General features: G+C 33.6%; 56 protein-coding genes (1 of these 56 only partly in view). 19 read left to right on the forward strand and 37 right to left on the reverse strand.

Annotated elements, in window-relative coordinates; translation table 11 throughout:
* The 7 genes from QLS31_RS07450 to QLS31_RS07480 form a co-directional block, all read right to left on the reverse strand.
* On the reverse strand, nucleotides 1-23 hold the start of the coding sequence (locus QLS31_RS07450) for a hypothetical protein (RefSeq protein ID WP_282712667.1). 1,798 nt of this gene lie to the left of the window's left edge; 23 of the gene's 1,821 nt are visible here — the first part of the coding sequence; its start codon is at nucleotides 21-23; its stop codon lies off the left edge, out of view.
* 112 nt (nucleotides 24-135) lie between these two features.
* Nucleotides 136-1,335, reverse strand: coding sequence for an AI-2E family transporter (locus tag QLS31_RS07455; protein WP_282743329.1), 1,200 nt, complete (start codon nucleotides 1,333-1,335; stop codon nucleotides 136-138).
* 190 nt (nucleotides 1,336-1,525) lie between these two features.
* Nucleotides 1,526-2,056 carry a mechanosensitive ion channel domain-containing protein gene (locus tag QLS31_RS07460; protein ID WP_099716316.1) on the reverse strand — a complete coding sequence of 177 codons (531 nt, stop codon included), beginning with the start codon at nucleotides 2,054-2,056 and terminating at the stop codon, nucleotides 1,526-1,528.
* A gap of 13 nt (nucleotides 2,057-2,069) precedes the next feature.
* A complete protein-coding gene (locus QLS31_RS07465) occupies nucleotides 2,070-2,654 on the reverse strand; it encodes a Maf-like protein (protein WP_282716455.1) in 585 nt (194 codons plus the stop codon).
* Nucleotides 2,647-3,567, reverse strand: a complete 921-nt coding sequence (locus tag QLS31_RS07470; protein ID WP_282716457.1) for a geranylgeranylglycerol-phosphate geranylgeranyltransferase — start codon at nucleotides 3,565-3,567, stop codon at nucleotides 2,647-2,649. The genes QLS31_RS07465 and QLS31_RS07470 overlap by 8 nt, the downstream gene beginning before the upstream one ends.
* A 167-nt stretch (nucleotides 3,568-3,734) precedes the next feature.
* Complete coding sequence (locus tag QLS31_RS07475; protein WP_282712671.1) at nucleotides 3,735-4,262, reverse strand: HAD-IIIA family hydrolase; 528 nt, start codon at nucleotides 4,260-4,262, stop codon at nucleotides 3,735-3,737.
* Complete coding sequence (locus QLS31_RS07480; RefSeq protein ID WP_282743330.1) at nucleotides 4,246-5,019, reverse strand: Rossmann-like and DUF2520 domain-containing protein; 774 nt, start codon at nucleotides 5,017-5,019, stop codon at nucleotides 4,246-4,248. Before QLS31_RS07480 ends, QLS31_RS07475 begins: the two co-directional genes overlap by 17 nt.
* 200 nt (nucleotides 5,020-5,219) lie before the next feature.
* On the opposite strand from QLS31_RS07480, the gene ccsA reads away from it, so the two are divergent.
* Nucleotides 5,220-8,426 carry a cytochrome c biogenesis protein CcsA gene (gene ccsA, locus QLS31_RS07485; RefSeq protein ID WP_282743331.1) on the forward strand — a complete coding sequence of 1,069 codons (3,207 nt, stop codon included), beginning with the start codon at nucleotides 5,220-5,222 and terminating at the stop codon, nucleotides 8,424-8,426.
* Nucleotides 8,427-8,479: 53 nt separating this feature from the next.
* On the opposite strand, the gene QLS31_RS07490 is transcribed toward ccsA, so the two are convergent.
* Nucleotides 8,480-9,556: an AraC family transcriptional regulator gene (locus QLS31_RS07490; RefSeq protein WP_282743332.1), complete on the reverse strand. Its 1,077-nt coding sequence runs from the start codon at nucleotides 9,554-9,556 to the stop codon at nucleotides 8,480-8,482.
* Nucleotides 9,557-9,990: 434 nt separating this feature from the next.
* On the opposite strand from QLS31_RS07490, the gene QLS31_RS07495 reads away from it, so the two are divergent.
* The 3 genes from QLS31_RS07495 to QLS31_RS07505 are packed head-to-tail and all read left to right on the forward strand — an operon-like array spanning nucleotide 9,991 to nucleotide 17,620.
* A complete protein-coding gene (locus QLS31_RS07495; protein ID WP_282712675.1) occupies nucleotides 9,991-10,461 on the forward strand; it encodes a T9SS type A sorting domain-containing protein in 471 nt (156 codons plus the stop codon).
* Nucleotides 10,458-11,081, forward strand: a complete 624-nt coding sequence (locus QLS31_RS07500) for a hypothetical protein (protein ID WP_282712676.1) — start codon at nucleotides 10,458-10,460, stop codon at nucleotides 11,079-11,081. Before QLS31_RS07495 ends, QLS31_RS07500 begins: the two co-directional genes overlap by 4 nt.
* A 2-nt stretch (nucleotides 11,082-11,083) precedes the next feature.
* On the forward strand, nucleotides 11,084-17,620 hold the full coding sequence (locus QLS31_RS07505; protein ID WP_282743333.1) for a hypothetical protein: 6,537 nt from the start codon (nucleotides 11,084-11,086) through the stop codon (nucleotides 17,618-17,620).
* Between the two features lie 144 nt (nucleotides 17,621-17,764).
* On the opposite strand, the gene QLS31_RS07510 is transcribed toward QLS31_RS07505, so the two are convergent.
* A complete protein-coding gene (locus QLS31_RS07510) occupies nucleotides 17,765-18,550 on the reverse strand; it encodes an anti-sigma factor (RefSeq protein WP_282743334.1) in 786 nt (261 codons plus the stop codon).
* A complete protein-coding gene (locus QLS31_RS07515; protein WP_099715280.1) occupies nucleotides 18,550-19,080 on the reverse strand; it encodes an RNA polymerase sigma factor in 531 nt (176 codons plus the stop codon). Before QLS31_RS07515 ends, QLS31_RS07510 begins: the two co-directional genes overlap by 1 nt.
* A 230-nt stretch (nucleotides 19,081-19,310) precedes the next feature.
* On the opposite strand from QLS31_RS07515, the gene QLS31_RS07520 reads away from it, so the two are divergent.
* The 5 genes from QLS31_RS07520 to QLS31_RS07540 all read left to right on the forward strand — a co-directional run bounded on the left by QLS31_RS07520 (nucleotide 19,311) and on the right by QLS31_RS07540 (nucleotide 24,932).
* The gene (locus QLS31_RS07520) at nucleotides 19,311-19,964 is read left to right on the forward strand and encodes a DUF4331 family protein (RefSeq protein WP_282713456.1); all 654 of its coding nucleotides are present in this window, start codon (nucleotides 19,311-19,313) and stop codon (nucleotides 19,962-19,964) included.
* A gap of 73 nt (nucleotides 19,965-20,037) precedes the next feature.
* Nucleotides 20,038-20,592 carry a DUF4331 family protein gene (locus QLS31_RS07525; RefSeq protein WP_282713455.1) on the forward strand — a complete coding sequence of 185 codons (555 nt, stop codon included), beginning with the start codon at nucleotides 20,038-20,040 and terminating at the stop codon, nucleotides 20,590-20,592.
* 96 nt (nucleotides 20,593-20,688) lie between these two features.
* A complete protein-coding gene (locus QLS31_RS07530; protein WP_282713453.1) occupies nucleotides 20,689-21,984 on the forward strand; it encodes a tetratricopeptide repeat protein in 1,296 nt (431 codons plus the stop codon).
* A 3-nt stretch (nucleotides 21,985-21,987) separates the two neighbouring features.
* Nucleotides 21,988-24,201, forward strand: a complete 2,214-nt coding sequence (locus QLS31_RS07535; protein WP_282743335.1) for a TonB-dependent receptor — start codon at nucleotides 21,988-21,990, stop codon at nucleotides 24,199-24,201.
* A gap of 143 nt (nucleotides 24,202-24,344) precedes the next feature.
* On the forward strand, nucleotides 24,345-24,932 hold the full coding sequence (locus QLS31_RS07540) for a glutathione peroxidase (RefSeq protein ID WP_099715285.1): 588 nt from the start codon (nucleotides 24,345-24,347) through the stop codon (nucleotides 24,930-24,932).
* Between the two features lie 175 nt (nucleotides 24,933-25,107).
* Here QLS31_RS07540 and QLS31_RS07545 read toward each other — a convergent pair whose 3' ends face one another.
* Nucleotides 25,108-26,058 (reverse strand): tRNA-dihydrouridine synthase family protein, encoded by a 951-nt coding sequence (locus tag QLS31_RS07545; protein WP_282743336.1) that lies wholly within the window; start codon nucleotides 26,056-26,058, stop codon nucleotides 25,108-25,110.
* Nucleotides 26,059-26,166: 108 nt separating this feature from the next.
* Entirely contained in the window at nucleotides 26,167-26,664 is a 498-nt protein-coding gene (locus tag QLS31_RS07550; RefSeq protein WP_282743337.1) for a GNAT family N-acetyltransferase, read from the reverse strand.
* 94 nt (nucleotides 26,665-26,758) lie between these two features.
* Here QLS31_RS07550 and menD point away from each other — a divergent pair, with 94 nt between their 5' ends.
* The gene (gene menD, locus QLS31_RS07555; RefSeq protein ID WP_282743338.1) at nucleotides 26,759-28,432 is read left to right on the forward strand and encodes a 2-succinyl-5-enolpyruvyl-6-hydroxy-3-cyclohexene-1-carboxylic-acid synthase; all 1,674 of its coding nucleotides are present in this window, start codon (nucleotides 26,759-26,761) and stop codon (nucleotides 28,430-28,432) included.
* A gap of 88 nt (nucleotides 28,433-28,520) precedes the next feature.
* Nucleotides 28,521-28,862, forward strand: coding sequence for a DUF2853 family protein (locus QLS31_RS07560; protein ID WP_282743339.1), 342 nt, complete (start codon nucleotides 28,521-28,523; stop codon nucleotides 28,860-28,862).
* Nucleotides 28,863-29,011: 149 nt separating this feature from the next.
* On the opposite strand, the gene QLS31_RS07565 is transcribed toward QLS31_RS07560, so the two are convergent.
* Entirely contained in the window at nucleotides 29,012-30,364 is a 1,353-nt protein-coding gene (locus QLS31_RS07565; RefSeq protein ID WP_282743340.1) for a M28 family metallopeptidase, read from the reverse strand.
* 341 nt (nucleotides 30,365-30,705) lie between these two features.
* On the opposite strand from QLS31_RS07565, the gene QLS31_RS07570 reads away from it, so the two are divergent.
* The 8 genes from QLS31_RS07570 to QLS31_RS07605 all read left to right on the forward strand — a co-directional run bounded on the left by QLS31_RS07570 (nucleotide 30,706) and on the right by QLS31_RS07605 (nucleotide 39,686).
* Complete coding sequence (locus QLS31_RS07570; RefSeq protein WP_282743341.1) at nucleotides 30,706-31,560, forward strand: S1-like domain-containing RNA-binding protein; 855 nt, start codon at nucleotides 30,706-30,708, stop codon at nucleotides 31,558-31,560.
* Nucleotides 31,561-32,440: 880 nt separating this feature from the next.
* Nucleotides 32,441-33,271, forward strand: coding sequence for a 1,4-dihydroxy-2-naphthoyl-CoA synthase (locus tag QLS31_RS07575; RefSeq protein ID WP_282743342.1), 831 nt, complete (start codon nucleotides 32,441-32,443; stop codon nucleotides 33,269-33,271).
* A gap of 72 nt (nucleotides 33,272-33,343) precedes the next feature.
* Nucleotides 33,344-33,865 carry a PH domain-containing protein gene (locus QLS31_RS07580; protein ID WP_282743343.1) on the forward strand — a complete coding sequence of 174 codons (522 nt, stop codon included), beginning with the start codon at nucleotides 33,344-33,346 and terminating at the stop codon, nucleotides 33,863-33,865.
* A complete protein-coding gene (locus QLS31_RS07585) occupies nucleotides 33,865-35,379 on the forward strand; it encodes a PH domain-containing protein (protein WP_282743344.1) in 1,515 nt (504 codons plus the stop codon). The genes QLS31_RS07580 and QLS31_RS07585 overlap by 1 nt, the downstream gene beginning before the upstream one ends.
* Nucleotides 35,380-35,463: 84 nt before the next feature.
* Nucleotides 35,464-36,426 carry a 1,4-dihydroxy-2-naphthoate octaprenyltransferase gene (menA, locus tag QLS31_RS07590; protein ID WP_282743345.1) on the forward strand — a complete coding sequence of 321 codons (963 nt, stop codon included), beginning with the start codon at nucleotides 35,464-35,466 and terminating at the stop codon, nucleotides 36,424-36,426.
* A 53-nt stretch (nucleotides 36,427-36,479) separates the two neighbouring features.
* The gene (locus QLS31_RS07595; RefSeq protein ID WP_282743346.1) at nucleotides 36,480-37,157 is read left to right on the forward strand and encodes a metal-dependent hydrolase; all 678 of its coding nucleotides are present in this window, start codon (nucleotides 36,480-36,482) and stop codon (nucleotides 37,155-37,157) included.
* A gap of 213 nt (nucleotides 37,158-37,370) precedes the next feature.
* Nucleotides 37,371-38,576, forward strand: a complete 1,206-nt coding sequence (locus QLS31_RS07600) for a hypothetical protein (RefSeq protein WP_282743347.1) — start codon at nucleotides 37,371-37,373, stop codon at nucleotides 38,574-38,576.
* Between the two features lie 63 nt (nucleotides 38,577-38,639).
* Nucleotides 38,640-39,686, forward strand: coding sequence for an o-succinylbenzoate synthase (locus QLS31_RS07605; protein WP_282743348.1), 1,047 nt, complete (start codon nucleotides 38,640-38,642; stop codon nucleotides 39,684-39,686).
* A gap of 1 nt (nucleotide 39,687) precedes the next feature.
* Here the strand turns inward: QLS31_RS07605 and QLS31_RS07610 are convergent, their stop codons facing one another.
* The 24 genes from QLS31_RS07610 to QLS31_RS07725 form a co-directional block, all read right to left on the reverse strand.
* Nucleotides 39,688-40,776, reverse strand: a complete 1,089-nt coding sequence (locus tag QLS31_RS07610) for an AI-2E family transporter (RefSeq protein WP_282743349.1) — start codon at nucleotides 40,774-40,776, stop codon at nucleotides 39,688-39,690.
* 112 nt (nucleotides 40,777-40,888) lie between these two features.
* Nucleotides 40,889-41,335: a DUF1572 family protein gene (locus QLS31_RS07615; RefSeq protein WP_282743350.1), complete on the reverse strand. Its 447-nt coding sequence runs from the start codon at nucleotides 41,333-41,335 to the stop codon at nucleotides 40,889-40,891.
* Nucleotides 41,325-41,804 carry a nuclear transport factor 2 family protein gene (locus QLS31_RS07620; RefSeq protein ID WP_282743351.1) on the reverse strand — a complete coding sequence of 160 codons (480 nt, stop codon included), beginning with the start codon at nucleotides 41,802-41,804 and terminating at the stop codon, nucleotides 41,325-41,327. The genes QLS31_RS07615 and QLS31_RS07620 overlap by 11 nt, the downstream gene beginning before the upstream one ends.
* 242 nt (nucleotides 41,805-42,046) lie before the next feature.
* On the reverse strand, nucleotides 42,047-44,080 hold the full coding sequence (locus QLS31_RS07625; protein WP_282743352.1) for an OmpA family protein: 2,034 nt from the start codon (nucleotides 44,078-44,080) through the stop codon (nucleotides 42,047-42,049).
* Between the two features lie 83 nt (nucleotides 44,081-44,163).
* The gene (locus QLS31_RS07630; protein ID WP_282718589.1) at nucleotides 44,164-45,624 is read right to left on the reverse strand and encodes an ice-binding family protein; all 1,461 of its coding nucleotides are present in this window, start codon (nucleotides 45,622-45,624) and stop codon (nucleotides 44,164-44,166) included.
* A gap of 370 nt (nucleotides 45,625-45,994) precedes the next feature.
* Nucleotides 45,995-46,699 (reverse strand): diguanylate cyclase, encoded by a 705-nt coding sequence (locus QLS31_RS07635; RefSeq protein WP_282713429.1) that lies wholly within the window; start codon nucleotides 46,697-46,699, stop codon nucleotides 45,995-45,997.
* Between the two features lie 174 nt (nucleotides 46,700-46,873).
* Nucleotides 46,874-47,212, reverse strand: a complete 339-nt coding sequence (locus tag QLS31_RS07640) for a hypothetical protein (protein ID WP_282718591.1) — start codon at nucleotides 47,210-47,212, stop codon at nucleotides 46,874-46,876.
* A gap of 1 nt (nucleotide 47,213) precedes the next feature.
* The gene (locus QLS31_RS07645; protein ID WP_282713427.1) at nucleotides 47,214-47,561 is read right to left on the reverse strand and encodes a hypothetical protein; all 348 of its coding nucleotides are present in this window, start codon (nucleotides 47,559-47,561) and stop codon (nucleotides 47,214-47,216) included.
* 53 nt (nucleotides 47,562-47,614) lie between these two features.
* Nucleotides 47,615-47,947, reverse strand: a complete 333-nt coding sequence (locus QLS31_RS07650; protein ID WP_282713426.1) for a YtxH domain-containing protein — start codon at nucleotides 47,945-47,947, stop codon at nucleotides 47,615-47,617.
* A gap of 31 nt (nucleotides 47,948-47,978) precedes the next feature.
* On the reverse strand, nucleotides 47,979-48,131 hold the full coding sequence (locus tag QLS31_RS07655) for a lmo0937 family membrane protein (protein ID WP_121342223.1): 153 nt from the start codon (nucleotides 48,129-48,131) through the stop codon (nucleotides 47,979-47,981).
* A 70-nt stretch (nucleotides 48,132-48,201) separates the two neighbouring features.
* Nucleotides 48,202-48,354 carry a lmo0937 family membrane protein gene (locus QLS31_RS07660; RefSeq protein ID WP_121342222.1) on the reverse strand — a complete coding sequence of 51 codons (153 nt, stop codon included), beginning with the start codon at nucleotides 48,352-48,354 and terminating at the stop codon, nucleotides 48,202-48,204.
* 122 nt (nucleotides 48,355-48,476) lie between these two features.
* Nucleotides 48,477-49,112: a porin family protein gene (locus tag QLS31_RS07665; RefSeq protein ID WP_282743353.1), complete on the reverse strand. Its 636-nt coding sequence runs from the start codon at nucleotides 49,110-49,112 to the stop codon at nucleotides 48,477-48,479.
* Nucleotides 49,113-49,309: 197 nt separating this feature from the next.
* Nucleotides 49,310-49,771, reverse strand: coding sequence for a hypothetical protein (locus QLS31_RS07670; protein WP_282743354.1), 462 nt, complete (start codon nucleotides 49,769-49,771; stop codon nucleotides 49,310-49,312).
* A 169-nt stretch (nucleotides 49,772-49,940) separates the two neighbouring features.
* Nucleotides 49,941-50,126 (reverse strand): CsbD family protein, encoded by a 186-nt coding sequence (locus QLS31_RS07675; RefSeq protein ID WP_099715308.1) that lies wholly within the window; start codon nucleotides 50,124-50,126, stop codon nucleotides 49,941-49,943.
* Nucleotides 50,127-50,318: 192 nt separating this feature from the next.
* Complete coding sequence (locus QLS31_RS07680) at nucleotides 50,319-50,537, reverse strand: hypothetical protein (protein ID WP_282743356.1); 219 nt, start codon at nucleotides 50,535-50,537, stop codon at nucleotides 50,319-50,321.
* Between the two features lie 169 nt (nucleotides 50,538-50,706).
* The gene (locus QLS31_RS07685) at nucleotides 50,707-51,471 is read right to left on the reverse strand and encodes a DUF4382 domain-containing protein (protein ID WP_282743357.1); all 765 of its coding nucleotides are present in this window, start codon (nucleotides 51,469-51,471) and stop codon (nucleotides 50,707-50,709) included.
* A 185-nt stretch (nucleotides 51,472-51,656) separates the two neighbouring features.
* The gene (locus tag QLS31_RS07690; protein ID WP_121342218.1) at nucleotides 51,657-52,541 is read right to left on the reverse strand and encodes an MlaD family protein; all 885 of its coding nucleotides are present in this window, start codon (nucleotides 52,539-52,541) and stop codon (nucleotides 51,657-51,659) included.
* Nucleotides 52,542-52,559: 18 nt separating this feature from the next.
* Complete coding sequence (locus QLS31_RS07695; RefSeq protein ID WP_282743358.1) at nucleotides 52,560-53,336, reverse strand: ATP-binding cassette domain-containing protein; 777 nt, start codon at nucleotides 53,334-53,336, stop codon at nucleotides 52,560-52,562.
* Between the two features lies 1 nt (nucleotide 53,337).
* Nucleotides 53,338-54,096 carry an ABC transporter permease gene (locus QLS31_RS07700; protein ID WP_282743363.1) on the reverse strand — a complete coding sequence of 253 codons (759 nt, stop codon included), beginning with the start codon at nucleotides 54,094-54,096 and terminating at the stop codon, nucleotides 53,338-53,340.
* A 101-nt stretch (nucleotides 54,097-54,197) separates the two neighbouring features.
* Nucleotides 54,198-54,653, reverse strand: a complete 456-nt coding sequence (locus QLS31_RS07705) for a PA2169 family four-helix-bundle protein (protein WP_282718596.1) — start codon at nucleotides 54,651-54,653, stop codon at nucleotides 54,198-54,200.
* A 165-nt stretch (nucleotides 54,654-54,818) separates the two neighbouring features.
* Complete coding sequence (locus tag QLS31_RS07710; RefSeq protein WP_121342215.1) at nucleotides 54,819-55,040, reverse strand: hypothetical protein; 222 nt, start codon at nucleotides 55,038-55,040, stop codon at nucleotides 54,819-54,821.
* 44 nt (nucleotides 55,041-55,084) lie between these two features.
* The gene (locus QLS31_RS07715; protein WP_282743360.1) at nucleotides 55,085-55,468 is read right to left on the reverse strand and encodes a hypothetical protein; all 384 of its coding nucleotides are present in this window, start codon (nucleotides 55,466-55,468) and stop codon (nucleotides 55,085-55,087) included.
* A gap of 406 nt (nucleotides 55,469-55,874) precedes the next feature.
* The gene (locus QLS31_RS07720) at nucleotides 55,875-56,348 is read right to left on the reverse strand and encodes a DNA starvation/stationary phase protection protein (protein ID WP_282713412.1); all 474 of its coding nucleotides are present in this window, start codon (nucleotides 56,346-56,348) and stop codon (nucleotides 55,875-55,877) included.
* A 254-nt stretch (nucleotides 56,349-56,602) separates the two neighbouring features.
* Entirely contained in the window at nucleotides 56,603-57,664 is a 1,062-nt protein-coding gene (locus tag QLS31_RS07725) for a class I fructose-bisphosphate aldolase (RefSeq protein WP_282743361.1), read from the reverse strand.
* Nucleotides 57,665-57,671 lie beyond the last annotated feature (7 nt).

Consider the following 57,671-nt stretch of genomic DNA (forward strand, 5'->3'; position numbering starts at 1 on the left):
ACCAGTCTTTGTTTTTTAAACATGATAAAAAAATAATTTTAAACATTGTTAACGAAACAAAAGAAAAAATCTTTTAGTATGAGTTCGAATTAACAAAATTCAGAATTTGAATAGTCGAATATACTATTTTAGAAACTATTCATTGGTTTTATTCGCTTCTTTTTCGGTTGTTGTTTCAGTAAATACAGGAACTACAATATCGGTTTTGATGATAGTTTTCTTTGGTGTTGATTCAGAATCAAACAACGGTAATTTAATATTATGCCAGGTATACGTTTTTGGTAAATGATCTCCCATCAGGTATCCCCAAGGTTCTAAAAATTCAATTCTATCAAAAATTACTTTGAGTACTGCGAGAATAGGAAGCGCTAAAAACATACCGGAAACTCCCGCAATTGCGCCACCTATGATAATTCCAATAATCGATACAAACGCGTTTATTTCTACTTTGGAACTTACAATCAAAGGAACTAGAATATTATTATCAATTAACTGAACAATTATGGTAATCACGATTACACCAACAATTATAGATAAATCTGGAGAACCCGTAAGCGAAGCCACAATACTTAGCACTCCTGCAAAAAGTATTCCTATGTAAGGAATCAGATTTAAGATTCCGGTGATAATTCCCAGCAAAATAGCGTATTTCACACCTATAACCATAAATCCAAGCGTTGTCATTGTTGAGACTAAAATCATTTCAATAATTAAACCCACGATGTAACTGTTGATGGCCACTCTTATGTTTGTCAAGATATCTTTCAACTGTTCATGGTTTTCTTTTTTGAACAACTTGGATAAAAACAGTAAAAAATGAGTTCTGTATAAAAGAATTAAAAAAGTATAAATAGGTATCAATGTCAAATTCACCAAAGTATCCGTAAACGACATTAAAGTAGTACCAATCAGCTCTTTTCCTTTTTCCATGGAATCCTCAGTAGCGGTATCAATATATTGCTTCTGTTCCCAAGAACTTAAATGAAAATTGTCTCTGATAAATCCTTGAATATTTCGGAGATGAATGTTGATGTTTTTTTCAATTTTATCAAAATCAGCTGCAAAATCACTAATTTGAAATGATAGAAAAACAAAAAGTCCAATGAAAATCAACACAAATAATATTACTGCCAACATTACTGCCAAAACATGTGGAAAATAGAGTTTTGATTTAAAAAATTGAACGATAGGATACAATAAAATAGCAAATAAAAACGACATCATTATGGGAACCAAAATATCCTGACCGATATAGAATATAAAAATAAGCGCTATTAAACCCAATAAAACCAGGGTTAGTTTGGCATAAAACGGAAATTTTAAGATGTCATTCATATTTTCTTATTTTTTAAATAACGCATTTACCATTCAATTCTGAATCGTACTGTTTTTAATTGACAAATATGAAGAATTAAAGAAATTAAAGTATTATATATTTCTCATCAATAGTTGTAAAATTATCACTTTTAATCAATCGATTTGCAAAATAGAATGAATTGATAATTATATTTTTATAAAATGCTGACTAATCCATGAATTCTTTATCGTCAAAATGGTCTTTCAGTATCGAAATCCCTTTTTGCAAGAGCAGATTATTAGGGTAAATGATTTTTTCTCCATCGATAGTTTTTAAATACACATGAAAAGCTCCAATATCCTCAATCTCTGCTTCAATGGGGAAATCTTTATCATGGATTTTTATAACGTCACCAATTTTAAACGGAAAAGAAAAAAACAAAATAACACCAGATGTGATGTTACTCAAAATTGACCATTGGGCAAACATCGCAACACCCACAACAGTTGTGATAGATGAAAGTGCAATAAAAATATCTTTGGTCTGGACTCCCCAAATGATTATTAAGGCAATAACCACCAAAATATTGATGAATAAATGAATGTATTTAATCACTAAATTGGTTCTGTGTTCCAGCGTTTGATTCGATTTTGCATAGCTTCGAACCAATTTTGTAGAAAGAATACGGAATAATATCAGCAAAATTCCCAGAATTCCAGTTGCAATCAGTTCTCTTGTGTATTCTTGAAAAAAGGCCATATCCATAATTTAATTACGCTAATTTACTTAAATATTCATATACTTTATCCGTAGGCATTCCCATCACATTTGCATACGAACCTTCAATTTTTGAAACGCCAATAAAACCAATCCATTCTTGGATACCATAGGCTCCGGCTTTATCATACGGTTTGTAGTTTTCTAAATAATAACGAATCGATTCGTCGCTTAATTCATTGAAAGTGACTTTGGTAACTTCGTGCATTACATCCGCTTTTTCATTGGTTTTAAAACAAACAGAAGTGATTACTTCGTGCGTTGTATTTGACAATGATTTTAAGATTTCAAAAGCATCTTGTTCGTCTTTTGGTTTACCCAAAGCGGTATTGTTATGCCAAACGATGGTGTCGCTGGTTACCAGAATTTCATTCGGTTTTAACTCTCCTTCAAAAGCGCTTGCTTTCAGTACAGCTAAATAATTAGTGATTTCCTCTGCTTTCAATTCTGGAGGATAAATTTCCTCAATTTCTTTCAATCGAATTTCAAAATCCAAGTCTAAATCCTTGAAGAATTGCTGGCGTCTTGGTGAACCCGAAGCCAGAATTAAAGTGTATTTTTTTAATTTATTTTTAAGCATTGTATTTTATATTTAAACTTATAACAACAACAGACAGAATTCCAAATAACAGAATCCATTTTAACAGCAAACTCAGCGCATGAAACTCTTTTTTGGATTTTGCAGTCCAAATTTTCACGGTGAAATAAAACAATGGTCCCACGACAAAAAGCAATAAATATACAGTTGTAAATACTAACTCAAGTAGGTATTTATTGATGTAATACAACATGAAAAGAATAGGAATAAAGCTCAGTCCAAAAACTATTTTTGCAGTTCTGGATTTGCCTATTGCAATTGGTAATGTGTTCATTCCTTGGTTGTAATCACCATCAACATCTTCTAGATCTTTAACAATTTCTCTCATAAAATTAAGAAAGAAAGTGAATAGGGCGTAATCTAAAAGAATAGAAAAAACAACTCCCAATTGCTGTTGGTTTCCTTCATGAATCGTTGGAAATAAATCAAAAATCCCAATGATAATCACACTAAAAGAAAGCAACAATGCCACAATAACATTACCAATAATCATCATTTGTTTCAGACTTGTAGCATACAAATAAAGCGTCGCGGCAATTAGAATAAAAATAGACGCAAAGCCCGGTTTTACTATAACATTTGATAAATAAAAGCCAATAGCCACACCAGTAACAGTAAGACCAATGTATAGATTATAGGCATTGGTTTCAGAAATGGTTTTGCCTACAATTACATTGCTCGGTTTGTTTATAGTATCTGTGTTTTGATCAAAAATATTATTGATGACATATCCACCTGCAGCGATTAAAATGGTTGATAAAACCAATAATCCATATTGCCAATCAGCTAATGCCAAAGGAATATTCTGAAATTTAAAAAAAACATACCGGAAAATTAGCTGCATAAAAGCAAGCATCAGTAGGTTCTGGTATCGGATTAGTTTAAGGAACTTCATATTTAGTTTTCAGTGTTCAGTTTTTCAGTGTTCAGATTAGAGGATCTAGTATTCAGGGGTCATTTCTTATGGTTTATGTAAAATTCAGTGTTCATAAAAAAATAGAACTAAATTACTTTTTAATAATCATTGCAACTGATTACTAAAAACTGACGACTGATTACTAATTAATCGTGTTTCCCATCAAAATGAGCCATCCATTTCCCTTGCGCTTTCATCACTTGTTCGATAACATCACGAGCAGCTCCTTTTCCTCCGTTTTTGTGTGAAATATATCTGGAAATAGCTTTGATTTCAGGGCTTGCATCCTGAGGACAAGCGGGTAATCCTACTAATTTCATCACGTGATAATCAGGAATATCATCTCCCATGTACAAAACGTGTTCTGGATTGATATTGTAAACATCGGTATATTCATCAAATGTTTCTACTTTATTTGGTATACCTAAATGAATATCTGTAATTCCTAGATTACGTAATCTAACGCGCACACCTTCGTTGCTTCCTCCCGAAATAATACAAACATTATAACCGCTTTCTACGGCAGCTTTCATTGCATAACCATCACGAATATTCATGGTACGAAGAATTTCCCCTTCATTGGTTACAAAAACAGAACTGTCAGTAAGTACGCCGTCTACGTCAAATATAAACGTAGTAATATCATTCATTATTTCTTTATAACTTTTTGCCATTATGTTGTATAGATTGTGTTAGTGTTTTGTAAATTGCGAGGTGATTTTCTTTGGATAAAAAAGCTTCATGTGCTTCGATAGTTGCAGTATCATTGCGTTTAGCCGGTCCAGTTTGAGCTTCTGACGGCGAAAGTAACATTATTTTTTGAGCTGTTTCTGTAATTAAAGGGTTTAAAATTTCAAAAGGAACCTGATGCTCCTGACAAATTTCCTGACCTATTTGGTACAAATGATTCGTAAAATTATTGACAAAAACCGCTGCAACATGCAAGGCTTTTCTCTGTTCGGAGTTGATAGCAAATATTTTATCAGAAATTGATTTGGCTACTTTATCCAATAATTGATAATCGGTTGCATTTTCGCTTTCTAAACATATTGGAATAGTTCTGAAATCTACTGGCTTGTTTTTAGTAAAAGTCTGTAAAGGATAGAAAACACCTTTTCGATTATTGTCATCCAAAACATTCAAAGGAACACTTCCCGAGGTATGAACCACCAAGCGATTTTTGAAAGGAAGTTGCGAGGAAATAGCAGCAATGGCATCATCAGAAATCGCAATAATATACAAATCTGCTTCAATCAAAGTATTTAAATCATTTGTAATCTGACTTAAATCGAGTAGGTGAGAGACGTTTTCTATTTGTCTTGAAAAAACTTGAACCAATTCGATTTCAGCTCCCATTTTTTGGGAATTTTGAAATGCTGCAATCAAATGTTGTGCTACATTTCCTGAACCAATAATAATTACTTTAGTCATTTGACAAAATTAGCAAAAAAATATTAAGAGTTTTATTCAATTTTGGATTGGCTAATAAACTGTAACTCCAATTAAAATATACTTTTATTCCAAAAAATGAAGCTACTTAATTTTGGATTAAATTAACAAATGTGCGAATATAGAAGTCAACATTTTTAAGTACTTTTGTGGCACTTTTATAAAAACATAATCCCTTAAAAATGGATAAAAAAATATTTTCTTTTTTGTTTTCTACTCGATTAATGGCTTTTTTATTTATTGTATATGCGGTTTCCATGGCTACTGGAACTTTTATCGAAAGCAAATACAATACCGACACAGCAAAAATTTTAATTTATAACTCATGGTGGTTTGAGGCCATACATGTATTTTTCATGATTAATTTCATTGGAAATATCAAGCGTTATCAGTTATTAAAAAAAGAAAAATGGGCTACTTTATTACTCCATTTGTCTTTTATCTTCATTATTGCCGGTGCATTTGTAACCCGTTACATCAGTTATGAAGGGATGATGCCTATTCGCGAAGGCGCTGCTGAAAATCAAGTTTTTTCAGATAAAACGTTCCTGACTGTTTTTGCAGACGGGGAATATAAAGGAGAAATGAAACGCAGGGTTTTTGAAAAACAAGTATTGCTTTCTCCAGCGACTAACAATGATTTCAGTATTTCAGGTAAATTTGCAGATACACCATTTGAAGTAGAATATGAAAACTTCATCATGGGTGCCAAAGAATACATTAAACCAAATCCTAATGGGACTGTATTTTTAAAAATTGTAGAAGCTGGAGACGGAGGTCGTCACGAGCATTTTTTGAAAGACGGTGAAGTTCAAAATATTCATAATGTATTATTTGCTTTAAATAAATATACTGATGGAGCCATAAATATCAATACAACAGGAAGTGCCTATACGATTCAAACGCCTTTTGAAGGAAACTTCATGAGAATGGCTGATAAATTACAGGGTAAAGTCACTAAGGATAATGCACAACCATTGATGATGCGTTCACTGTATTCTATCGGCGAAATGCGATTTGTATTTCCTGATCCTGCGGTAAAAGGTGTTGTTGATTATGAATCGGAAAATGATTTTAAAGCAAAGAATCATGAAGATGCATTAACTGTAAAAATCTCTGCCGAAGGTCAAGAAAAGACAGTTACAGTCCTTGGTTCCAAAGGTAAGTTGGGAGATTCTAAAACAGTGAAAATAGGAAAAATCGATTATACTTTTTTCTATGGAAGTAAAGCCTACGTTTTGCCATTCAAGATAAAATTGAATGATTTTATTGCGCAGAAATACCCAGGAACAGAGAAAAGTTATTCTTCATTTGAGAGTAAAGTTACTGTTCAAGATAAAGAACCATTTGATGCCAGAATATTTATGAATAACGTTTTGGATTATGATGGATACCGCTTTTTCCAATCGGGTTTCGATCCTGATGAAAAAGGAACTATTCTATCAGTAAACCACGATTTCTGGGGAACTGCAATTACGTATAGCGGTTATTTTATGCTGTATTTTGCAATGATGGCGATTATGTTTACTAAATATTCTCGTTTTGCGGATATTAAACGCAAATTAGAAGTTGTAAAAATGAAGAAATCTAAACTCTTGACGATTCTGATTTTGTTGTTCAGTTTCAATAGTTTTGCACAAGAACAAGAACACAATCACGCAGATCATGAAGGTCACGCTCATACCGAAGCTGAGGCTGCACCTGCAACACATGCCAATCACACTAAAAAAGTATTGAGTCAAGACGAACTGAATGCTTTGATTACTAAATATAAAGTTCCAGAAGTACATGCTGCAAAATTTGGTAGACTTGTAATTCAAGACGGTGGTGGTAGAATGAAACCTATCAATACGTTTTCATCAGAATTGTTGCGAAAAGTAAGTCAAAGCGATTCTTATAATGATATGAATTCAGACCAAGTTTTCTTATCCATAACTCAGTATGCGAGTTATTGGATAGAGATTCCAATCATTCATTTAAGAAGAGGTAACGACAGTTTAAGACAAATAATCGGTGTTGATAAGAAAGCTAAATTTGCACCTTTTGTAGCTTTCTTTGATGCTAAAGGGAATTATAAACTTTCTAAATATTTAGAAGAATCATTTAAATCGGCTAACCCCAATCAATTTGAAAAGGATTTTATCGAAACAGATAAAAGAGTAAACTTGATGGAATCTGCGTTAAGCGGACGAATATTAAAAATTTTCCCTATTCCGGAGGATAAAAATAATAAATGGATTTCTTATTTAGAATTGAACGAATCGGGTTTAAAAGGAATGGAAGCTACGTATACTAAAAATGTATTACCATTGTACTTTGGTTCGTTGGCTAATGCTTCCGTTTCTAATGATTACAAAACTGCCGATGAGTTACTAGAAAGTATGAATGGTTTCCAAAAACGTTTTGGCAGTAAAGTGAGACCAAGTGAAGAAAGAATTACATCAGAAGTGCTGTATAATAAATATGATGTTTTCAATAAACTTTTCTATTGGTATGTTTTAGCAGCGATTTTGATGTTGTTTTTTACTATTCTGCAAATCTTCAAAGAGCGCAAAGTATTGGCTATAACAGTAAATACAATGCATATTGTTATAGGATTATTATTTGGATTGCATACTGTGGGCTTAATTGCGCGTTGGTATATTTCCGGTCATGCACCTTGGAGTAATGCGTATGAATCGATTATATATATTGCTTGGGCTACCATGTTTTTTGGTTTGGCTTTCGACAGAAAATCAAAACTTACTGTGGCTTCATCAGCTTTTGTAACCGCAATGATTCTTTGGGCTGCAAATCTAAACTGGATTGATCCTGAGATTGCAAATCTGCAACCAGTTTTAAATTCGTATTGGTTAATGATTCACGTTGCAGTAATTGTAGCTAGTTATGGCCCGTTTGCATTAGGATTTATTTTAGGAGCAGTTTCATTGTTGCTGATTTTGTTTACCAATGAAAAAAACAAAACCAAAATGGATTTGAATATTCAGGAAATCACTTACATCAATGAATTAGCATTAACGATAGGTTTGATAATGTTAACTATTGGAAACTTCCTGGGCGGACAATGGGCCAATGAGAGTTGGGGACGTTATTGGGGATGGGATCCAAAAGAGACTTGGGCCTTGATCAGTATTATGGTCTATGCTTTTGTAATTCATGCTCGATTTGTACCTTCTTTACGTGGAAAATGGATTTTCAATTTGATGAGTATGTTTGCTTTTATATCTATTTTATTTACCTATTATGGTGTGAATTTTCACTTGGTAGGATTGCATTCGTACGCAAGTGGAGAAGCGCATTCATTGAATTGGATATGGTATTCATTAGGAGCAATAACTTTATTTGGAGCTATTTCGTATCCAAAATATAAGAAGTATTATAAGAAATAAGATTTAATTTTTTCATCATAAAAAAGGTTCAACTTAATAAGTTGAACCTTTTTTTATTCCTCAATTTCTGTTTTATTTATTTTGTAATATTCTAACGGAGATATACCTGCAATTTCTTTGAAACTTGTAAAAAACGGATTGTATGAAGTAAATCCAACTTTTTTTGATAATGAATCTAAAGTATTATTTTTTAAATAGTTTAACTCAATCTGTTTGATGGCATCATGTATACGAATTACTTTTTTATATTCCGAGAAAGAAATTGTTGAATGGTATTTAAATAAATATGAAATATGACTTTTGGGGATTTGTAAGCTGTTAGCTAAATCGGTTATTGTCAAATTTGCATTTCTAAATAATTCAAATTTTAATGAGATTCTCTCAATTTCCTTGATATACTCAATAATGTTTGGACCTATTTTTTCTTTAAGAATTAAATGTTGGCTATTATTTAATTCAATATCAGGAGTCATTCTCCAAATTTCATTCAGTACCAAACAGTTGTTTTTATTCTCATTGATCTTTTGGTGTAATACATTATAGCCATAAAGAATTTCAGGAGAAATTAATATTTTAAATAAAATAGTTAACCAAATTATAGCAGATATCCACTGATAGCTATGTCCTTTTATACTTTCACCGAAATATATTTCCATGAAGATTGATATAAAAAGTCTTGATATAGTTAGTGCAAGCGCAATAAATAAAAATAGTGTCCAGCTTTTAATTAATTTATTTTGCTTTTGAATTACTTTGACTTCGCCTTTTCTAGTCCAAATTTTAGACTTTAAGAATCGAAAGCATAAAATAATATAGGTTACAGCAAAAACAAAAAACAGCACACATAAAATAATTTCTATCTGTTCAGAATCAAAATGATTACGATTAATTGAAAAGATAAAAAACGACACCGGAAAGATAAAATGCAGTAGCTCCTTTGAATTGATTGTCTTTCTATTTTCAGATAAATTTTTAAAATACAGATAGCAAATGGGTATAGCGACTAATGATAGGTTTGAATATTTAAAATAAGTATTTTTAAGTGATGGGTCGAAAATGAAATAGGTTAAACTAGATAAGAAGAAACGCAATGAAATTATAAATATCAATAGAATTATGTATAAGTTCATAATTCTATTGGATTTATAATTTACAAAGATTAGTAGAGTAGTCACAAAACCAATTATACCAATAATAAAACAGAGTAAATTTATTACCATTTAATTCAATGTATTAAAGTGAAAGAACGTCTTTTTCCTTTATTGACAAAATACTATTCAGATATATTTTTTTAATTTTCTTTAACATGGTATCAAATATATTCTTTTTGTATGATTATTTGATTAATAAAACGGGGAAAATATTTATTTATTACCTATAAAATCTTACAAATAGGAATTAGCTTTTCTCTTGCTTTTTCTTTTAGTTATTTTTTAGCTGCTTCTATAAGCTGAAATTATTTTTTAGTTACTAATAATTGAAAAGTTATTACTGATTAGCTTTCTTTTTTGTCATATCGATAAACGGTAAATAAACATGATTAAATTCGGTAAAATTAATTTATATGAGGTATTTACTTATTTTTTTTACAGTAACATTTCATGGGCAAGTTTTGCATCATCAAATGCTGTCATCACAAGGAATGACAAAAAAAATATCTGATGGTTCAGTTGTAACACAGTCTATTGGACAACAAAGTCTTATTGGTTTATCTAATAATAAGTTTGTAGTTATACAGGGATTCCAACAAAGTATTTGGGGTAAATACATTTCATCAAATTTAATTGATGAGATGAAAACTACAACTTTCCCAAATCCATTTACACAAACTATTAGTTTTCAATTTTCCAAAACCATTGCTGAAGTTGTCAATGTAAATATTTTCGACATAAGCGGTCGTTTAGTTTTTTTTAAAGATATAAAGCCCAATAATACTATTTTAACGATTGATTTGTCTTCGTTACCAATCTCAGAGTATTTAGTTCGACTTAGTTCATCCAACTTTAGTTATTATACCAAAATCATTAAAATATGAAAATAAACTACTTTTTTTTTATTGTTTTTCTTGTATCATATCAGGTTTTTTCTCAAGAAATTTATTTCAAAACAGGAAAAAACTTTACAAAATATGATTTTAAAGATTCTTCTGGTCAATCAAATTCGTATCTACAAAGTGGAGTAGGTAATTTTTTTGAAATAGGCATTTCTAATCCGTTGCACAACAAATTCTCTTATGCAGTTGGATTTTCTTTAGATGACTACAATGCTATAGGTGACTATTCTAACATTTCTTACCGTTGGGATACAAAATATTTAGGTATAAACAGCGAATTAAATTATTCTGTTTTACCATCCTCAATTAAAAAGATTAATTTTTTTCTAAAAATAGGATTAAAAGGGTCAACAATTATTTATGGTAAACAGGGAATCGATGGCGTTTATCACGATTTAGTAAAGCATAAGGAATTTTCAGGACTTGTGCTTGTTCCTCACATAGGATTTCTCGCTAAATATAGTATACCCTCTTTTGGATCTTTAAGTGTTGGTTATAATTATAGCAAAAGTTTATATAATTCGAATGTCAATGGTGAGAAATTATCATTTGAAACAAATCATGTTCAATTAGGAATCCACTTTAATATTAACGAAAAATAATTATGAAAAATTTAATCATACTTTTTATACTTTTATTAGGTGCAAAAAATTTTGGACAAACCAAAGGGATTAGCTATCAAGCTGTAATTCTTAATGCTAAAGGGGAACAATTACCAGGGGTAAATAACGTCAATGCACCGCTTGCCAATAGTAATGTTTGCATGTTATTTAAATTTTTTGATGAGTATTCTAAATTGGAATATCAAGAAGTTGTCCAGATTAAAACAGATCAATTTGGGATGGTTAACTTAATAATTGGTGGAGGATTACAAACTGGAGGATACGCTCTATCTTTTGATACTGTAATTTGGGATAGCTTAAAGAAAACTTTGGTAGTTTCTATTAATACCGATGGAAGTTGTTCTGCTTTTTCAGAAATTAGTAATCAGCCACTAAATTATGTCCCTTTTGCCTATTCGGCTACAAATGCAACAAATGTAACTGGTGTAGTAGCTATTACTAATGGAGGGACAAATGCGACCTCGCTTTTGGGTGCAAAAATAAATTTCGGTATTGATAAAGTTGATAATACTAGTGATTTAGATAAACCCTTAAGTATAGCTGCGGTAAATGAATTTAGTTTTAAGGAAAATTTATCTAATAAGAGTACGAACATCATAACTGATGGCGCATCAGATGTGAAATATCCAACTGTAAAATCGGTTAAGGATTATGTAGATGCATTGGCTACACCGAGTTCAACAGCATTAGCATCGGAAGTATCTCGTGCTACGACTGCTGAAGCGACATTGACTGCTAATTTAGCAACTGAAACAACTCGTGCTACGACTGCAGAAGCAAGCAAAGAAGCTTTGGCAAACAAAAGTACAAGTGTAAGTACAGATGGAACATCCGACACGAAATACCCAAGTGTAAAATCGGTTAAGGATTATGTTGACGCTTCGACTACATCAGGTTCTACTGCATTAGCGTCTGAAATATCTCGTGCTACGACTGCAGAAGCAACATTGACTGCTACTATAGCAACTGAAGTATCTCGTGCTATTACAGCAGAAGCAAGCAAAGAAGCTTTGGCAAACAAAAGTACAAGTGTAAGTACGGACGGAACTTCTGATACGAAATACCCAAGTGTAAAATCGGTTAAGGATTATGTTGACGCTTCGACTACATCAGGTTCAACTGCGTTAGCATCAGAAGTATCTCGTGCTACGACTGCAGAAGCAACATTGACAACAAATTTAGCAACTGAAACAACTCGTGCTACGACTGCAGAAGCAAGCAAAGAAGCTTTGGCAAACAAAAGTACAAGCGTAAGTACAGATGGAACATCCGACACGAAATACCCAAGTGTAAAATCGGTTAAGGATTATGTTGATGCTTCGACTACATCAGGTTCAACAGCATTAGCATCTGAAATATCTCGTGCTACTACAGCTGAGGCTACTTTGACAACAAATTTAGCATCAGAAGTATCTCGTGCAACGACTGCAGAAGCGACATTGACTGCTACTATAGCAACTGAAACAACTCGTGCTACTACAGTTGAAGCCAACAAAGAAGCTTTGGCGAACAAAAGTACAAGTGTAAGCACAGATGGAACTTCTGATACGAAATACCCAAGTGTAAAATCGGTTAAGGATTATGTTGACGCTTCGACTACATCAGGTTCAACTGCGTTAGCATCAGAAGTATCTCGTGCTACGACTGCAGAAGCAACATTGACTGCTACTATAGCAACTGAAACAACTCGTGCTACGACTGCAGAAGCAAGCAAAGAAGCTTTGGCAAACAAAAGTACAAGTGTAAGTACAGATGGAACATCCGACACGAAATACCCAAGTGTAAAATCGGTTAAGGATTATGTTGATGCTTCGGCTGGATCAGGTTCAACAGCATTAGCATCTGAAATATCTCGTGCTACGACTGCTGAAGCTACATTGACTGCTACTATAGCAACTGAAACAACTCGTGCCACTACAGCTGAAGCAAGCAAAGAAGCTTTGGCAAACAAAAGTACAAGTGTAAGTACTGATGGAACTTCTGATACGAAATACCCAAGTGTAAAATCGGTTAAGGATTATGTTGACGCTTCGGCTACATCCGGTTCAACGGCATTAGCATCAGAAGTATCTCGTGCTACGACTGCAGAAGCAACATTGACTGCGAATTTAGCAACTGAAACAACTCGTGCTACGACTGCAGAAGCAAGCAAAGAAGCTTTGGCAAACAAAAGTACAAGTGTAAGTACAGATGGAACATCCGACACGAAATATCCAAGTGTAAAATCGGTTAAGGATTATGTTGACGCTTCGACTACATCAGGTTCAACTGCGTTAGCATCAGAAGTATCTCGTGCTACGACTGCAGAAGCAACATTGACTGTTAATTTAGCAACTGAAACAACTCGTGCTACGACTGCAGAAGCAAGCAAAGAAGCTTTGGCAAACAAAAGTACAAGTGTAAGTACAGATGGAACATCCGACACGAAATATCCAAGTGTAAAATCGGTTAAGGATTATGTTGATGCTTCGACTACATCAGGTTCAACGGCATTAGCATCTGAAATATCTCGTGCTACAACTGCTGAAACGACTTTGACTACAAATTTAGCATCAGAAGTATCTCGTGCTACGACTGTTGAAGCGACATTGACTGCTAATTTAGCAACTGAAGTATCTCGTGCTACTACAGCTGAAGCGAGTAAAGAAGCTTTGGCAAACAAAAGTACAAGTGTAAGCACAGATGGAACATCCGACACGAAATACCCAAGTGTAAAATCGGTTAAGGATTATGTTGATGCTTCGACTACATCAGGTTCAACGGCATTAGCAACTGAAATATCTCGTGCTACGACTGCTGAAGCTACATTGACTGCTAATTTAGCATCAGAAGTATCTCGTGCTACGACTGAAGAAGCAAGCAAAGAAGCTTTGGCAAACAAAAGTACAAGTGTAAGTACAGATGGAACTTCTGATACGAAATACCCAAGTGTAAAATCGGTTAAGGATTATGTTGACGCTTCGACTACATCAGGTTCAACTGCGTTAGCATCAGAAGTATCTCGTGCTACGACTGCAGAAGCAACATTGACTGTTAATTTAGCAACTGAAGTATCTCGTGCTACTACAGTTGAAGCCAACAAAGAAGCTTTGGCAAACAAAAGTACAAGTGTAAGTACGGACGGAACATCCGACACGAAATACCCAAGTGTAAAATCGGTTAAGGATTATGTTGATGCTTCGGCTGGATCAGGTTCAACGGCATTAGCAACTGAAATATCTCGTGCTACTACAGCTGAGGCTACTTTGACAACAAATTTAGCATCAGAAGTATCTCGTGCAACGACTGCAGAAGCGACATTGACTGCTACTATAGCAACTGAAACAACTCGTGCAACGACTGCAGAAGCGACATTGACTGCTACTATAGCAACTGAAACAACTCGTGCTACTACAGTTGAAGCCAACAAAGAAGCTTTGGCGAACAAAAGTACAAGTGTAAGCACAGATGGAACTTCTGATACGAAATACCCAAGTGTAAAATCGGTTAAGGATTATGTTGATGCTTCGGCTACATCAGGTTCAACGGCATTAGCGTCTGAAATATCTCGTGCTACAACTGCTGAAACGACTTTGACAACAAATTTAGCATCAGAAGTATCTCGAGCTACGACTGCTGAAACGACTTTGACAACAAATTTAGCATCAGAAGTATCTCGAGCTACGACTGCTGAATCTACATTGACTGCGACTATAGCAACTGAAACAACTCGTGCCATAACAGCTGAAGCAAGCAAAGAAGCTTTGGCAAACAAAAGTACAAGTGTAAGTACGGACGGAACTTCTGACACGAAATACCCAAGTGTAAAATCGGTTAAGGATTATGTTGACGCTTCGGCTGGATCAGGTTCAACGGCATTAGCATCTGAAATATCTCGTGCTACAACTGCTGAAACGACTTTGACAACAAATTTAGCATCAGAAGTATCTCGTGCTACTACTGCTGAAGCTACATTGACTGCTACTATAGCAACTGAAGTATCTCGTGCTACTACAGCTGAAGCAAGCAAAGAAGCTTTGGCGAACAAAAGTACAAGCGTAAGTACAGATGGAACATCCGACACGAAATACCCAAGTGTAAAATCGGTTAAGGATTATGTTGACGCTTCGGCTACGTCAGGTTCAACAGCATTAGCATTAGAAATATCTCGTGCTATGACTGTAGAAGCAATATTAACTACAAATTTAGCAACTGAGACAACTCGTGCTACGACTGCAGAAGCAAGCAAAGAAGCTTTGGCAAACAAAAGCACAAGTGTAAGTACGGACGGAACTTCTGACACGAAATACCCAAGTGTAAAATCGGTTAAGGATTATGTTGATGCTTCGGCTACATCTGGTTCAACAGCATTAGCAACTGAAATATCTCGTGCTACTAGTGCTGAAGGGACATTGACTACAAATTTAGCAACTGAAATAACTCGTGCTACGACTGCTGAAGCCAGCAAAGAAGCTTTGGCAAACAAAAGTACAAGTGTAAGTACGGATGGAACTTCAGACACGAAATACCCAAGCGTAAAATCGGTTAAGGATTATGTTGACGCTTCGGCTACATCCGGTTCAACAGCATTAGCAACTGAAATATCGCGTGCTACTACAGCTGAAGCAAGCAAAGAAGCTTTGGCAAACAAAAGTACAAGTGTAAGTACGGATGGAACTTCAGACACGAAATACCCAAGTGTAAAATCGGTTAAGGATTATGTTGATGCTTCGGCTACATCTGGTTCAACAGCATTAGCTTCAGAAATATCTCGTGCTACAACTGCTGAAGCTACATTGACAACAAATTTAGCTTCAGAAATATCTCGTGCTACGACTGCAGAAGCAACATTGACTGCTACTATAGCAACTGAAACAACTCGTGCTACGACTGCTGAAGCAAGCAAAGAAGCTTTGGCAAACAAAAGTACAAGTGTAAGCACGGATGGAACTTCTGATACAAAATACCCAAGTGTAAAATCGGTTAAGGATTATGTTGATGCTTCGGCTACATCTGGTTCAACAGCATTAGCTTCAGAAATATCTCGTGCTACAACTGCTGAAGCTACATTGACAACAAATTTAGCTTCAGAAATATCTCGTGCTACGACTGCAGAAGCAACATTGACTGCTACTATAGCAACTGAAACAACTCGTGCTACGACTGCTGAAGCAAGCAAAGAAGCTTTGGCAAACAAAAGTACAAGTGTAAGCACGGATGGAACTTCTGATACAAAATACCCAAGTGTAAAATCGGTTAAGGATTATGTTGATGCTTCGGCTACATCCGGTTCAACGGCATTAGCAACTGAAATATCTCGTGCTACAACTGCTGAAACGACTTTGACTACAAATTTAGCATCAGAAGTATCTCGTGCTACGACTGCAGAAGCAACATTGACTGCTACTATAGCAACTGAAACAACTCGTGCTACTACAGCTGAAGCGAGTAAAGAAGCTTTGGCAAACAAAAGTACAAGTGTAAGCACGGATGGAACTTCTGACACGAAATACCCAAGTGTAAAATCGGTTAAGGATTATGTTGATGCTTCGGCTACATCTGGTTCAACAGCATTAGCAACTGAAATATCTCGTGCTACTAGTGCTGAAGGGACATTGACTACAAATTTAGCAACTGAAATAACTCGTGCTACGACTGCAGAAGCAACATTGACTGCTACTATAGCAACTGAAACAACTCGTGCTACTACAGCTGAAGCAAGCAAAGAAGCTTTGGCAAACAAAAGTACAAGTGTAAGTACGGATGGAACTTCAGACACAAAATACCCAAGTGTAAAATCGGTTAAGGATTATGTTGATGCTTCGGCTGGATCAGGTTCAGCAGCATTAGCATCTGAAATATCTCGTGCTACAACTGCTGAAACGACTTTGACTACAAATTTAGCATCAGAAGTATCTCGTGCTACGACTGCAGAAGCAACATTGACTGCTACTATAGCAACTGAAACAACTCGTGCTACTACAGCTGAAGCGAGTAAAGAAGCTTTGGCAAACAAAAGTACAAGTGTAAGCACAGATGGAACATCCGACACGAAATATCCAAGTGTAAAATCGGTTAAGGATTATGTTGATGCTTCGACTACATCAGGTTCAACGGCATTAGCTTCAGAAATATCTCGTGCTACGACTGCTGAAGCGACATTGACTGCTAATTTAGCAACTGAAGTATCTCGTGCTACTACAGCTGAAGCGAGTAAAGAAGCTTTGGCAAACAAAAGTACAAGTGTAAGTACAGATGGAACTTCAGACACGAAATACCCAAGCGTAAAATCGGTTAAGGATTATGTTGATAATAGTGTAAATGATGTAACAGATGAGCTTTATTCTAACTTATTGCAATCAACTTTTGTTATGTCTAAAACACCATCTGTAAAAAGTAAAGTAAAAATGTTTATTAATGGTTTAAGAGTTAGGAATTCAGCCTACTCAGTAAGTGGTAATACAGTTACATTAGACACTTTAATACTTGGTTTTACTTTGTTGTTAAATGATAGAATTCAATTTGATTATTTTTATTAGAATAGATTTAATATTTAAAAAATGTTTTTTTAGTTAAATGTAATTTATTATCTCTATTCGATATGTTTTTTCGTTAGTTCTCAATAAAAAAAGGTTCAACTTATAAAATTGAACCTTTTTTAGTATTATAGAAAAAGAGATGATTTACACTTTTCCTAATGTATATAATTGTTCCATTGTAGGAGTTAAGCTTCCTCCTTTTGGCTCAAGTGTGATTCCAAAAGCTTCTGCTTCATTAGCATTATTCACAGCAAATAATTTTTGCTCATTTGCATCAAAGTTTTCCAATAATCCAATGCTTGTAGGAGTCAATGGGCTTAATTTTAATGCCCAAACCTGATATACCATTCCTTCTGGTGGCTCCGGTAAACCTGCGGCATCAATATAGACTACTTTAGTATCTTGATTCCAATATACTTTTGCAAAAGATTCTGGAGCAACTACTTGTCCACCAAGTGCTACAACAGTATTTTTAGTGTCTCTTACAACCGCTAAACTCGTTTCGTTAGCCGTGTTTTTTAATTTTAAGACATTAAATTCTTTCTCTAATTTAGCTTTCTCAACTTCAGTATTGGCTACTTGCGTAGTAGTTTCATCTAATTGATTGTATTGATATCCAATACCAACCAATAATAGAATTGCTGCTGCCCAACCAACATATTGTGACCAATTGCTGGTAGGTTGTAACTCGATTACTTTAGCATGTTTGAGTTCCAGTTTAGCTTTAATTTTTTCATAATTAGCCACTGAATGAAACGGTGAAAAGCTAGATGATAAAGCAACAATGGCTTTTTCTATCGCAATAATTTCGTTGTTAATTTCTGGATTATTTTTCGCCATGGCGCTTACTTGTTCGTTTTCGGGTTCACTTAGTAAACCGTAAACATAAAGCTCCAGGATTCCTGATTCTATATATTCTTTTGTTTCCATTATACTTTCAAATAATTTCTTAAGTCATTAATACAATTTCTATTTTGTGTTTTTACTGTTCCCAAAGGAATTGCCAATTCATCAGAAGCTTCTTGTTGGGTATACCCTTTAAAAAACAGTAAATCTATTATTTGAATACATTTTGGTTTTAGTCTTTTTACAAACTCTTGCAATCCAATTGTATCCATTTTGTCAACCAGTTTAGAACTGTCTTCAAAGTGATTTACGAAATTATCTGTAGAAAGGTTTTTTTGACTGTTATTAAAATTTTTTGAACGCAGTTTATCTATAGAAGTGTTTCTGGCAATATTGAGGATCCAAGTGTAAAATCTTCCTTTGCTCTCATGGTACGAATCAATATTCTTCCAAATTTTTACAAATACTTCCTGAAGCACGTCTTCTGCTTCTTCTCTATTCTTTACGAGAACATTTATAACCGAAAATAAACTTTTGGAATACATATCATATAGATGTGTAAATGCCCTTTCGTCTTTCTTATAAATTAATACTAATAACTCTTCTTGACTCATATCTTACTATTTTACTTATACAAACTTATACAATCTTATTTAGAAATGATTGATTTAATGATTGTCAAGATAATAAAAAAAATAAAATAAAAATAATTATATTTTATTTAAGTATTTATTTTCTTGATTATCAAGTATTTGACTAATTAATTGTTTTTTTTTTACCATTTTTAAAACCAAAAGAAACACTTTCCCGTAAATGACTTTATAACCTTTTAATTTATAACAAAATGAAAAAAACAAAAATGATTTTAGGTCTATCGCTAGTGGCGGTTTCGGGCTTAATATTAGTAGCTGCGGATCACATAGATGCTCCGGCTACAATGTCTGGCGATGCAGGTGATATTACTGATGTGTACGCTTTTCAAGGTCAAAACACAAGTAATTTAGTATTTGCAGTAAACACACAAGGATTGTTAAGTCCTAATGCTACAGGTGCTGCTACATTTAAAGAAAATGTAATGGTTGAGATCAATATTGATAACACAGGTGACAATGTTGAAGACTTAGTGATTCAAGCAATCAAGAGAGATGACAAAATGTATTTCTTTGGACCAGTTGCTCCAGGAACAACGGGAACATCAAGTACAGTTAAAACGACTGCAGCTACAGGAAATGTTACAATTTCTACTTATGGCGCAACAGCTTTAACTGCTGAGCAAAACGGAATGAAATTTTTCGCAGGACCAAGAGACGATCCTTTTTTCTTTGATTTAGGTCAATTTAAAGCAATTCTTGGAGGAACAGCTTCAGGTTTTAAAAATCCGGGTGTAGATACATTCGCAGGAACTAATGTAATGTCAATTGTAGTAGAAGTTCCAAAAACAATGTTAGGTTCTTCAAGCACAATCAATGTTTGGGCTGAAACTAAGAAAAAACAATAATTATTTTATTTAAAAAAGTAACAACATGAAATCGAGTATTTACGATTTCCAAAAAACTTAAAATATAAAGATCATGAGTAAAACAAATAAATTCAAAATTATAACAATCGCGCTAGTAGCTGCAGTTGTTTCAGTAAATTGTGATAATGACGATTCAAACGGTGATTCTACTGTAAGCCTAGATTTTTCAGGAACTTATGTTCAGCAAGATCAAATGGCGAGACCCGCAATCAATACTGTATTCGTTGCTTCAGGGCAACCTAAAGACGATTTTAATGCTGCAATTCCTTCGGCAATGGGAGCTAAATACCAATCTATTTTTCAATCTAGATTATTAGCATTGAATCCAGGATATACTACTAATGCTTTAGGACAAACGGCTGCTCAGCTAACTGGTCTTTTGGCTACAGATGTATTGGGAGTTTCTAAGACAGCTAAAACTACTTTCTTTGACGGGACTAATATATTAACTGGTAGAGCTTTGGCAGATGATGTAATTGATGTTGAATTATTATTGATTTTTGGTGGTTCAGCGGGTACTTCTAACCCGGGCCTTACTAAAGATAATGTAAATGCAAATGATAAAGCATTTGGTACAACTTTCCCTTACTTAGCTTCTGCTTGGTAATATTTTCTAAAAAAAAAACAGAGCGCTTGCAACAATTTTCGCTCTGTTTTTTTTATTACAACAAACAAACAAACAAACAAACAAAACAATTAGAGTATGAAAACTTTAAAAACAATATCATTTTTAGTTTTCACAATCCTATTCATATTCGGTTGCGAGACTAAATCAGAACAAATTACAAATAAGGAAGACTATAATAAATATTTGACTTTAAAGGAAAATAAATCACTGACTTTTGCATATAAAGAAATTGATTTTTGGCAGAAAAAATTTGATGCAGCTCCAAACCAAATCAGTTATTTAAGTCAATTAGCATCAAATTACAACATGCTTTTCGAATATACAGGAAATATTAAAAGCCTATATAAAACGGAAGAATTATTGACAAAATCAAACGAAGCGTATGATTATTCCAGAGTATCAACGATTCGATCATTAGCAAGAAATTACATTTCACAACACCGTTTCAAAGAAGCGTTGGAGTTAGCTAATAAAGCATTAGCAATAGGCGAAGGAAAAAAAGAAACCCAAAAATTATTGTTCGACGTTCAAATGGAATTAGGAAATTATCCGGAAGCGGTTAAAAATCTGAATGCCATAAGAGACATGAATAGTTTTGATTATTTGATTCGCTTGGCAAAATGGAACGATCACAAAGGAGATTTGGATACAGCCATAACTTTCATGGAAAAAGCGAGAGATATTGCTGAAAAAGACGATAACAAAGGACTTAAAATTTGGTCTTATTCAAACCTTGGAGATTTTTATGGTCATGCGGGAAGAATTCAGGAATCGTATGACAGTTTCCTAAAAACATTAGCATTAGATCCTAATTATTCCTATGCTCTAAAAGGAATTGCTTGGATAGTTTTCTCTAAAGAAAGAAATATAAATGAGGCAAATAGAATTATTGATGCTATAGCTGTTACTCATAATACTCCAGATTTTTATTTGTTGAAATCTCAAATTGCCCAATTTAAAGGAGATAAAACCAATGAAATAAGAAATAGAAACGCTTATTTTTCTATGATGGAGAAAAATAATTATGGCGCGATGTACAACAAATATAATGCTTTGATTTATGCCGATGACAAAAAAACAGCTTCAAAAGCATTAGAAATTGCCAAAATAGAAGTAGAGCACAGACCCACTGCAGATTCTTATGACTTATTGGCTTGGGCATACCTAAATGTAGGCGAAAATAAAAAAGCATTAGAAATTGCTCAGAATCATGTGGTCGGAAAATCCTTTGAACCAAAGGTACAATACCACTTAGCAATGATATATAAATCAAATAATTTAGCGCTTAAAGCGAAACCTATTAAGGAAGAATTACTGTCCAGCTTGTATGAATTGGGACCTAATTTTGACAAAAAGGTAAATCAATTATAGCGTATGAAAAATATTATTTTAGTGATGATTACCCTTTTTGGGTTGTCTTCCTATGGCCAAATCCAAAAAGGAAAAGTGTTGGATAGCGATGGTAATCCTGTTGAAAACGCCTACTTAGTGAACACAAATTCTGAAAGTCATGCGCATACAAATGAATTCGGATTGTTTAGCTTAGATAAAACAGTTTTGGGAGATGTGATTAAAATAACCGCTTTAGGATATAAAAAGTCAAATTTTACCATTGTTTCATCGGATGATACAATGATTCTGGAAGATGATATTTTTAGATTGAATGAAATAATAATCCAACCTAAACTTTCGGCTATGAATGTAATTTCTAAAATAGATTTGCAAACCACTCCGGTAAATTCTTCGCAAGAAATTTTGCGAAAAGTACCTGGATTATTCATAGGGCAACATGCCGGTGGAGGAAAAGCGGAGCAAATTTTTCTTAGAGGTTTTGATATCGATCACGGAACAGATATTGCCATTTCAGTAGATGGAATGCCAGTAAACATGGTTTCTCATGCGCATGGTCAGGGGTATGCTGATTTGCATTTTGTAATTCCGGAAACGGTAGAAAAAATAGATTTTGGAAAAGGAACATATTATGCTAACAAAGGGGATTTTGCAACGGCAGGATATGTTGCTTTCCAAACTAAAGATAAAATTGAAAAAAGTAGTATTGGTCTTGAAATAGGACAATTCAACACGATGCGAACAGTGGGATTGTTTAATCTTTTGGGCAACCAAAAAACACAAAGCGCCTATATCGCTACAGAATATATACTGACAGATGGGCCTTTTGATTCTCCCCAAAATTTCAATAGGATCAATCTGTTAGGAAAATATTCAGCTATTTTAAGTGACAATAGCAAGTTTTCAATCTTGGCTTCTCGCTTTTCAAGTAAATGGGATGCTTCGGGTCAAATTCCGCAACGGCTGATTGATAATGGAACGATTTCTAGATTTGGTTCCGTTGATGATACCGAAGGAGGAAATACTTCCCGAACGAACTTCAGTGCAAGTTTGAGTAAACCAATTGATGAAAATACGTTCTTGAAAGCCAATGCTTTTTATTCAAATTATCAATTTGAATTGTATTCGAATTTTACTTTCTTCCTGGAAGATCCAATAAACGGAGACCAAATTAAACAGAAAGAAAACAGGGATATTTATGGAATGAATGCCGAGCTGAATAAGAAAACAAAATTAAATGATGTAGATGTTTTGTTACAGTTTGGTGGAGGTTTTCGCGCTGATGCTACAAAAGATACGGAGCTTTCTCATACTTTGAACAGAAGAACAGTTTTAGAAAATATAAAATTAGGAGATATTGATGAATCTAATTTGTTTTCGTACTTGAATTCAGAATTCAATTTTGGAAAATTAATGATTAATCCGGCCATTCGATTGGATTATTTCAAATTTAATTACCAAGATAAGTTGACTATGGATTACAAAACACAATCAGAATCTAAAGTTAAATTTTCTCCAAAACTGAATTTCATTTATTCGAAAAATAACAATTTGCAGTTTTTTATAAAATCAGGAATGGGTTTTCATTCGAATGATGCTCGAGTGGTCGTTCAAAACAGTGGAAAACAAATTTTACCAACCGCAATAGGAACGGATATTGGTACCATTTGGAAACCATTTCCTAAGTTAATTGTGAATTCTGCTTTGTGGTATTTATTTTTGGAGCAGGAATTTGTTTACGTCGGAGATGCCGGAATCATTGAGCCAAGCGGAAAATCAAAACGCATGGGAGCAGAGCTTGGATTGCGTTATCAGTTGAACGATTGGTTGTATTTTGATGCTGATGCAAATTATACTTATGCCAGAAGTATTGATGAACCAAAAGGTCAGGATTACATCCCGTTAGCGCCAGATTTCACCACGACAGGAGGTTTAAGTTTCCAGAAAGTCAATGGTTTCTCAGGAGGAATACGGTATCGTTACTTAAAAAATCGCCCAGCAAATGAGGATAATTCTATTGTTGCCAAAGGTTATTTTATATCTGATTTAAATGTTAATTATCAATATAAGAATATCAATTTCGGAATAGCAGTTGAGAATATTTTTGATACTGCATGGAACGAAACACAATTTGCCACTGAATCCAGGCTTCAGAATGAACCTGAAAGTGTCGAAGAGATTCATTTTACTCCCGGAACACCTTTTTTTATGAAAGGAAAAATAACCTATACGTTTTAAATACCATATTAAGATTTGTTGTTTATTTGTTTGGAAGTCTGGCATTTTCATAATGTCAGGCTTCTTTGTTTTTTAACGTGTGTTTAACGAAAATAAATTTTAATGAGACAAATAATTGTCTATTTTTATAAAAAATTTTAAATATGAAAAATCTAGTATTTATTGCCACTTTTGCTTTAATCTTATTTAGCTGTCAAAATCAGGCGCAACCTAAAAAAACTGAAACCAAAATGAGCAACGCATCAATAGCTAAAGAAACAATTTATCAGTTCAAAGTAGAAGATTTATCTGGAAACAGTTTTGATTTTGCTTCTTTGAAAGGTAAAAAAATCATGATTGTAAATACTGCTTCAAAATGTGGATTGACGCCACAATACAAAGATCTTGAAGCTGTTTATAAAGAATACAAAGACAAAGGATTAGTGATTGTAGGTTTTCCTGCGAATAATTTTGCTTCTCAAGAACCGGGAACAAATGAAGAAATTGCTACTTTCTGCCAACTGAATTACGGAGTAACTTTTCCTATGATGGACAAAGTTTCTGTAAAAGGTGATGATATGGCTGCTATCTATCAGTTTTTGACTCAAAAATCAAAAAACGGATTGAAAGATTCAACTGTGGAATGGAATTTTCAAAAATACCTAATCAACGAAAAAGGAGAATTAGAAAAAGTGATTTCCCCAAAAACTTTGGTAACAGATCCTGAAGTATTGAATTGGATCAAAGCGTAATTTACTGATTTTAAAAAAGTAAAATATTTTAAAAGAGATTTTCAGTCAAATGAAAATCTCTTTTTTTTTTGTAGTTTGAGTAAGTGTCGAATATTTTCTAAAATTTGAACCATTAAGAAATTAAGTTACATTAAGAATCAGAGCTTAATTTTTCTTAATTTCTTAATGGTTTAATTTAAATTTTTTCATTTTTGAAAATTTCCGCAACAGCAGCTTCGTAATTTCGGATGCTTTGCGCTTTTTTTATTTTTTTCAATACCTTATGCGGATTTGAAAAAGTAGCCGAAAAGTATTCCCATAAATGGTACATTTTCAATAAAATATGTGTTGAACCCGAAAGCGATTCACTATAAATAGCATACAAAGTATCGTGAAACGCACTGAATAATTCCATTTTATTGGCAGGATATTCTGAAGTATTGTTTTTTATCATACTGGGTAAAAATGGATCCGAAATTAATCCTCTACCAATCATCCAATGGTCAATAGTAGGAAAGCGTTGTTGCATTTCATGAAATTTAGCCACCGAAGTAATATCGCCATTGTAATATAGTTTATGCTTGCTGTTATCAACACATAGCTGAAACGCATCCAGATTTACGCCACCTTTATACAGTTGTTTTCCAATGCGCGCATGAATCGCAATATTTTTAATAGGATACGTATCTAAAATAGGTAAAACTTCCAAAATTTCTTCACTGTTTTCATAACCCAAACGCATTTTCATAGACACAATAATGTCAGATTCAGTATGTGCTCTGTGAAGAATGTTATTGATTTTCTCTGGATTACTGATTAGACCGGAGCCCATTCCAGACTTCGTAACCATAGGATAAGGACATCCTAAATTCCAGTTTAATTCCTTATAACCCAGTTCTCGAACATATTTCGCCACAAATAAAAATTCATCGGCATCGTTTGTTATCACTTGCGGAATTACCTCTAAATCAAGATTATTCTCCGGAAGAAGGTCTCGTTCGTAGGATGGTTTAATAACCATTTTTCCGTTTAAGCGAATGTAAGGTGAGTAAAACGTATCAATTCCTCCAAAAATTTTGTTTTGGGCATTTCTAAAACGAAAGTCGGTAAATCCCTGTAAAGGCGATGAAAGTAAGGTATAGTCCATGAAATTTTTAGTTGTGCAAATATACTATAAAGTCTCAAGTCTTGAAGTCATAAAGTTATAAAGCCAAACATATTGAAAAAAACGAACCAAATTCTAGTTCAACTTCAATTATTCTAAAATCAATTGCATGAAAACGGAACTCAACCAACGATCGAATTTATAGCCTGATTCTTTAATAATGCCCACGGTTTCAAAACCATATTTTTTATGAAAAGCTATACTTCCTTTATTTTCGGAGTCAATAACGCCAATCATAGTATGGTATTTTTGTTTTTTTGCCAATTGAATCAGTTCAGCCAATAATAATTTCCCAACCCCTTTTCCTAAAAATTCTTCCGCAACATAAACAGAATGTTCCACTGTAAAACGGTAGCCTATTTTATGACGAAAAGATCCATAAGTAGCATATCCAATGGTTCCATTTTCAGTTTCGGCTACAATTACAGGTAAATCTTGAGCCAATTTATCCTCAAACCACAATTTATGGGTTTCAAAATCTCGTGGCTCATAATCATAAATCGAAGTACTGTGAAGTATTTGGTGATTGATGATTTCCAATATTGTATCTAAATCGGTAAAAACAGCCGGTCTTATTTTGATTTCCATATAGAATTTATTTTCCTTCAAATTTAAGAAAACTATTTAAGATTAGAGAAAAACCTTTACATCTTTGTATCTTTGTTACTTTGAAACTAAAACAATGATTTACCCCAAAATACCTTTAGCACAAAGCATTATTGAAATTTGTTTGTCCAAAGGAATCACCACCATAATTATTTCTCCGGGTTCTAGAAATGCACCGTTAACAATAGGTTTTGTGAGTAATCCAGCCTTTCAATGTTACAGTATTGCTGATGAGCGAGCGGCTGCTTTTTTTGCATTGGGAATAGCACAACAAACGAAACAACCAGTGGTTTTGGTGTGTACTTCCGGTTCTGCTTTATTGAATTATTATCCGGCTTTTGCGGAAGCATTTTACAGCCAGATTCCTTTAATAGTGATTTCGGCAGATAGACCGCAAAGCAAAATTGATATTGGCGACGGACAAACGATTAGACAGGAAAATGTATTCGAAAACCATTCTTTGTACAATGCTAATTTGCAAGAAGACGTTTCAGCTACAAATGATTTAAAAATCAACGAAGCCATCAATACGGCAATCGCGCAAAAAGGTCCCATTCACATCAATGCGCCTTTTGAAGAGCCTTTGTATGAAACCGTTTCAGAACTTTCAGTTGAAGTGAATACTATCGCTTCCGCAAATGTAACTCTGACAATTTCTATCGAAGACGTTTCGGAATTTGCAACAATTTGGAACAATTCCACCAAAAAAATGATTTTAGTTGGTGTAAATGAACCGAATACCATCAATGAAAAAATAATAGATGCTTTTGCGAAAGATGAGTCGGTTGTAGTTTTGACTGAAACGACTTCTAATTTGCATCACGATACTTTTATAAGCAACATTGACACCATAATTACGCCTTTTACGCATGATGATTTTGAAAATTTTCGTCCGGAAATTTTAGTGACTTTTGGCGGAATGATTGTTTCGAAACGAATCAAAGCTTTTTTGAGAAAATACAAGCCAAAACACCATTGGCATATTGATTCTTGGAGAGCATATGATACTTTTGGTGCTTTGACCAACCATTTTGAAGTAAATCCAAATGTATTTTTTGATGTATTTCTACCACTTACAAACGCAACAGAAAGTAATTATTTTAAGCAATTGGACGCTGTGAAAGCGTTACGAAAGCTAAAAAGTGATATTTATTTAGAAAAAATTCCTTTTTCGGATTTTAAAGTTTTCGAAAAAGTGATTCAGTGTTTGCCAATGAATAGTCAGTTACAAATCAGCAATAGTTCAGCAATTCGTTATGCGCAATTAATAGACGTTCATCCTTCAATTGAAGTGTATTGCAATCGCGGTACCAGCGGAATTGACGGAAGTACTTCTACGGCTATTGGCGCGGCTGTCTCTGCATATGGACGAGATGAAAAACAAACCGTTTTCATAACGGGAGATGTTGGGTTTTTGTACGATAGCAATGCATTATGGAACAATTATATCCCGAAAAACTTCAAGATTATTCTAATCAATAATGGAGGCGGAGGAATATTCAGGATTTTACCAGGACATGAAGAAAGTCCTGTTTTTAATACATTCTTTGAAACTTCCCATTGTTTAACTGCGGAACATTTGGCTAAAATGTATGGTTTTGAATATAATATAGCTAGCGATGAAGCAAGTTTAGCAACAAGTTTGACTGCTTTATATGCTCAAAATGAAAAGCCAAGTATTTTGGAAATTTTCACACCCACTTTGGAAAATGACAGCATTTTACTGCAATATTTTAAAGAATTGGTCTAATTATTTTCAGGTGTCCGTTAAAAGGCACGATTAAATGTTTAAATTTGAGAATATAAAAATCTATTAATCAAATATTAAACTTTTATTTATGAGTGCAAGAGACGAATTGATTGTAAAGTATGCTGCTGATTTGAAAGACAAATGTAGCGTTAATCCAGACATGGATTTGTTGACAAAAGTAACTATCGGTTGTGGTCCGTCAATTTATAATGATGATTCTGCAACGGTAGCCGGAAGTCAGCAAGCCGAGTTAGATACGGTAAAAAATAATTTTCTAATCAAGAAATTAGGACTTGCAGATGGACCGGAATTAGATGCTGCAATAGATGCCGTTATGGAAAAATACGGTCGTTCTAACAGGAATAAATACAGAGTGGTAATTTATTATTTACTGGCTGTTCATTTCAAAAAAGAGAGTGTTTACAATTAATATTAATTTGTAAATAGTATCCATAAAAAAAGCGTTTGCCTCGGCAAACGCTTTTTTCTTTTATGTTTTACTGCACCATTAAGAAATTAAGATGCATTAAGAAAAACTCAATTTTAGAAATGGTTTAATGGTTTGAATTCTTCTAATGTTTAACGAATTGGTATTGGGAAAACCGGTAAACTGGAATGTCCTAATGCATCAACTGTTTGAACAGCAAAGAAAAAATTATCTTTAGAATATGGGATTTCGGCTTTTGTGTCTTTTACAAAAATTGCTTTTTCCCAATGTTGTGATGACGTTTCTCTAATCAGAATGTTATATCCATAAACTGATTTTCCTTCAGGAGCAGTCCATGCTAAAGTAGAAAAATTAGTCAAATCCTTCACTTCAATTCCTACGTTTGTTGGTGCTTTTGGGGACCAAGCTAAATTACTGAATGTAGCCAAGTTAGAACAAGTTACTTTCTTCATGTATTCAAAATCCATAAACTCAGCAAGATCGCCGTATTGGATGTTATTTTCTTTTCGAACATTTTGATGTTGGTGATCGTAGTTTTCGTTCATTTCACAAAAACGAATAGCCGTAAATCCATTTTGACTGAAAGGAGTGTGATCACCACCACGTAAGAAACGGTCGTTGCGATACACTAAATTAATATCCAGTTGTTCCACATATTGATTGGTAACCGTTTTAATGTAACGGGCTAATTGTCTGGATGGACTGTCGTTATCACGATTGGTCGATTTACGCATTTTTGATTCGGCTTCCGTTTCTAAAAATGGAATTGTTTCACTGAAAACACGAACTTTAGTATTATCACGCAATAAAGTACCGCTGGATAAACTGTTTCCAATCATGTCATTATTAATCATGGCAATAACATTCCATTTTCCATCTTTGGCAACATCGGCTAAATGTTTGGCTCCGTACAATCCTTGTTCTTCACCAACAACCGCCACAAAAATCAGTGTAAAAGGAAATTCTCTTTGACTCATGATTCGGGCTAGTTCCATCATGGCAGCTACTCCTGAAGCATCATCATTTGCACCAGGCGCATCTGATTTGGCATCCATTACATCTGAAGCACGAGAATCTAAATGGCCGCTTATAATCAATACACGATCATCTGTAGGATCAGTTCCTTTTAAAGTTGCCATCACATTACCTAATTGGCTGTCTGTAGCAATACGTCTTCCATCGGCTTTGATGGTGAAAAAATCAATAATAGAAGTCAGTCTTCCGCCAGATGCTAAAGCATATTTATCAAATTCTGATTTTACCCAGCGTTGCGCCGCTCCAATACCGCGCGTGTTGCTTTTGGTATCGCTTAATGTATGTCGGGTTCCAAAAGATACGAGTTTACGAACTGTAGCTTCCATGTTTTCCGATTTTACTTCGGCAACCATTTTTTTTATTTCGGGATCATCGACTGTGGTTTGTGCGTAATTGGTATGAGAAATAAATACAAGTAGTAATAAACAAAGAATTGAGGTTGGTTTCATTAATAGGTCTTTTTTAGTTTCCTCAAAGTTAGTAAAAAAGAAAAAGAAAGTATAAGCGAAACCCGATTTTAGGATTTGTTCATGCTTCCTGCGTTTAAAATTTTGAAGAATTAATTCTTCTGAAAAACAAAACGTTCTAATCTAGCCCCGATGGAAGCAAGTATCCCACGCTTTTGGGCGTGGATACTGCGGACAGCGGGACAACTCGTGATGAAAGAACAGAAAGTTATGCTCCTAATAAAGAAAATAGCTATCGGATTTTGGGGTTGTTTTTTTGTAGACAGTTTCTTAATTTACTATTTTCAAACTTCGTACCTTTGCGCTTTAGAAATTGAAAGAAAATGATTGAAATAGGAAAATACAATACGCTTACCATTTTACGCGATACCAAAGTGGGTTTGTTTCTGGGAAATCCAGAACAGGATCCAGAAGGAATACATGATATTCTGTTACCTAACAAATACGTGCCAAACGAATTTGAAATAGGTGAGGAGTTAATTGTTTTTGTGTATCTAGACCACGAAGAAAGACCCGTTGCCACGACATTAGAACCTTATATATTATTGAATGAATTTGCACTTTTGCGTGTAAATTATACCAATCAGGTTGGTGCTTTTATGGATTGGGGAATGGAAAAGGATATTTTGGTTCCGTTTAAAGAGCAGGCGCGTCCTATGGAAAAAGGGAAACGCTACTTGGTGTACTTATATATGGACGAAAAAACCAATCGTTTGGTTGCTTCAAGTAAGACCAACCAATTTCTAAAAAATGAGGAACTTACGGTTGAAAAAGGGGAAGAAGTAGATTTGATTTTTTCGCACATCACCGAGATAGGAATTAACGTAATTATCAACGAAAAGTACAAAGGGTTGTTGTACAAAGATGAAGTCTATGATGATGCGATTCGTACGGGAGACCGCATGCGTGGCTATATCAAAACGATTCGTCCTGACAATAAAATAGATGTTTCGTTACAAATTCAAGGATATCAAAGTATAGAGCCGAATGCGGAGAAAATTCTGGATGAATTAAGAGCCAGCAGAGGGTTCTTGCGATTGACTGATAATTCGCATCCGGAAGACATTAAAACGGTTTTGAAAATGAGTAAAAAAACCTTCAAGAAAGCCATTGGCGCTTTGTACCGAGAGAAATTAATAGAAATCAAGGAAGACGGAATTTACTTGGTTAAGGAATAAAAAATACTAACAATATTGATGTTTATTCTTTTGTAACCATTAAGAGATTAAGGAAATTTAGTTAAGAGGTGATTCTTAGTGTAGCTTAATTTCTAAATGGTTTAGAAAAAAAATATAGTTGAACAATCTTTATTTATTTAAAAAAAAGAAAGACTAATCATAACGGTTAGTCTTTCTCTTTTTAATCCTGTTTTAGAATATTAAATTCTAGCAGCATTAAAATAAAATAAATTTAATTTTACTTTTAAAGTATTTTTATCCACCTATAATGAACAATAGTATGCTCTATACTATTTTAAAAATATTAACTTAAGCGTAAATTACTTTAAAGAATAGTTTGTCTTTAAATGTACAATCACTTGCTTACGAGTTAAGAAATAATTTCACGATAAGGCCGCTGGTTTTCTATATATTGGAAGATAATTTTCTAAACAATTGTTTATTAATGTCTCACTTTTGCTAGGACAAGAAAATAGTTCTTTAATTAACCGTAGGTGTTACTTTTTATTTTTTACTGCTGGGGCAAATGGTTGTAACATTAGCTCGTTTATCGGGGCTTTGAATATATTTTTATAAGTTATTACCGTAGAAAAAGGAGCGACAACATTTTTAATTGCATTCAATACATTCTTTTTTTAGGTTAATAAATCAGTGAAGAATCAATAATTAATCAAGATAAACAATTTGTATTCATCTGATTAGCTTGATTTAAATTTAGAAATAATTTGAATTACCTACTGTTAAAATGCTTTTTTTTAATTCTTTTTTAACGTTTTAAAGCCTTTAATCAGAGAAGGATTACCATAAGCTTATCTAAATAGAATAGATAAAATGTAAAAAATGATTTATTTTTACACTAAAATAATTTAAATCAATTGTAATGGATTGGATCACTGCCAAAGAATACGAAGATATCACTTATAAGAAATGCAATGGCGTTGCCAGAATTGCGTTCAACAGACCGGATGTGCGCAATGCATTCCGTCCGAAAACGACTGCCGAATTGTTTAATGCGTTCTATGATGCACAGGAAGATACGTCCATTGGAGTCGTTTTACTTTCTGCTGAAGGGCCTTCTTCTAAAGATGGCGTGTATTCTTTTTGCAGCGGTGGCGATCAAAACGCGCGCGGGCATCAAGGATATGTGGGCGATGACGGACAGCACCGTTTGAATATCTTAGAAGTACAACGTTTAATCCGATTCATGCCAAAAGTAGTTATCGCTGTAGTTCCAGGTTGGGCTGTAGGTGGAGGACACAGTTTGCATGTGGTTTGCGATTTGACTTTGGCAAGTAAAGAACACGCGATTTTCAAACAAACGGATGCTGATGTAACGAGTTTTGATGGTGGTTATGGTTCTGCTTATTTGGCCAAAATGGTGGGACAGAAAAAAGCACGCGAGATTTTCTTCTTGGGGCGCAATTATTCTGCTCAGGATGCAATGGATATGGGAATGGTGAATGCGGTAATTCCGCATGCTGAATTAGAAGATACGGCATACGAATGGGCGCAGGAAATTTTACAAAAATCACCAATGGCGATTAAAATGCTAAAGTTTGCCATGAATCTTACCGATGATGGGATGGTGGGACAACAGGTTTTTGCAGGTGAAGCTACAAGACTTGCGTATATGACCGAAGAAGCTAAAGAAGGAAGAAACGCATTCCTGGAAAAAAGAAAACCGAATTTTGAGAAAAAATGGTTGCCGTAAAAAGTTTGATGTTTTAGGTTTCAAGTATAGAACTTGAAACGTTAAACTTTAAACCTGAAACAAAATAAAAAAATGGAAAATTTCACAAACGAAACGATTGATACGCGCCAACTTCCAAAATTTGAGGAAGTCACTTTTACGAATTTACATCCTAAATATATTAATGTGGTTTTGATTAGTCTGGTGAGAATTATTGCACTGCTAATTCTAGTTCCAATATTATTTTCCATGCTTAAACCGGAATTGTTTTCGGGAAGAGTCTGGTTGATTTTAGGAATAGTAATTCCTGTATTTTCGATTTTGTTAGTCGTGTTTTCGATTATTGGATTCAAGAAAAAAGGATTTGCATTCCGGGAACACGATGTTCTTTTCAGACACGGGATTATAGCTACAAAAACTATTGTAATTCCTTATAATAGAGTACAACATGTGGCTTTGCATGAAGGATTAATTTCACGTTATTTTGGTCTTGCCAAAATTGAAATTTTTACCGCCGGAGGAAGTTCAAGTGACATTGAAATTCCGGGAATCGAAAAAGAACAAGCCGAAGATATCAAACAATTGTTGATGGGTAAAATACAAAAGCAATTGTAATGGGAGCCGATTTTAGTCAGCCGCAAAGGCAATCTTCAATAGGGATTTTGGTGATGTTTTTTTACACGCTTCAGCAATACGCCAGAGCGTTGTGGCCTATGATTGTGATTTGGATTTTCAAGTTTGACGAGGTTAATAAATTGTATTTTTTCCTTGGGATGGCAACTGTCTTTGTGAGTATTGGAGTTGTTTCTTATTTGAAATATCTGAATTTTACTTTCTTTTTGGATGCCGAAAATGAAGAATTTATCATTACAGATGGCGTTTTCAATAAAACCAAAACAGCGATTCAGCTTCGTAAAATTCAACAGGTAAATATTAATCAGTCTTTTATTCAAAAGTTAATTGGTGTTTATGAATTGGATGTAGACACTGCCGGTAGCAATAAAAAAGAAGGCGCTATCAAAGCGATTTCGCATGAACTGGCTTTAGAACTGAAATTTCGTTTGTTGGAAAATGAAGAAACGCAGCATACAATCGGAACTGAAGAAACTTCATTGGAGGAAACCGAGCAAAAACTATTTGAAGCAACACATCCTTTCATTAAAATAAGTTTTTTGAGTTTGTTGAAAGTTGGAATAACGTCTAACTATGAGAGAAGTATCGCCTTGTTGCTTATTTTCTTTAGTACGATTTACGAGAATTTTCAAAATTTTGGAGACGATAGTAATGTTTACAAAGAAAAAGTAGGCTCTTACATTGATGAAAATTTAGTCTTTCAGACGATTTTAATATCGATAGTGTTTTTGTTTGGGATTGTTTTGGTTGTAAATGTAATCCGAATCGTTTTTAAATATTATGATTATAAAATAACCCGACAAAAAGGCTCTTTGTTGTTGTCTTTTGGGTTGTTAAATACAAAAAGTACTATTATCAAGCCTGAAAAAGTTCAGATTACGACCATTAAAAGGAATTATTTCCAAAAGAAAATGGGGATTTTAGAACTGAAAATTAGACAAGCGACCAGCGGAGAAAAAGAAGAACGCAAGTCGCTAATAGAAATTCCGGGCTGTAGTGAAACCGAGAGAGATTCGATATTGAAATTGTTGTTTCATAAAATTCCTGAAAAAGGATTAATGCTTCAGCCTGATTTTCGTAAACTTGTTTTTTCTGTTTTCCTTTCAATAGGACTACCTTTGTTAGGATTTTTGGCGATTGGGTATTGGATTGAACCCCTGTTTTTTGAATACAGTTATGTAGTGCCGGTTTATGCGATTTTTATTGGATTAATCCAATATTTTAAATTTAAGAATAACCGATTGTTCATCAACGAGAATTTTATAATAAAGCAAAGTGGTGCTTGGGATGTGAGTAATGATATTATTGAGCCCAGTAAAATACAGGCGATTACAACTTCGCAGCTATTTTGGCATAAAAAGTTGAATATAGGTTCTGTAACATTGCATACCGCAGGAGGAGATATCGCTTTTCAGTTAGGGGATTATTCAGTTATAAAGCAACAAGTCAACCTTTGGTTGTATCAAATAGAAACTTCCGATAGTAATTGGATGTAAACAAAATGGTTTAAAGTCTGAGGTTTAAAGTTTTATATACTTTGAATCCTAAGTTTTAAACTTCAAACTTTTAAATAAAAAAACATGAAACATTGGATTGAAGCCGCACGATTACGCACATTACCCTTATCGGTTTCTGGAATAATAGTTGGTAGTATGTATGCTTTGGCGCACCCAACAGATGATATATTAACGCCAACAGAAGTCTTTAACTGGCGATTGTTTGGTTTTGCTATTTTGACAACTTTGGGATTGCAAATACTGTCTAATTTTGCCAATGATTACGGTGACGGCATGAAAGGAACGGATAACGAGGATCGAGTAGGTCCAAAACGTGCGATACAAAGTGGTGTGATTACTCCACAAGCCATGAAACGCGCGATTATAATTACTTCGGCATTGACGTTGCTTTCAGCGATGTTGTTGATTTATTATGCGTTTAGAGATACAAATCTATGGTTTTCCTTGTTCTATTTAGTATTGGGAATTCTTTCAATTATTTCTGCAATTCGATACACGGTTGGGAATACAGCGTATGGTTACCGTGGATTTGGTGATGTATTTGTCTTTGTGTTTTTCGGATTGGTAAGTACTTTAGGGGTGAATTTTTTATATTCCAAACAATTGGATTTTGAATTGGTTTTACCTGCGGTTGCTATCGGATTATTGAGCGTGGGTGTTTTGAATCTGAATAATATGCGTGACGAAGCCTCAGATAGGAAGTCTAATAAAAATACGATTGTCGTAAAAATTGGCGGAGCCAAAGCAAAAATATATCATTATTTTTTGATTGTAACTGCGATGGTTATGGTGTTGATTTTTGCAATTGTAGACGACTTTCATTTTGATCAATACTTATTTTTATTGGCGTACATTCCTTTAGCTAAACATTTAATTACCGTCTATAAAAATCAAAACCCTAAGGAATTAGATCCTGAATTAAAAAAACTGGCATTGAGTACTTTTGCACTTTCGGTTTTATTGTCGTTAGGTATGATTTACTTTTTTTCGGATATCATTGTGAATACATTTTTAGGCGGGAGATAAAATAATAATCGAATACGGAATATTTCAATCATTCAATTTTTAAATTAAAAAAAATGAAAATAACATTTTACGGTCACGCATCATTAGGGATAGAAGTTGGAGGTAAACACATCATTGTTGATCCTTATATTTCGGCTAATCCAAACGCAGCACACATTGACATTGACACCTTAAAAGCCGATTATATTTTGGTGACGCACGCTCACGGAGATCATATTCTCGACGTCGAGGCAATTGCCAAAAGAACCAATGCGGTAATTGTTTCCAATGCTGAAATTGCAGGTTATTATTCTCAAAAAGGCTTTCAGTCGCATCCTATGAATCATGGTGGAAGTTGGAATTTCGATTTTGGGAAACTGAAATATGTAAATGCCATTCATTCCAGTTCTTTTCCTGACGGCAGTTACGGAGGAAATCCGGGCGGTTTTGTCATTGAAGGCGAACATAAAAATATCTACATTGCAGGTGATACAGCGCTGACAATGGATATGAAACTCATTCCTATGCGTACCAAACTTGACTTGGCAATTCTGCCGATAGGCGATAATTTCACCATGGATGTCGAAGATGCGATTATTGCTTCTGATTTCTTGGATTGCGATAAAATTCTAGGGTATCATTATGACACTTTTGGGTATATCGAAATCGACCACGAGGAATCCATTCGTAAATTCTTCAACAAAGGAAAAGATTTGATGTTACTGGAAATAGGCAGTTCCATCGAATTGTAATTAGTTATTGTGAGTTTTTCGAAGCAATCTCCAGCTATTCGTTGCAAATGAAATTCACTGAACTCCACTAAAATAAAAGTATGGTGAAGTAATCTTTTTATCAGCCGAAAAAGGCTGATAAAAAGGATTTTCACTGCAAACGAAGTTCAATGAACCCCTATGTAAATAAAAATTAAGTGAAGTAATCTGGGCTAAAAAACGTTAATCAAGAAAATGAACATTCAAAAAATAGCTTTAATAGTAGTAACAATTATTTCATTTCAATCTGTTTTCTCTCAAAAAGACGGTTATTGGGATAAAACCCGCGCTACAACCGAAGAAATAACGGTTTCAGCGAGAGACAGAATCATCATAAAAACCCAAGATTTCCCTGAAGGAACTACTGAGGTCGTTTATAGAATAACGCTTTTGGATAAAAATCAGCAAATGGCGGGTAGTTTAGTTTCGGTTTTAAAAGCCATCCCGGATCCTACGGGAATTAGTCAAGGTTCAGCAGGAGCAGTTTTTATTTTGTCTAAAATTTCTGGTGATGACAAATGCAAGTATGCTGTTTTTTCTAGTGCCGACTTGGCAGCAAAATACAAAGAAAACGGAAAAACGGATGATGCGTGTTTGGTTCAGGATACGCCAGTCAGTAAAGATGCCAAACGACTTTCTACAGAGAAATCGGCTTGCATGCAATCCAATTCTGGGAATTTATGGTTTGGTTTCGAAAGTAAAAACTGGATTATGAACCAAAAAATTATTCTGGAAGTCGTGCCGTGGGTCGATAATAAACTCAGTCGTGGCTGGACGCTTGAAAACAGAAAAGCAATCATCGATCAATGTAAAACATCTAATTTGGCTCAAAAAATGACCAATTCAGATGATTTTTGCGTTTGTATTCTCGATAAAATCCAATCCAAGTACAAGTTTAAGGAATTTCAAAAATTATTAGCTGTAGAGCGTGCTAAAGCGTTCAAGGATTTTGGTAACAGTTGTTTTGGGGAAACCAGTCTTTCAAAAAGTGTTTACGATGATTTGCGAAAGCAGGCCGCTGTATTAGCAAAACAAGGAAAACAAGGCGAAGCCATCTCGAAACTGACAACTATTATCAATGATGGTAAAGCAACCGCTTTGGATTACAATGCGATAGGAAGTAGTTATGTACTGACGAAGCAATACGGAAAAGCGATTAAATTCCTGAAAGAAGGCGAAAAACTTGATGATACTGAGTTGATGATAAAGATGAATTTGGCGCACGCCTATTTATTGAACGATAATTATTCATCAGCTAAAGCCATTTATAAAGAGTATCAATCTCAAAATGTTACGGATAGTTTTAGTTGGACTCAAAAAATAAAACAAGATTTTGCTGCGTTCAAAAAAGCAGGAATAACTTCCAGTGATTTTGAAAGAATTTTGAAGTTAGTGGATTAAGTTTTGATACAATTAGTTAGATACAAATTTGCCCCATTAAAATAACTCATAACTCATAATTTCTTGAAAGCAACCTACCATAAATACATTCTGGATTTCAAACGACCATCAGGAACTTCCCGTGGCGTTATGACTGAAAAAGAAACTTGGTTTATCGTCTTGGAACAAGACGGTAAAAAAGGAATAGGAGAATGCGGAATCCTTCGCGGATTAAGTATTGATGATCGTTCGGATTATGAAGAAAAATTACAATGGACTTGCGATACTATTCACTTAGGAAAAGATCAACTTTGGGAAGCTTTAATGGAGTTCCCTTCGATACAGTTTGGAGTGGAAATGGCGTTCCAATCTTTGGAGAGTGAAAACCCTTTTTTATTGTTCCCTTCGGACTTTACAAATGGCACAAAATCCATTTTGATAAACGGTTTGGTTTGGATGGGCGAGGAGTCGTTTATGAAGCAGCAAATCGAAGAAAAACTAGCGCAAGGTTTCCGATGTATTAAACTCAAAATTGGTGCGATAGATTTCGATAAAGAACTGCAATTATTGCGATTTATTCGGGAACATTTCACTCCAGAACAAGTCGAAATCCGGGTTGATGCTAACGGTGCTTTTAGTGAAAATTTAGCTTTAGGTAAATTAACACAACTATCTGAATTTAAATTACATAGTATAGAGCAGCCAATACAAAAAAATCACACTGACAGTATGGCAGAGCTGTGTGAAATCACACCTTTTCCTATTGCTTTGGATGAAGAGTTGATTGGTGTGTTTACTTTGGCAGAAAAGGAACAATTATTAGAGAAAATCAAGCCGCAATACATCATTTTGAAGCCTAGTTTTATAGGCGGTTTTCGAGGCACTCAAGAATGGATTTCATTGGCTGAAAAGCACAAAATCGGATGGTGGATTACCTCAGCTTTGGAGAGTAATATTGGACTCAATGCTATTGCGCAATGGACCTTTTTACAACACAATTTGATGCCTCAAGGATTAGGAACCGGAGCACTTTATACCAATAATTTTGACTGCCCATTGGAAGTTTCACAGGGGCAATTGTGGTATAAAAAAGAGTTGGATTGGAAGTTTGATTTTACTCTTTTGAAATAGATTATTTCGTAGTTTTCTTTTGTTCACCATCTCCCAATAAAACGGATAGTGTCTTTAGACTAGGTGTGCGGTCGGCAATCAATTTTATGATACTGATGAACGGAATGAAGAGAATCATTCCTGCAGCGCCCCATAAAATGCCTCCCACGATTACTACAATAATGATTACAAGTGTGTTTATTTTCAAACGGCTTCCCACAGCGAAAGGAAATATAATATAGGCTTCGAGTGCTTGAACAACAGAAAAAACAGCAATGACGGCTAACGGATACCAAATCGAATTGTACGTTATCCAAGAAACTGCAATGGGCAAGAGCGACGATATCATGATTCCTACATACGGAATAAAAGTAAGGATTGAGGCTATAAAACCAAACAGAAATGGGTGTGGTACTCCGATAATCAATAGTCCGATACTGTTTAATAATCCAACTATTAAATAGACCAGCAGCATTCCTTTGATGAAATTGTAATACGCATGAATGGTTTCGACGAGGATTTCGTGAATGGTTTTTTTTCTTTCGGGAGGGAAAAGTTCATATAAGGCATTCGATAACATCTGGCGGTGGAAAAGTATTAATGCCGAGAAAACAGGAATCATTAATAAGAAAAATACAGATTCAGACAGGGAATAAGCGGTATTTCGGACTATTGAAAAAGCTTGTGAACCGGAGTTGTTGAGCGTATTATTGATAAATTCTGTTTGTTTTTGCAAACTAATGTCAAATCGTTCCGAAATAAAAATACTCAATTGATTTATTGTTTCGGTTAGTTTGGTACTTAAAGATTGCCATTCGTGAAGAAACTCTGAAAACTGTGCGAATAATAGATAAATTATAGCTCCTACCAAAAGTGTTACTCCTAAAATGGAAATAATAATTGAAACTCCTTTGTTAATTCCTTTTGTTTCCATCCATTTACAGATGGGGTACAGAATGAAACTGATAAGTAATGAAAAGCTTAACGGAATAAATAATGTTTTGCCAAAGTACAGAATCAAAGCCGCCAATACGATAAACTGAAGAATTTCTAACACAGAAAATCTCCTGTTGGATTGAAATGGAATGGGTGTTTTAGAAGATTCTGACATATAATTGTTGTATTATAAGCGTTATTCCTTACTCTTCCTTACTTTATAAATGATTTAAGTATGAACCTAAAACGTGTAATAAGCTACTAAATTGCCAATTATTGCGAATGTTTTAAGATTTCAATAATCGTCTGTGGTAATTAATTTGTCCCAAATGATAGGCTAGGTGCGTGGTCAAATGGACAAGCATAAACTCAGTAGAAGTCTTGTTTTCGAAAACTAAAAGAGGATATTCCTTTTTTAATTCTTCTTCTGATATTGTATTTAATGCATTGTCAACAACGACAATGGTATCTTTGATTTTTGACAGCAATTCTGCTCTTGGAATATCTTTCAGTGAAAATTCTAATGGTCTGTTTCTTATATAGCCTGTCTTTCCAAATTCGGCGCCAATGTAAGTATTTAGATTTCCTACTAAATGCAAACATAGATTTCCGGCTGAATTAGCGATGCCTTTTTGAGTTTTCCAAATATCGCTTTCGTTTTGGTACGACTCAATTTCGGTTTTTAGCTGATTTAAATCTCGGTTGAATAGTGTTTTTAAAGTTTCAATTAGCATTTTTAGTTTCTTTGTATTTTTTCAATGATAGCAGTGCTTGTTGCTGTATTTTATGTTGAAAAAAACCAGTCCAACCTAATAAATATCCGGTAATTCCAAAAGCTTGTTTGGACCATTTCCAGATGTCGAAATCATCAGTGTGCTTTTTGATCAATCCGTCTTTAAACTGAAACTGTGCGCGAATAACATTTACTACTTTTCTATTGCTTTTACTGAATGTGTAGGTAGCTATCCATTGCGCGGAACCAACGTATTCATCTGCTTTTATATCTGAGAACTCAATTTTTATATTTCCTTTACTTTTTTCAATAAGCATTTTCCACATTTGGCAAACATCCTTTTCTTTTAATAATCCAAAAGCAGGATCACGAAACTCAATTTTAGAGTGATAGCATTCACACATAGTTGAAGTATCGGCATTGGCAAAAGCAGTATAAAACTTAATGAGGGTTTTTTCGTTTGGGGTCATATCTACATAAAGTGAGTAGTAAAAATAATAATTTTTTTGTTAAAATTTAGGTTTTAAAAAAGGAATATAGAATAATTTGATGTGATTTATTTCTGATATAGAAACACCAGGAATAATTCAGGATTGATTCTCATTAGATTACATTCAGAAATGGTTTCTCAATTTTAGATAAAAAAAGAGGATAGACTTTTAAGTTTCTATCCTCTTTTATAATTTATTAAATGGTATTCTGTTATCTCGACTTATTTAACGGCAGGAATAATATCAATTATTACGGTACGATTATAAAAACGTTCTTCGGGAGTTTTGTTGTCAAACGGAGAATTATTTTCATTTTCACCATAACCAGATACATCGAATTTAACATCGTTTCTACCCGCTTTAGCTAAACTGCTCTGAAGGATATTTTTTACATCATTTGCACGAGCTAATGACAAGTCCTGATTGTATACTTCTTCACCAATAATATCAGTATGACCTTTGATAATCACAGTTGCTCCAACAGGAATTTTTGGTGTAACTACTTCAGTTAGGTATTTTTCATACAATGAAATCGCTTTAGAAGTATTGAATTCATAGATGATACTATATCGCATCCCTTCTTCCATTTTTGCAGGAGTCCAAAGTACCATGTGAACCGGAGTTTCCTTTTCTATAATTTTACCACTTTTAGTCTGGCCAATCATTTTTACTTTGTAATCTCCTTCTGGACGGTTACCTAAAATTGTTTTTCCAGGAATGCTTACTTCATCTTGAGTATAAGGTCCAAATGATTGTATTTTTCCTTTCTCGTCAGTTATTTGTAATGACCAAGATGATAATGCTTCTCCAGCTCCTTTATTATTGAAAGTAACATAACTTTCCAAAGGTGCTTCTTGTGAAGCTGTAATTTGAACTGGTTTTAATGGCGCATCAGGACCACTTTGAAATTCCATCAATAAATCAGCAGAATTACTTTCGATAGAAACTCTGCGATCTCCTTCACGTAACAAAACCAATTCTAATGTTGCTCCTGGTTGCTCTGATGGGATATTTGGTTTATTTTGACCTTTAGTGGTAATTCTAGTTGGATTTATTACAAATATATTTACCAAATAGGTTTTAACAGATTCCGCCATAGTAAGACCATCTGTATTGCCATTGTTAGAGGAACCCACCAAAGTAATTGTCGATGAAGGATTTTTTTGCATTCGATCTCCAAGGATGTTCAGTACATTATAATAAACAGTCATTTGACGTTTAGAACGATCTGATAAATTTTTTGGAGCAAATGTTTCTAATTGATCTTCTTTAAAGTCTTTTACTTGATTTTTTGTCAATAAGACATAACGATTTGGAATCTCAGTTGATCCTTCATTAAAGAAAACATAGTTTCTAAGCGGGAAAATTTCAGTCATTTTTCTTTCTCCGGGAACGTTGCTTGGAGAATTTACTGAGAACTGCACTTCACGGTCTTTAGCCAAATCCGTTGCTTCTTGAATGTTTTTTCCTTGTCCAAATTTAAGGGCAACTCCAGCTCTGATGGTAGTTATGTTCCAAGTCTCTGTAGCACGAGGATTTTGACCAAAATAAGGTTGGAAAGAAACAAAAGGAGACAATACAAATTGTGTTTTATTACTATCTGAAGAAAGTGGAATATCATATCCTGCACCAACTTGCATTGACAGAATAGTTTTCTCTATCTCGCTAAATTCACCTGTTACTGCAGGAGTTGGAGCTTGATCAGGGAAAGCTGGATTAATGCCTAATTGATAGGTAAATGATTTGTCCATATTGAAAGCCAATCGTGGACCTCCATAAAGATAAAAATTAGATTTAAAAGGAGCAAAACGTACGCTTGGTTCCACGGTGATGTAACTTAAGTCAGTAGATAAATCAGCAGGACAGTCGCATGCTGTTTTTACTTGGTCAAAGGAACCTTTACGGCTATCGTATCCTGCTTGTAACATTACACCCCATCTTGAATCAGCTGGACGATATTCTAAAAGTGGCGCAATAAAAAGACCAGTTCCATTTCCTTCATGAAAAGTAGCCGGAGGCGTAAAACTAGCATTCAACTGATTAGTAGAACCTTCGTAAAAATTAAAATTAGCACCACCAGCAAGTCCAAAGTACCAAGAGGGTTTAGCGTATTTAACCGCTTGAACTTCTTGTGCCTGAACAGTCGTTTGGGCACTTAACCATGTCAATGAGACTACTAAAAGACTTTTTAACGGTAAATTATTAGGTGACCAAGCTTGGCATAGTCTTTTTTTGAAATTATTTATATTGTCCATGTTATTTGTTTTGTTTGATTCATTTTAAATATCCCGTCTTAACGAGTTGAAATTGTTTAGTTGAAACCAATTGTATCTAATTCTTAATTAGCAGGTACATTGATAGTGGTATTAACCATAGTAACTGATGCTACTAGTGAGATTGCTCTACCATTTAATACAGTTTGAACAGCATTTCCTGGTGTTGAGAATGTAACACCTGCTGAAGCAATTATAGTTCCAGTCATAACACCGCCACCAGCTCCATTAATTACAGCCGAACTACCTACATACCAAAATACATTTTTAGCTTGAGCTCCATTAACTAAATTAACATTTTTAGCACCTGTTGGTCCAGCAATTCCTACTGTTAAACCAGCTGCTGTTTGAAAAATCCAAACGGCGTTAGGATCACCTTTGGCATCTAAAGTTAGATCTCCTAATGAAATTTTAAAAGTTGCACCTGCTGATTTATAAATTCCAGGAGGTAACACTAAATTTCCTAATTCACCCGCGCCTGGATCTGTTCCTCCCGGTTTTTGTGCTGGGGAAATACTAATATATGCTGCATTTGCATCAGCTAATCCCTGAGTTGCTATTGCTTCAGAAGTTGCTGAACCAGGAGTTGGTGGTGCAGTATGTATTCTACCATTTACTAGCCCTTTATTTAAAGGTGTTTCTGTGTAAACGTCCCCAGTAGTTCCATCATGAAATCCAGTTACTAATGTAGAAGCAGCAGTTGTTCCGATATTTCCATTAATTACTGTATTCAAACCTTGATTTGTTATTCCGGCATTTCCTCCAAAAACTCCAAAAAATAAACCAGTTGCAGCAGTTGGAACAGTTGTAATAACTGCAGGACTCACTGTAGTAAAATTCCATACATAGTTATTTGCTAATGCAATACCAGCGGTATTTCTTGCGCCAGTTGTGATAGTAGCTGTGTAGATAGTTCCTGGAGTAAGCGGAATACTTGGAGTAAAAGAGGCAGTTGTACCAGAGTAGGCAACGATACCTGGAATAACCACAGTACCTTGTCTTACTATAAAAGTAGTTGCATTAAGAGTTAAGGGATCCATTGCTATACTAAAATCAGCAGTGATAATTTTATTTAGATTAACTCCTATGGCATTGTTTATAGGATCTGTTGTCGTTACTGTAGGTGCAATTCCAGTTTTAAATGTCCATACATAATCTTCTTGTAAAGCATTACCCATCACATCTTTACTGGCAGTTGAAACTCTACCTGTGTAAGTTGTGTTTGGAGATAAAGCAATCGTAGGTGTAAATGACGCAGTGGTACCACTATATGTTATGCTACCTGCTACTTGTCCAGTTCCTGTAATAGTAAAAGAGGATTGATTGATAGTTGCGGCATCCATCTCCTCATTGAAGGTAACTGTAATTATAGGATTGAATGAAACTCCTGTCGCTCCATTTATAGGACTTGTAGCTTGTACAACTGGACAGACACCTATGGTTTCTTGAAAATCATCTGTTGCACAGCTGGAAATTGATGCAATAAACAATATTGCAAACATTAATAGTAAATTTTTAGTTTTCATTATTATTGATTTAGGGGATTAAGTATTTTGTACAGCAAAGATTGTTTTGTTATTGGCTGTTTGTGTTACACAATTAAAAAAGGAAGTTGTGAAATTCACTTATTTGAAAAAGGTTTTCTAATTTTTATGTTGTTAATCAGTTAGTTGTTGTTTAAAATGTATCGTTCTATTTAGTTTTTTTTTTCAGAAACTTAAGGATTCCTAAAAAATTTAATCTAAAATGTATTATGATTTAAATCATTTTTTAAGTCAAAGACACCCATTAAATAGTAAAGAAACATAAAATAGGGTTTAACTTTAATGAAAAAGTTAAACCCTATTATTATAAATTGTTACCCTTTTATGGAATCATGTCTTGTTTGATTATAATTTAGGAAGCGGTTTTATTTAAATACAATTTTCCTTTTTCTCCCAAATTAAAAATGAATTGAGTAAGTTCTTTGGTAAAAGTATCAAGACTCAAAGCAGATTGTTTGATGTAATCTAAAGATTCCTTTAGATCATTTGGTGAATTTATGGATTGATGATGGAGCAAATAGGACAAACCTAAAATATTAGCAATGGGCTGTCTCACTTTGTGGGAAGTCATAAACATCATTTCCTCTAGTCCTTTGATGTATTCTATTTGGTATTCTTCGGCTTTTTTAAGCTCTAGATTAGCAGCAATTAATTCAGCAGCTCGATTTTCTTTTTCTTTATTCTGAAAAAGAAGTTCTTCATTGGCGATAATTAATTCAGCAGCACGATTTTCTTTTTCTTGATTTTGAAACGCAAGTTCTTTATTGGCAATTATCAATTCAGCAGCTCGATTTTCTTTTTCTTGATTTTGAAATGCAAGTTCTTTATTGGCAATTATTAATTCAGCAGCACGATTTTCTTTTTCTTGATTTTGAAACACAAGCTCTTTATTGGCAATTATCAATTCAGCAGCACGTTTTTCCTTTTCTTGATTTTGAAACACAAGCTCTTTATTGGCAATTATCAATTCAGCAGCACGTTTTTCCTTTTCTAAGTTTTGAAAAGCAAGTTCTTTATTTACTAATATTAGCGCTTCTTTTCTGAATCTTTTTTTCATGCCCTTTTCAAATTAATTTTCAAAAAATATAATCTTTAATAAAATAAATTCCCAGGTTAGAACTATTATTTTGAACTTATTTAATAAAGAACAAATAAGTGTTTATAGAAAATTTATCGAATTATCGATGATTATAGCATTCGAATAAATCAATTCAAAACTAAAATGTAAGAGTTATGATTTTGAAGTATCTGAATGTTTTGTAACAACATTAGTAATTACAAATTGTAGTAATGTACCTAATATTCTTTTGATTGGATTATGGGTCGATCCCAGCAAAACTTTTTTAGTTAAATAACCGGTTGATATACCAATAACATTACTGAGTATATTTCCTTTAAAATCAGATGAGGTAGCCATTTGGCCAAAAGCATTTTTGATGATATTCAAAGGTTTCAAACTTTCGTATGTATGATAATACTGGTTTTTAAGATGTACAAACTCGTTAGCTTGTTTTATTTTAAGCAATTGTATCGTTTCCTTAAGAGTGTCTGTCTCGTTAATGGTTTTCATATTAACTGTTTTTAAGCATTTTGACAATGATAAAATTACTGATTGGCATTTTAAGCCATTGATCTTTATTAATGTATAACACTATTGAAATCAGAAAATAAGCACTGGATACTATAAAAAAACCATAATATACTTTACCTAATAATTCGCCTATCCATAAGGAAAGACCAATGTTTACAAGAAATGCAAACATTACAAAAACAATAGAAACGGTTAATCGAGAAAGAAGCGAGGACATAACATCAGCAGTTTTATCTACTGCATTTAACTTCACCAATTCTACTGTTGTTCTAGTATAATCCTCTGCTTTCTCAAAAAGCATTTCTATTGTTGTTGCTGTGTTTTCCATGGGATAATTTGTAAGCGTAATTACTTGTGAAATTTTAAAACCGAAGTGTCTTTTTAGATACTTGTGTTTTTAATTTCGTTTTTTACATCATAAAATTTTGATTTTCCTTCAGAAAGTAATGTTTCACCTTCATGCTTTGCATCATCAAATTTTGACTTTCCTTGAGCGATTAAATTTTCGCCTTCACTCCAAATTTTCTCATACTTTTTATTGATTGTTCCTAATAAAGTATCTAATTTATCTTTTAATTCATCAGCATAATCGTTGCTCTTGTCCATAATTTTTTTTCTTGTTTTGTCCCCTTTTTCAGGTGCAAACAATACTCCTAATAATGCTCCAACGGCTACGCCTCCTAAAACTCCTAATATTATTTTATCTGCTTTCATAATTATTTATTTTATTGTTTTATTATTTGATTTAGATACCCCTACCTTGTATAAGTCTAAATAGTATTGCAATAACTGCAATAACAAGAAGTACGTGTATAATTGATCCTACGCTGAATGCAAAGAATCCAATAGCCCAAAAAATGACTAAAATAACTGCGATTGTGTAAAGAAGATTGCTCATGATTTCTAGTTTTTAATGATTTATATTTGTATTCAATTTATTTTTGTAGGTCAATTAATAAGTAGATGTATTAGATTTTTCGGCCTTGTATAATTCTCAATATAACTGCAATAACTGCGATAACAAGAAGGATATGGATAATTGATCCTACGCTGTATGCAAAGAAACCAATTGCCCAAAAAAGGACTAAAATTACTGCGATAGTGTAAAGTAAATTGCTCATGATTTTTAATTTTTAACGATTATTTTTTGATTAAATTTAGTAAAGTTACATATAAAAAATATATGTATTGTTTTGTTTTACAGTGTTTTATGGTGAAATTAGTTTTGCTTTTTTTAAACTAATTAAAAAGCAAAAGCAGCGTAGAAACTCAGGACGCTATTTTTAGCATCTGGAGAGCTAAAGCTAGTTGATGAGTCTTCTTTTCCAATTTTAGTCAATCCATAATTGTAACGTACTCCAAAACTAACTGGTTCTAAATCAATCCCGACACCACCGGCAAGACCTGCATCAAACTTGTTGAAATCATCCGTGTCAATATTATCTTCAAAATTATAACTACCACTATCTGATTTATTAGTCGTTTTAGCACTTACCATATAAGCTGCATAAGGACCTACATGAATATTAAAATTCTTGGTCACATTAACTACCAATAAAAGAGGTACTTCAATATAATCTAATTTAAATTGAGCAGTTCCACTCACTAAAGCATTGTTGTAAACGAGTTCAGCTCCCTTTCCAGTGTAAGAGATTTCAGGTTGCAAAGCGATATTATTCGAAATAGGCAATTTGGCAAAAAAACCAACATTAAAACCTGTTAACACATTGTTGTCATCAACGTCTTCAGTATATAAATTAGAGAAATTTACGCCTCCTTTTACACCAAATTTTGAAGCGCCGTCTTGTGCATTTGCATTAGTTAAAGTCATGAATGTTATGACTAATGAAGCAAAAATCAGTTTTTTTGAATTTTTCATTTTAATTGTTTTTGTTATAGAATTATTATACTACAAATATCAGCATCTTACGCTCTTACTTTGTTACAATACTTTTGGTTAAGTTTACATTATTCACACCTTAAACGATTTATTGTCAAATATTTTCAGGTTGTTTTTTTAATCAAAAAATAATTAGACAAAAAAAGACGAGTTGTATAACTCGTCTTTTTAATTTACTATTTGTTGTCTACTGTGAGGTTTTTCAATGCCTGGCCAAGTTCATCCATATCGCGATTGTATTCCTGTTTAAAAGATTCCCAATCATTGCTGGTATCATTTTTATAGGTTTCAATCTTAACTTTTATATCATTATTTTTTTGTTCTAAAATATCAATTTTTTCAGCATATTCCTCATCGATTGATTTTCCGGTTTTTTTCATACTGGCTTTCATCTCCGCTATTCTCATTTCATTTTCAGCAATTGTAGCATTAGTACTTGCTTTGAATGCATTCCATTCATCTTCTGTTGCTACTTTTCTTGCATCTGATAATTCTTCTTTTGCATCATCAAGATTTTCTCTTGCGTCTTTTACATTATCTTGAGCAGCTTCTTCTTTTTTAGAAGTATTTTGACAACCTGTTAAAAAGGTTCCAGCCATGAAAGTTGTTATTGCAAGGGTAAAAAGTGTCTTTTTCATTTTATATAGTTTACTATTAAATTTTTTTGATGGGATTAGAAAACTTCCGTTTAACCATTTTATAATTCAAACTAGTAGCATTTAATTTTGCTAGTTTGAATTATGCAACGGTTTTAAAAGTGGGCAATGTAGTAATAGGGGTAAATAAGGTTTTTTTGAAAAAAAAATATTAGATAGACTGTATAATTTTAAGAATTTCTTCTTTGGTTTTCCCCAATTTAATTTGGAGTTTTCTCAGCATTTCTTCTTTTTTACCTTCTGTAAAGAGTAAATCATTCTCGGTCAAAGCAGCAAATTTTTGTTTTAATTTTCCTTTTTGCTCCTCCCAATTTCCTGTAAGTTCTATTGAATTCATTTTTTTGTGTGTATTGTACGCGAAATAGTTTTCACTTTACAAAGTTGGCGCGTTTATGGATTAAATCAGTTATATAACTTTATGAATAGTTTGTTATATTCACTGATTTTGTAAAAAAAGGAATCAATAAATTATTTCTTATGGAATAATTAAATAGCTTTTTTTGGTATTTATATCAAATAACCATTTTTGTTAATTTGAATCGTGAATATGATTTGGAACGTATTTTTTTAATATGTCTTCCAATGATTTGTAATAATCCGTTAGTGTTTTAATATTTATTTCAGGATTTGTATCGTCCGGAATAGTTACAGGCATCTCTGATAAATATTTAGATAATTCAGGATAGTCATTCCGTATTTTCATTGTAATTTCAAGAATAGCGTCATTAAGTTCTTTTTCTGTTTTCATGATGATTTCAATTTTAAGGTTATTTTGAGAGTCACTTTTTATTTGAATTTAAAAAATAAAAATCATTAAAAACATCCTTTACTGGTATGATGTTTTTAATGATTTTAGAGGCATTGAGTTGTTTGTAAATGCCAATTTTTAATTAAAGAGGCATTTTATACAACTATTTTTATAAGATAATAAAAGATCCTATGTCAGTTGTAAGACCAGCTGTAACTACTATCTCCGTTTTTGTTACTGGTAATAATGGTAGAGCAGGAGTGATAGTAATGGTATACGTTCCAGGAGGAAGTCCCATCACTAAGAAATCACCGTTTTCATTTACATTGCTCGTATAACTTACAGCTGTTGATGAAGTTGCTTCAACTACAGCCATTGTTCCTATTGGAGTAATTTTACCTTTTATAGAACCGCTAATTGCTTTTTCTATTGTTCTAATAACCGGTTTCAATTGATATCCGCCATTTCCTAATTTAACCACCGATTTATTGGCATCAAAATCCAAAAGAACGGTATACAATATTCCTTCTTGAAGTGTTTGGTTAACTTGAAGCTTCAATCCGCTTTGTTCTGCACTTGGAGTACTCAAAGGATAACTTATACCATCAAGAACTACTGTATTATCAGCTCCCAGAATAAGTCTTATTTGTTTCACTGAAGAAATTTCAAGTGAATCCGTTGCGATTAATGTATCGACACCATTAGAAAATTCTAGTAAGTTATAAATACCTTTTTCTACATTTAATGCTACGATTTTACCGTCATCTCCTATAACTTCCACGCCTTGTATGTCTACATTTACTTCTTCATAAGGACCTGGAGCGTCAGTCAGTCTCACGGCATAAGGATAACTGGCATTGGTATCATCATTGTTACAGGAATAGATTAGTAATCCAAGCATGATGAAAGACAGAATAAATTTCATTTTTTTCATTTTCATTTTAATTTAGGGGTTCAAAATATTTATAGTATTGTAAAGATACTTTGCGCCTACAAATCAAATGTTATACAACTTTACTATAAAGTTGTAGAATTCTCACTTATAAGGATAAAATAATAAGTATTTTCTTAATTCGGCATGCTTTAAGGGAAATATTATATGGTATTGCTATTTTAAAACTATTTTATAGTATCAAATTTTGCCCCAATATTTAATTCCTTTTTCATTTCTATTTCTTCCTGATCTTCGAGCTCTTCCAGCTTTTTATCTTCTGCTTTTTTCTTTTTATTGAAATAGCCTCTCAACAGAAAATTATGTTTTGCAGCTTCTATAACTTCATTGAGTCCTTCGGTTCCTGTTTTTACATTTGTTAGTGTAGAATCAATCATTCGACCCATTTTCTCATCACTGACTAATTTTGACAACGCTCCTTTTCCATTATTCATCTTGAAAGTAAATTTTTGAAATTCATTTGAACTGTTTTCAAGATTAGAAACCATGTTTTTTATACTGTTTCCAAATTCCTCATCGGAGACTAATTTAGATAAAGCGCCATTTCCGTTATTCATGCTGTAACTGAACTGGGCAAGTTGAGCTGTAATAACGCCGGCATTATCAACACTCTTTTTTACGCTGACCATTAAATCATCCATTTCTATAGCTTGCTTTGAAGCTATATTATCGTTGTTTTCTACAATTACATTAGAGTTTTTCCCGGAGGATATGGTGAGCACTTTATCGCCCATTAAACCATCAGAACTAATGCTCGCAATAGCATCTTTCTTGATGTATTTACGAACTTCTTCTTTTATGATTAATTTAATTACTACAGAAGTATCCGTAAGAAATTCAATTTCTTCCACCGTACCGATATTGATACCTGAAAAACGAACATTATTGCCTACTTCAAGTCCGTTCACCGAATTAAATTTCGAATTCAATTCAAATGTAGAGCCAAATAAATTTTTCTGCTTTCCAACAAAATATATTGTTGTAACAAAAAGTACTAACCCTATAATTACAAACATTCCTAATTTCCATTGGTATCCAGATTCTTTATTCATTTTATATTTTTTTATTGGTTATATGAAAAAAGAACGAACCCATTCGTCATCACTTTTTTCTAATTCTTCGTAAGTTCCTTCGGTATGTATTACACCATCTTTTAGAATCACAAGCCGATCAGCAGTGTGTTTTGCACAAGCCATATCATGAGTAATAATAATCGAAGATGTTTTATGCTTTTTTTGAATTTCTAATAATAATTCGCTGATTTCTCTGGATGTTATTGTGTCTAATCCAGTGGTAGGTTCATCATATAATATGATTTCGGGTTTTAGAATAAGGGTTCTTGCGAGACCAATTCTTTTTCGCATTCCTCCTGATAATTCCGAAGGCATTTTATCAATTGCCTCAGCCAGGCCAACGCTCTCCAAAACGTCTTTTATTTGATTTTCTAATTCTTCGGTAGATAAATCTTTGGCGTGTCGTTTCAATGTAAATCCTAGATTTTCTCGAACACTCATGGAATCATACAGCGCTGCATTTTGAAAAAGAAAACCTATTCGAACTCTGATTTTATTAAGCTCAGCGGTATCTATTTTTGTGATATCGGTACCAAATACATTTATTTCACCTTCGTCCGCAACCACTAAACCAACTAAACATTTTATGGTTATTGATTTCCCGGAACCTGATTTTCCTAAGACTACTAAATTTTCACCTTTATTTACAGAGAAAGTAACTCCTTTTAAAACCTCATTTTTGCCAAAGGATTTATAAAGTTCTTTTATTTCTATAACTGGACTATTCGTTTTAGGAACTGGAGCAGGAGCTATTGTTGTTGTTTCTTGTATCATTTTAGAAAAATAAATCAGTTAATTGTACGGCAAGCATATCAATAATAAATATTGTTAGCGAAGCAGTAACTACAGCAGAATTTGCCGCTTTCCCAACACTTTCAGTTCCATTAGCCGCATTAAATCCTTTATAACAGCCAATCATTCCAATAAAGAAACCAAAGAAAAAAGTTTTCATAGTCGCCGGAAAAATATCTAAAAATGTAATGGATTCTAAAACTTGTGAGATGTAACGGTATAAACTAACATCACTATGAATATTTATTCCCACATATCCTCCGATAATCCCAATACCATCTGCATAAATCACTAAAAGCGGAATCATAAGTGTAGTGGCTAAAATCCTTGTAACGACTAAATATTTATACGGATTTATTGCTGAAACTTCCATCGCATCTATTTGTTCCGTCACTTTCATGGACCCTAACTCAGCACCAATACCGGACGAAACTTTACCAGCACAAATCAAAGCAGTAATTACGGGTGCTATTTCTCGTATTAAAGAAAGAGCAACCATACTAGGTAACCACGATTCTGCGCCAAACTTAGCTAATGTAGGTCTTGATTGCAGTGTAAGCACTAAGCCCATTATAAATCCTGTGATGGTTACTAATGGCAAAGATTTATACCCAATAACATAACATTGTTTCATGAACTCCTTGATTTCATAGGGAGGTTTGATCACTTCTTTGAAAAAACGCGCTGCAAATAATGTAATGTTGCCTACATCATTGAAAGTTTCTTTCAAGTACGTTATTATGCTTTCTTTTCTGGCTGTTATTATACTATTCATTAGTCATTGTGTTTGTATAAATGCGAATTAAGTATTGACTTAAAGTGAATCAGAAGAAATGGTTTGCTTTAAGACAACATTAAATCTCCTAACTTTTTCACCTTATCATGATGCGCAGTTAATAAAAGTTGTTGTGATTTAAGGATAATAAGAAGCTCAACGGTAAGATGATCAAAATTATCGATCAAGGTTTCTTTATAACTTTTTATAGCTACAAATTCTTTATATTCAAGAGTGTTTAAAATATCTTCTCTGTCTTTATCGACAAGTTTTGCCTTGAAATTCATCCAAAGCTTCACAAAAAAGTTATTTTTTTTAATCACATCCACTGGAATTCCGCCCATTTTTTGAACTTCTTCTGCCAGTTCTGATTTAAAAATTTCACTTGTTTTTTGGAATTCAGAAAACAAATTTTTCAAATCACTTTCTTCTGTTACTATTGTTGCAGTTTCATAAACCTGAATTCTATCATTATTGATTTCAATAAGATTATTTAATACCACAATTGATTTCTCTTTATTCATCTTATTCTATTTTAACAGTGATTAAACTAGATTATACTGTACTACATTTATTTAAGATTGTCTGCTTTGCAAAGGTCATTATCAATGCCAAAAAATGTGTTATATAACTATTATTTAAAGTTGCATTATTCACACATTCAATAAATTGAAATTTTAGCATCAGAATTAAGCTTCTTTTTTAGTACCTGCAACTATCAAGACAACACCGCCTACAGCAAGTATAATTCCTATAATTGGAGACCATTTTACGGGATGATTAACTTCTTTGTTAATTTGAATTGGACCTATGTCAACTACTTTTTCAGTTGTTACATAATTAAAACTAGTATACAACAACATAATTATTCCTAAAATAATCATAACGATTCCTATAGTTCTTGTTTTCATTTTTAAAAGTTTTTAAGTTGATATATAATGGTATAAAGGTTGAATTATGCTCTTGAAAAGTATTCTTTAACAAAATTATGTTGCTGATTTACGTCCATTTTATCAGTGTCTTTAATCTCGAATTTAATTTTTAAAAAACGGGTGTCTTCACTCAAAAGATCAAAGAGTTCTATTTTTGCATCAGTTGGTCCAAAGAGAATTACGCGTTTGTAATTTTTTATGGCTTCGCCAATTTTTTTATAGTACTCAAAAAGTTGTTTTCTCTCTTTACTAAAATTTGAATTTTCGGATTTTGCTAAACTTGCCATTTTTTCCTGATTGCTAAGTTCTGATTCAATGGTTTCAATTTCAAAATGCTTGGAAGTAAATTCCATTAAATGGGCCATGGAATGATCCATCCAAATGCCTAATTTCTTTGTTGTTTTCATAATAGTTTTTTTAGCGTTATGTGATGTAACTGTTGTTATAATTAATGAATTACAATTATTTAAAGTTCAGTTATTTAATCTAAAAAAATATTACATTACTTTAGGTAAAGATTATATAATTTACATGTTTTAAGTAGGGTTTTTAATCCTAATAATTTGAATGAAAATTGAAATAATTCCTGCTTAGAAAAGCAATAATTATTATACCAAAAAGGGCTATTGTAAAAACAATAGCCCTTAACCAAACCTAAAAAAAACCAACCTAACCTTACTATTTTTATAAATCTACTGTTGTGGTAGATTTATCTTCTTCTATTTTTTTAGGAGTTATTTTACCAACTCTGCAATGACTTTTTGAAGCTGAATAAACTTCGTTTTCTGAATTTTCCATGTTTTTATATTTTTATTATTCTAAATATCTTCTTAGTGTCCAAGCCATTGTTTCGTGTGCTTCCATCAAACCTGTCAGGAAATCAGCAGTTCCGGCATCTTTATTTTCTTCAGCACTTGTATCAACATCTTTTCGAAGATGAACAATAACTGTTTCATGATCTTCCAGTAATTCTTTAACCATTTCTTTTTGAGATGGATAATGATTAGGCGATTCTTTGATGATGCTTAAATCTGAAAACTCTTTCATCGTTCCAATAGTTTTTCCTCCTAATTTGCTGATGCGTTCTGCAATTTCATCTATTGAAGCTTCTAGTTGTGTATACTGTCCTTCAAATAATTTATGAAACTCCATAAAACTTTCACCAGAAACATTCCAATGAAATTTTCTTAATTTAATATATAGTGTCATTTCATTCGCTAAAATTGACGATAAGATAGAAATACTATTTTTTAAATGTTCTTGTGTAATTCCAATTTGTGGTTTCATATTTTCTATATTTAATATTTAATTGCCGCTACTTTTTTTAAGACTTTGTACACGTTTTTTTTAAAATCATTCAAACGGTGTGCAACAATTAATAAAGTATCATGATAGTACAAAGGTCATTTGATTTCGCTCTAAAAGTATTATAAGATTGTAAAAATAAGTTACATGATTCACACCTTATGGGAGTATAAAAGCTATGTAATCAGTGTTTTTTGGTTTAGTATTGAAGTTTTAATCAATTGATTAATCTATGTTTAAGCAATAGAAACTTCTTTAGCCAGATAAATTTCCTGAACAGCTTGTATCAGTTTTACACCTTCGCCAAAGGGGCGTTGGAAAGCTTTTCGACCCATAATCATTCCGCTACCACCAGCTCTTTTGTTTATGACGGCAGTTTTTATGGCTTCGGCCAAATCAGTTTCACCTTTAGATTCCCCTCCGGAATTAATCATGCTGATTCGACCGGAAAAACAGTTCATTACCTGATAGCGGCATAAATCTATAGGATGATCTGAGGCTAATTTTGTATACATATCTGGATTTGTTTTGGCAAATTGTATTGCCGTAAAACCACCGTTATTAGTAGGTAGCTTTTGTTTAATAATATCTGCCTGGATAGAAACCCCCAAGTAATTGGCTTGACCGGTAATATCAGCAGCGGTATTATAATCGACACCGTTTTTAATAAATCCATCATTTCTTGCGTAACACCAAAGAATGGTTGCCATGCCTAAATTATGCGCTTCTTCAAAAGCTTTTGCCACTTCTATAATTTGCCTGTCTGATTCGGCTGAGCCAAAGTAAACAGTTGCTCCCACAGCTACAGCTCCCATATTCCAGGCATCTCGAACACTCCCAAACATGATTTGATCGTACTTATTGGGATAGGTTAGGAGTTCATTGTGATTGATTTTTACCACAAACGGAATTTTATGCGCATATTTTCTAGATAACATTGCCAGTCCTCCCATTGTGGAAGCCACCGCATTACAGCCCGCTTCAATGGCAAGTTTCACGATGTTTTCGGGGTCAAAATAAATAGGATTTGGAGAAAAAGAACTTCCCGCAGTATGTTCAATTCCTTGATCTACGGGTAAAATAGAAATATAACCAGTATCCGAAAGTCGGCCATGATGGTATAATTGTGTCAAACTTCTAATCGTTTGTGCGTTTCGATTGCTTTGTAAAAAAACGGTATCTATATGCGAAGGATTGGGTAAATGAATTTGATCTTTCGAAATTGTTTTACAGACACGATTCAGTAAAAAGTCTTTTTCATTGCCTAATAAAGCTAATAATTGCGCTATATTTTTCATCTTGAAA

It is taken from the genome of Flavobacterium sp. XS2P24 (assembly GCF_030010285.1).
Taxonomy (GTDB): Bacteria; Bacteroidota; Bacteroidia; order Flavobacteriales; family Flavobacteriaceae; genus Flavobacterium; species Flavobacterium algoritolerans.

Coding starts and splice junctions, on each gene's coding strand:
- QLS31_RS07550 (WP_282743337.1), bottom strand. CDS start 26,664: ATGGAAATCAAAATAAGACCGGCTGTTTTTACCGATTTAGATACAATA.
- QLS31_RS07615 (WP_282743350.1), bottom strand. CDS start 41,335: ATGCTAATTGAAACTTTAAAAACACTATTCAACCGAGATTTAAATCAG.
- QLS31_RS07620 (WP_282743351.1), bottom strand. CDS start 41,804: ATGACCCCAAACGAAAAAACCCTCATTAAGTTTTATACTGCTTTTGCC.
- QLS31_RS07530 (WP_282713453.1), top strand. CDS start 20,689: ATGAAAACTTTAAAAACAATATCATTTTTAGTTTTCACAATCCTATTC.
- QLS31_RS07650 (WP_282713426.1), bottom strand. CDS start 47,947: ATGAAAGCAGATAAAATAATATTAGGAGTTTTAGGAGGCGTAGCCGTT.
- QLS31_RS07680 (WP_282743356.1), bottom strand. CDS start 50,537: ATGAAAACAGAAAAAGAACTTAATGACGCTATTCTTGAAATTACAATG.
- QLS31_RS07490 (WP_282743332.1), bottom strand. CDS start 9,556: ATGAACTTATACATAATTCTATTGATATTTATAATTTCATTGCGTTTC.
- QLS31_RS07610 (WP_282743349.1), bottom strand. CDS start 40,776: ATGTCAGAATCTTCTAAAACACCCATTCCATTTCAATCCAACAGGAGA.
- QLS31_RS07540 (WP_099715285.1), top strand. CDS start 24,345: ATGAAAAATCTAGTATTTATTGCCACTTTTGCTTTAATCTTATTTAGC.
- QLS31_RS07585 (WP_282743344.1), top strand. CDS start 33,865: ATGGGAGCCGATTTTAGTCAGCCGCAAAGGCAATCTTCAATAGGGATT.
- QLS31_RS07630 (WP_282718589.1), bottom strand. CDS start 45,624: ATGAAAACTAAAAATTTACTATTAATGTTTGCAATATTGTTTATTGCA.
- QLS31_RS07560 (WP_282743339.1), top strand. CDS start 28,521: ATGAGTGCAAGAGACGAATTGATTGTAAAGTATGCTGCTGATTTGAAA.
- QLS31_RS07645 (WP_282713427.1), bottom strand. CDS start 47,561: ATGGAAAACACAGCAACAACAATAGAAATGCTTTTTGAGAAAGCAGAG.
- QLS31_RS07455 (WP_282743329.1), bottom strand. CDS start 1,335: ATGAATGACATCTTAAAATTTCCGTTTTATGCCAAACTAACCCTGGTT.
- ccsA (WP_282743331.1), top strand. CDS start 5,220: ATGGATAAAAAAATATTTTCTTTTTTGTTTTCTACTCGATTAATGGCT.
- QLS31_RS07635 (WP_282713429.1), bottom strand. CDS start 46,699: ATGAAAAAAAGATTCAGAAAAGAAGCGCTAATATTAGTAAATAAAGAA.
- QLS31_RS07500 (WP_282712676.1), top strand. CDS start 10,458: ATGAAAATAAACTACTTTTTTTTTATTGTTTTTCTTGTATCATATCAG.
- QLS31_RS07665 (WP_282743353.1), bottom strand. CDS start 49,112: ATGAAAAATTCAAAAAAACTGATTTTTGCTTCATTAGTCATAACATTC.
- QLS31_RS07535 (WP_282743335.1), top strand. CDS start 21,988: ATGAAAAATATTATTTTAGTGATGATTACCCTTTTTGGGTTGTCTTCC.
- QLS31_RS07515 (WP_099715280.1), bottom strand. CDS start 19,080: ATGAGTCAAGAAGAGTTATTAGTATTAATTTATAAGAAAGACGAAAGG.
- QLS31_RS07655 (WP_121342223.1), bottom strand. CDS start 48,131: ATGAGCAATCTTCTTTACACAATCGCAGTTATTTTAGTCATTTTTTGG.
- QLS31_RS07600 (WP_282743347.1), top strand. CDS start 37,371: ATGAACATTCAAAAAATAGCTTTAATAGTAGTAACAATTATTTCATTT.
- menA (WP_282743345.1), top strand. CDS start 35,464: ATGAAACATTGGATTGAAGCCGCACGATTACGCACATTACCCTTATCG.
- QLS31_RS07710 (WP_121342215.1), bottom strand. CDS start 55,040: ATGAAAACAAGAACTATAGGAATCGTTATGATTATTTTAGGAATAATT.
- QLS31_RS07625 (WP_282743352.1), bottom strand. CDS start 44,080: ATGGACAATATAAATAATTTCAAAAAAAGACTATGCCAAGCTTGGTCA.
- QLS31_RS07570 (WP_282743341.1), top strand. CDS start 30,706: ATGATTGAAATAGGAAAATACAATACGCTTACCATTTTACGCGATACC.
- QLS31_RS07660 (WP_121342222.1), bottom strand. CDS start 48,354: ATGAGCAATTTACTTTACACTATCGCAGTAATTTTAGTCCTTTTTTGG.
- QLS31_RS07470 (WP_282716457.1), bottom strand. CDS start 3,567: ATGAAGTTCCTTAAACTAATCCGATACCAGAACCTACTGATGCTTGCT.
- QLS31_RS07465 (WP_282716455.1), bottom strand. CDS start 2,654: ATGCTTAAAAATAAATTAAAAAAATACACTTTAATTCTGGCTTCGGGT.
- QLS31_RS07725 (WP_282743361.1), bottom strand. CDS start 57,664: ATGAAAAATATAGCGCAATTATTAGCTTTATTAGGCAATGAAAAAGAC.
- QLS31_RS07670 (WP_282743354.1), bottom strand. CDS start 49,771: ATGAAAAAGACACTTTTTACCCTTGCAATAACAACTTTCATGGCTGGA.
- QLS31_RS07460 (WP_099716316.1), bottom strand. CDS start 2,056: ATGGCCTTTTTTCAAGAATACACAAGAGAACTGATTGCAACTGGAATT.
- QLS31_RS07575 (WP_282743342.1), top strand. CDS start 32,441: ATGGATTGGATCACTGCCAAAGAATACGAAGATATCACTTATAAGAAA.
- menD (WP_282743338.1), top strand. CDS start 26,759: ATGATTTACCCCAAAATACCTTTAGCACAAAGCATTATTGAAATTTGT.
- QLS31_RS07705 (WP_282718596.1), bottom strand. CDS start 54,653: ATGAATAAAGAGAAATCAATTGTGGTATTAAATAATCTTATTGAAATC.
- QLS31_RS07495 (WP_282712675.1), top strand. CDS start 9,991: ATGAGGTATTTACTTATTTTTTTTACAGTAACATTTCATGGGCAAGTT.
- QLS31_RS07715 (WP_282743360.1), bottom strand. CDS start 55,468: ATGAAAACAACAAAGAAATTAGGCATTTGGATGGATCATTCCATGGCC.
- QLS31_RS07545 (WP_282743336.1), bottom strand. CDS start 26,058: ATGGACTATACCTTACTTTCATCGCCTTTACAGGGATTTACCGACTTT.
- QLS31_RS07640 (WP_282718591.1), bottom strand. CDS start 47,212: ATGAAAACCATTAACGAGACAGACACTCTTAAGGAAACGATACAATTG.
- QLS31_RS07720 (WP_282713412.1), bottom strand. CDS start 56,348: ATGAAACCACAAATTGGAATTACACAAGAACATTTAAAAAATAGTATT.
- QLS31_RS07675 (WP_099715308.1), bottom strand. CDS start 50,126: ATGAATTCAATAGAACTTACAGGAAATTGGGAGGAGCAAAAAGGAAAA.
- QLS31_RS07505 (WP_282743333.1), top strand. CDS start 11,084: ATGAAAAATTTAATCATACTTTTTATACTTTTATTAGGTGCAAAAAAT.
- QLS31_RS07525 (WP_282713455.1), top strand. CDS start 20,038: ATGAGTAAAACAAATAAATTCAAAATTATAACAATCGCGCTAGTAGCT.
- QLS31_RS07690 (WP_121342218.1), bottom strand. CDS start 52,541: ATGAATAAAGAATCTGGATACCAATGGAAATTAGGAATGTTTGTAATT.
- QLS31_RS07595 (WP_282743346.1), top strand. CDS start 36,480: ATGAAAATAACATTTTACGGTCACGCATCATTAGGGATAGAAGTTGGA.
- QLS31_RS07565 (WP_282743340.1), bottom strand. CDS start 30,364: ATGAAACCAACCTCAATTCTTTGTTTATTACTACTTGTATTTATTTCT.
- QLS31_RS07520 (WP_282713456.1), top strand. CDS start 19,311: ATGAAAAAAACAAAAATGATTTTAGGTCTATCGCTAGTGGCGGTTTCG.
- QLS31_RS07475 (WP_282712671.1), bottom strand. CDS start 4,262: ATGGCAAAAAGTTATAAAGAAATAATGAATGATATTACTACGTTTATA.
- QLS31_RS07580 (WP_282743343.1), top strand. CDS start 33,344: ATGGAAAATTTCACAAACGAAACGATTGATACGCGCCAACTTCCAAAA.
- QLS31_RS07480 (WP_282743330.1), bottom strand. CDS start 5,019: ATGACTAAAGTAATTATTATTGGTTCAGGAAATGTAGCACAACATTTG.
- QLS31_RS07695 (WP_282743358.1), bottom strand. CDS start 53,336: ATGATACAAGAAACAACAACAATAGCTCCTGCTCCAGTTCCTAAAACG.
- QLS31_RS07685 (WP_282743357.1), bottom strand. CDS start 51,471: ATGAAAAAAATGAAATTTATTCTGTCTTTCATCATGCTTGGATTACTA.
- QLS31_RS07510 (WP_282743334.1), bottom strand. CDS start 18,550: ATGGAAACAAAAGAATATATAGAATCAGGAATCCTGGAGCTTTATGTT.